This is a genomic window from Paenibacillus sp. R-74696 (genome assembly GCF_055814915.1).
Map to the genome: position 1 here is coordinate 1 of NZ_JBPULM010000047.1, position 57,671 is coordinate 57,671.

Here is a 57,671-nt window from a genome sequence, read left to right on the forward strand (position 1 = left end):
TTAGAATATCCTTTCCTATATTTCAAGGTGAAACGGCTGCCGCCATCCTTTAGTGGCGCAGCGCGTTTCATTCCTATATTTCAATAAAAAAAACGGAACTCCATCTTATGATGAAGTACCGTTTTTATTGAGCTTTTCCGGCCCATTCCCTGCTATAGATTTTGCTGAGTAACGCCCGCTTCTGGATCGAACACCAGCATCTTTGTGCCAATTTTATCAATGAAAAACCGGTCATGGCTTACGGTAACGACAGCGCCGGGAAAATGAATCAGCGCCTGCTCCATCACCTGAATACTCGTTAAATCCAGATGATTCGTCGGCTCATCCAATATGATGACGGCTGCACCTGAGAGCAAGCATTTAGCCAAGGCGACCCGGGCCATCTGGCCACCCGACAGGCTGCCAATGACTTTGCTTAAATCCATCTCGGAAAATTGCAGCATCGACAGAAATTTATTTACCTTTTTCCGCGGAGCTTCGAGTCCTAGACCGTACGTATTGACGGCATGGCTCACCGTATCCTTAGGATCAAGCTCCTCCCACATCCGGTTGAAATACGCGTAGCTGACTCCTTTTTCCCAAGTAACCTCGCCGGATTCAGGCTTCTCCTGCCCCGTCAGCACCTTGATCAGCGTGGACTTTCCGCTCCCGTTCGGGCCAACGATGACAAGGCGATCCTCCTTCTGAATGTCAAAGCTGATGTTCTGAAAAATAGAGCGCTCCTCATAGGTTTGTCCAATTTGCTTGACCTCGCACAGCTTGTCCGGGAAACGCAGCTTCTCGTAAATATCCGTAATTAGCACGTTCACCGGATTTGGCTCAACCCGCTTCTTATTATCCGCCAATTTACGGGATAACCGGTCTTTGGACGATTTTTTGCTGGCGCGGCTGTCGATGGCTTCCGACTCCATCAGCAGCAGCTCTTCCTCCCACTCGAACTGGCGGTCAAGCTCCTTCTTGCGCAGCTTCTTCTTACGAATATAGTCCGTATAATTGCCATCGTATGGCTGAAAATGATAATTTTCAATCTCGATGATTTGCGTGACGACCTTGTCGATAAACTGCCGATCATGAGAGATCAAGATCATGGCGCCATTAAACCGATAAAGCCACTGCTCCAGCCACGCGATGCCTTCCATATCCAAGTAGTTTGTCGGCTCGTCAAGCAATACAACATCGGGCAGCTCAATTAGCATTTTCGCTAAAGCCGCACGGTTTCTCCAGCCTCCAGACAATTCATCGATGGGCTGATGGCGTGAACGATCGTTGAAGCCCAGCTTCGTCAGAACCGTGTTGATCTCGACGGAAACGTTCCAGCCATCCAAATGGTCCATTTGCTCGAAAAGCTCCGCCTGCCTCGCCAGCAGGTCATTCATTTCGCCATCATCCGAAACCAAGCCCAGCTTTTCCCCAACCGCTTGCAGCTCCCGTTCAATCAGAGCAACCTGCTCGAAGCACATTTCCAGCTCCTGCTGGACAGATAGGCTTCCGCGCATTTCTGAAAATTGCGAGAAATATCCGATTTTCACCTTCGGATCTATTTCCACTTTGCCGCTTGTCGGCTCTTCTTTCCCCATAATGAGCTTGAACACCGTCGACTTGCCAGCCCCATTTCGCCCAATGAGACCAATTCTTTCCCCCTGGCTCACGCGAAAATAAATATCGCGAAAAATCATAGCCTCTTCATATTTCTTTGTCACATTTTCCAACCGAATTACACTCATGCCATCACCCTTCTAGCTCCGTCAGTCTACTAGCCATTATAACATTAGACGTTCTTTATTTTTTGTTGCGCGCCAAAATCTCGCCTGCCTTCGTCCGAAACTCGGCGGCCGCCGCCTCGGGCGTTATTTTGCCAAATAGCAGCAGGTCATGCAGATCACGCAGCACCACGGTCACTTCTGCCGTTCCGACCGGGTCAGGGGGGTCCATGGGACTGCTATTTTTCTCCACCCAATCGAGATATTCAAAAATCTGTGCAAGCTCAGGCTCAACAAACGGCTTTAGCTCCTCCTTTAATCTGGAGGATACGGGCACGCCTCTCTCTCCCTTCAATAGCTTGTTTGCCTCCAGATCGTTGACGAAGAAGCTAATAAATTTAGCCGCCTCTTCTTTATTTTTTGAATTTTTTGTAATCGAAAAAAACATGCCCGGCTTCAAAAATAGCCCTTGCTTGCTGTTTGGCCCAGGCAGCGGAACAATAGCCAGCTGTTTGCTGTAACGCTCAACAATGTTGATGTACTGATTGGAGTAGCCCCAGCCTAATAAAGCCTCTCCTCTATAAAAGGGGTCCGCGTCGGATTTATTAGTTTCGGTCGTCCAAATATCTGGCAAAAAGATCAGCTTATCCAACGCCAGCCTCTGCATTCGTCCAAAATAGTCAATAAACAGCTTGTCATCCTCGTAACCTAGACTAGTGCCATCTTCTGCAAACAAGGTGAAGCCATGCTGTCTAAGAAAATAGGCAAAAAATTGCTCCGGCGTTAGCACCGTTCCTAAATAAATGCCTTTGCCCTTCAACTGCTCCCCCATTTGGTCAAAGTCCTCCCAAGTCCACGAGGCCGTTGGCGGCACTATGCCGTTAGCCTTGAATACCTCTGGGTCATATACGGCAAAAAGAGCGTTAACGCCCAAATTCATGCCATATAATTTCCCTCCCCATTTCCCGTTGGAAAGATTGCTTTCGTTGATGCTGGAGGCGTCCAGCAAGCCGCTTTGAATATACGGCTCCAAATCCTCCAGCAAATCAAGCGAGCTGTACTGGGACAAATACGAAATATCCATCTGAATGATATCCGGCAGCGCATTGCCCGCCGCGTATGGCGCAAGCTTCCTCCAATACTCATTGAAAGCGCTGTATTCAAACTCAATGTTAATATGGGGATTCAGCTCTTCATACATATGAATAACCTCAATAGTTGCATTGTTGCGAAATTCATTGCCCCACCAAGCGATGCGAAGCGTAATCGGCTCCTCCTTCAGCTTGTTCAGCGGGTCGGACTGCCCAGGGACACAGCCCCAGAGAGCAGCCAACAAGCACAGCATTACGCTAATTCGGATCGTCGTTCGCATCTTCTGCTTCATCCCCCTGCAAAAGCGGAATAAGGACGCTAACCTTCGTACCGCCCCCCGCCCGACTGTCAATTCGCAGCCCATAGCTTTCGCCGAAAGCGAGCTTGATTCGATTTTTGATATTCAAAATGCCTATCCCGTTCCCTCGCGCTTCCGCCTCTCCACTCAGTACACGCTGCGCGTACGCTTCCTCCATGCCCGGCCCGCAGTCCTCGACAATGAGCGCAAGCTTTCCTTCGGCCCATTCCGCATAAAGCCGGATCGTGCAGGGCTCAATCATAGGCTCCAAACCGTATTGAACGGCATTTTCCAATAAAGGCTGCAGGGTAAGCTTAGGAATTGCAGCTGCATGACAGGAAGCAGGAACATCCATATGAAAATCCAACCGATTTTGAAATCGGTATTTTTGAATCGTAATATAATGCTTCACCGTTTCAAGCTCCTCCGCGACCGTAATGACATTTTGCTTTAGGCTGATCGAGGAGCGCAGCAAATAACCAAGCGAGACGACCATGCTGGATATTTGCTGCTGCGCATTTTTCTTGGCCAGCCAATGGATGGAATCGAGCGCATTATACAAAAAATGAGGATTAATTTGCGCCTGTAGCGCCTTGAACTCCGTTTCCTTAATGATCAGCTGGCTGGCGTAATTTTCTTTAATCAGCGTATTAATGCGAGTAATCATCATTCGATACGTTCGCTGCAGCAGCCCCACCTCGTCCATTTGTTGAAACGATGGCACAGACATGCTTGCATCCATGCTGTCCAGATCGCCATACTGCACCTCTTTCATCTGGCTAATCAGTTGGCGAATAGGTCTCGTCAAGCTGCGGGCGAAGGCCATTCCAATCGCAACAACGACAATGAAAGTGAGGCCATAGACGATAACCAGCAAATTTTTCAGCCACACGACCGTTTCAAAAATATGATTGTAAGGGACGATATTGTAATATATCCAGCCCGTATAGGAGGATTTTTTCTGCGAAAGAAAGGTCGTCTCGTTGTTCACCTTCTTAATCTCATAGCCGTCTCCCGCCTTTAGCGGCTGAAGAGCTTCAGCTACACCTTCGGGCATTTGCCCGTACGGATAGACGACCTCCTCCCCTGCTTTAAGCAGAATATCACTACTGTGACTTGCAGTGCCCGCATAGTCCTCCACCAATCTCTCCATATTAATCCGCAAAAATAAAATGCCAATGGGCGCAAGCGTCAAGGGCTCATACGCCCGCACTTCCCTGACCATAATTAGCATAGGGTCGGAATCATCCGGGTAAAGCCAGCGGACTTCTCCTTTTCCTGCTACAGCTTCTTTCATCATGCGGGCATATTTCTCCTCCGAGAAGGCGGGGGATTCCCCATACTTGCTGACCATCTGCCTGGAATCGATAAGATGAACAGATTGCACATAACGTTCAGCGGTGCTAATATGCGTCCACAATTGATCGGTTATCTTCTTGCGGGTCATATAACCAGTATATTCCGCATCGTCCTGAAGCAAATCCTTTAATCCCTGCTGAATTTGAGAATCTGCAATAATGGTAAGCGACATCGACTCGAGCTTCTTCAGCTCCATATCTACCGTTGTAGACGATAAATTCAACAGCCGATAGGATTTGTCATACAGCTGTCTGTCATAAATGGAATAGGCATAATATAAGGAGCTGTAAGCAATCGTAATGATAAGGGTCATGATCAGAAAGACCACGAGAAACATTTTTCGCTTGATGCTCAGATTTCGATATATCGCCATTAAACAGAGCGCTCCTTTGCACAGGTCATACACTAGATATAACACAATCGGTAAAAACCAGATACACTAGGGGAACCCGAAGCTCTATTTTCAAAAAGAAAAGACTACTTTGGGGCGTTTTGCGCCCCAGTCAGCAGCCTTCATCCGTCTATGCACTTTTTACGCTGCCGCTTATTTCGTCTGGTATCTCTCGTAAGCCGCTTGGTGCATTTCGACAGCTTGCTCAATGCCCATACTCTTAATCGTCTCTACCATTTTGTCAAACTCGGAAATCGGCTTCTGCCCGTTAATGATCGCTGTCATCGTCTCATTCAAGTACGTATTGACTTGGCTCATAATGGAAGTAACCGTGCTCGCTTCGTCCATCGTCAGGCGGATAGGAGGAAGCGTCAGCTCGGAGCTCGCTTTCATCCACTCGGTGTTGGCATCCCGCTGGCCTTGATCGAACAGGAGGGCGTCCAAATATTTGCTGTCCTGATTGATTGGGCCATCCATAATCGAAAGCGCATAGGAAGCCAGCGCCTGATCATAGGTCAAGCCGCTCGGATTATCCGTGATAATATCCGTAAACTTGATGGCGTCGCCGTCTTTCTCATAGCTCTCGCCCTCAATGCCAAAGTTGAACAAGTCGCTGCCCTGCGGACTATAATTAAAATCCATCCATTGCACAATAAATTTCAGTTGGTCTTCATCAGCGCTTGATGTGATCGCTTCACCATAGCTCAGCACTTTATTGTTCAAGTTGAAGGTCGCGTAGGCATTGCCGTCCGGCGATAGCGGCCATGGAGCGCCCGTCAAATTAAAGCCCGGATCGGTATCTCTCATCAGATTAAAATATTTGCCCATGCCGCTGAATACACCGCCCAAGTAGGAGCCGGCTAAATTATTCGTTATTTTATAGTCAAAGGCTTTACCGTCGTTCGTCATAATTTCCGGATCAATCAGCCCTTCTTTATACCAAACGGCCATCGTTTCCAGGAAGCTCTTATATTCAGGCTCGATTGGCCCGAAAGCCACTTTCCCGCCCTTCATTTGGAAGCCTCCAATGACTCCGAAGGCTGGAGAAAAATCATGCAGCTTCGTCAAATTGCCCGGTCCCCAATTGCCGGTAAACGGGAGCTCATCCGCCTTACCATTGCCGTTCGGGTCCTGTTCCTTGAATGCCTTAAGCACCGTATACCACTCATCAATCGTTGTAGGCGCTTTCAACCCAAGCTTATCAAGCCAGTCCTTGCGCACAATGGGGCCCGATGTCGCATTCAGCTTGAGCGCATCCAGCTTCAGAAGCGGGAACATATAGATCGTGCCGTCATCAAGCGCAATTTGCTTCTTCACATCCGGGTCGGATTCAATGATGTTCTTCAGATTTGGCGCGTATTGGTCAATCAGCTCGTTCAAGCGGATAATTCGGCCATCCTCGATCATTTTCTCAGGGCCACCTACGGCATCCGCCCAGTTGTAGTAGATGACGTCCGGAAGCTCCTTCGTAGCAATGAGCAAATTGAACTGATCCTTTTGCTGTCCCAGCGGCGGGTGGGTAAATTTCACCTTGATGCCCGTCAGCTCTTCCTTTTTCTTATAGGAAGCCATTTCGCCAAAGTTATCCATCGAGGCGGTCAGCTTCGCATCATTCGCACGCCAATAATTAATCGTGAACGCTTCATTCGTAATCGGCAGCGGAATTTCCGTCAGCTTCTCTCCCCCGGCTGGCGATTCTGACGACTGCGTATTAGCCGGACTGCCTGCTGCGGCTCCTTCATTGGCTGTATTGTTTTGCGAGCATGCCGACATCATTCCGACTAGCAGCGCCGAGGATAAAAAGACCAACCCCATTTTTCTTTTCATCAAAATCGCCTCCACAAAGTAATTGATTTTTATTGTTTCACGGCACCAATTAAAGCGCCTTGAACAAAAAACCTTTGAATAAACGGATACACCAGCATAATCGGCAGTGTAGAAATAATAATCGTGGCGTATTTAATGTTTTCTCCAATTGCAAAACCCGTGTCCACACCTGCCCCCATCGACTCCGTACTGCTGCTAATCAAAATATCCCGCATGACAATCTGAATCGGATACAGCTCCTGGCTTCGCAAATAAAGCATCGGGCCCACATAATCATTCCAATGGTCTACAGCATAGTACAGCGACATGACCGCCAGGATGGATTTGGATAATGGCAGGACGATGCGAAACAAGATTAGAAAATCATTCGCTCCATCCAGCTTGGCGGACTCGATCAAGCTAATTGGAATGCTCTCAAAGCTCGTTTTCATAATCAGGAAGTAGAAGGTGCTGATAGCACCCGGGATGATCATTGCCAGACGAGTATCCACCAGCCCCAAATTCTGAATAAGCAGGAAGCTCGGAATCATGCCGCCGCCAAAAAACATCGTAAAGGTAATGAGCTGCATGAACGTTTTTCGGCCGAATAAATCCATTCTGGACAGCGCATAGGCAGCTAGAGCCGTCATCAGCAAATTGACCAGCGTTCCAGCTACGACATAAAATAGCGTGTTCAAGTAACCGTTATAAATTTTCGGATTTTGAAACACATATTTATAAGCCTCAAGCTGGAAGCCTTCGGGCAGCAGCATCAGCGACCTCGACCGCAGCAATTGATCCGGATCGCTAATCGAAGAATTCAATACATACAGCATGGGATAAAAGGATACGGCTATGATGCAGCACAGCATGATCACGTTGAAAAAGTCAAAAACATGTTCCCCTGACGAGCGTTTCATAGTAGGTCACCTCCTGTTTACCAAAGACTGGTTGAATTCACTTTTTTACTAATCGCATTGGCCATTAACAGCAGCGAGAAATTAATAATGCCGTTAATTAATCCGATTGCGGTCGAATACGTATAGTTCCCTTCTAAAATGCCGGAACGGTAGATGAAGGTGGAAATAACGTCTGACGTTTCATAGGTCGGTGCCGTCTGCATGAGCAAAATTTTCTGGAAGTCGGCGTTCATAACCGCACCAAGACGCAAAATCAACATAATGACAACCGTCGGCATAATGCCCGGGAGCGTAATATGCAGCAGCTGCTTCCATCTGCCTGCACCATCCATCTTGGCCGCTTCATAGAGCTGGGGATCAATATTACTGAGCGCCGCCAGAAAAATAATCGATGCCCAGCCCGCCCCCTGCCAGATGTTCGAAAGAATGTACATCGGCCGAAACATATCCTTTTCCGCTAGAAACATAATCGGCTGCAGGTCAAAAAAGCTGCGAATCACATTAAACAGGCCACCATCCAGCGAGGAGAAGGTTTTCAGCATCCCGACAACAACGACGACCGATATGAAGTGGGGCATGTAGCTGATTGTCTGTACCGTGCTCTTGAACCACTTTTTGCGGACCTCATTAAGCAGCAAAGCCAAAACAATCGGTGCCGGAAAGCCAAACAAAATGCTATAAAAGCTGAGGATCAACGTATTTTTAATAATTCGCCAAAAATAGTAGCTGTTAAAAAACATCGTAAAATTGTCAAAGCCGATCCATTTCCCTTCCAAAATGCCTTTGATCGGACTATAGGATTTTTGAAAAGCCATCAGCAGGCCGTACATCGGTCCATAGTGAAAAATGAAATAATACGCTAGGACCGGAATCAACATGAGGTAAACATATTTATTCCGCATCCATTCCTTTTTGAGGAAAACGAGTTTGCTTTTTTCAGCTCCGCTGCCCTTGAGCGGCTGTTGCTGCTCTTCCTCCAGCTTCAACTCCATCCTTCTGCCTCCGCCCTAAATGTTAATAGGTTAATATTGTTGTTTATAAATATACAAGTAAGGCCCCGGTTTTCACATGTTCATTTCCGATGGTTTTATGTTCAAAACCGTTATAAATGCTTATATTTGCAAAAAAACACCCTGCAGTCGTATTTCGACGACTTCAGGGTGTAAATGGATATCAATGATATAAATGACAAGCCTATGGCGTTTTTTTATATTCCGAAGGAGAAAATCCCGTATACTTCTTAAACATTTTGCTAAAATAAGATGAATTGCCGCCGAAGCCCGTTTCCTCGGCCAGCGCCGCTATCGTAAATTCCCCGCTTTGGCTAATAATCTCCAGCGCCTTTTGAATCCGAAAGCTCATCATGTAGTTCGTAAACTTCTCCCCTGTCTCTTTCTTGAACATTTTGCTTATGTAATCCGGATTCATATAAATCTCCCCGGCAATGGATTGCAAAGTCAGCGATTCATCCTTGAAGCGGCTTTGGACAATATTTTTCATGTGAAGCACCATCTGCGACTGTCTGCACCGATTCCGCTCATAGTTGTGGAGAGCAATCTCTTGGGCGATGCCCATTACATATTGCTGAAAGGACTGCAAGGTGCTCGTTTCGATTAAACCTGGGAGCTTATCCATATACGTTTTCATTTCGGAAGGCCCACAAAGCCGAATTAATTCCATAAACATCTGAATCAGATATGATTTCGTTTTGGATATGTCATAACGCAGATCAGATAACAGCTGAAACATTTGCTGCAGCTCTTTTTCCGCTTCCGCCCAATGCCCTGCTTTAATCGCTGTCACTAAACGCCCTTGGTCATACTCCCATTCAGCGCTGTCCCTTTCGCCTGATAGGGAAATGTCGCGCTCCATAATAAGACTGCCTTCACCAAGATAGAAGCGGTGGTTCAAGCAGACGAGCGTCTGCGTGTATAAACGCCGCGCCTGTGCCAGCTCTCCCGGCTCGCTGAGGGCGGCGGTCAGGTCGAAATGATAATATTTCATGAAGGTGGTACGGATGCTGTCGATTTTCTCGAAAAATTGTGCCTCTGACAGCTCGTCCTCCATGAGCAGCAGGACATGCTGGCCTACGGTAGAGCTGAGTATAGGATTGGGAAAGATGTCCTCGGCAATATTTTTGACGGCAAACAGATGCTCATACTCATGCTCACCCTCGATTTCCACCAGCAGCAGGCGTACGCTTTGCGTTTGGAAATGCAGCCCGAACAGGTCGCCAAAATACTGCCATTCTCTTACCCCATAGGTTTTATTCGTTACGAACTCCTTTAGAAAATGCTCCTTGGCATGCGGCAGCACGCGCTCTAAATCATACTTGATCGATTGTACGAAGCTCTCCTGGCTGGCCCGTTCCTGCTTCTCCTGCACGATCTCCGTGATGGCCTCCACCAAGCTTTCCTCGCTGCACGGCTTCAGTAAATAGTGCTTCACCCCATGCTGCATAGCGGTTTTAGCATAATCGAATTCCGAGAAACCCGTCAACATAATAAACGAAATCCAGGGATACTGCGCCGCAACAGCTGCTACGAGCTGCAAGCCATCCATTCCCGGCATGCGAATGTCGGTAATGACGATGTCGGGTGGACTTTCCCTTACTATTGTTAACGCTTCCAAACCATTTTGCGCTGTTCCTGTTAATTGTGTACCTAGCCGCGCCCAATCCATCACGGAAGAAATACCGTCAAGAATGATCCATTCATCATCAACCAAGAGAACCTTGTACACCGCTACTCCCCCTGCCCTGTTGCCAGCCTGATAAAAGTAACTCCCACTATACTAGATTTTACCTTGCTATGACAAACCAAGCAATGAAAGGGATTTGTGCAATGGGAAGCACCATTAGAGAAATACAATTAACAGTAATAGCAAAAAAAGCAAAGGCAGCTTTAACTGCCCTTGCTCTTTCTCTTTATTGTTCTTAAATATTAATATCATGAATGTTGTCGATATTAATGCCTTCCCTGACTCCCGTTACGGTATTTCCGTTGGGATTGTTGGCATCGGGTTGTATGGTGTTGGAATCGGGTTGTATGGCGTTGGCATCGGGTTGTATGGCGTCGGGAACGGCGGAAGAGTCGTCGTTGCCGTCGGTTCCGGTGTTGGCGAAGGTGTTGGCGAAGGCGTTGGCTCCGGTGTTGACGTTTCCGTCGGCTCCGGTGTTGGCGTTGCCGATTGCTCTGGTGTCGGCGTTGCCGTTGGCTCCGGCGTTGGCGTTGCTGCCGGACTATAGGTGGATGATGAAGCCGATGTCGATGTTGGTGTTGGAGTAGGAGTAGGAGTTGGTGTCGAAACAACGCCTGTCTGTACAGCTACTTCGTATGAAGTGACAGCAAGCATTTCTCTTGTCGCATTGCTTTTCCCTCCGAACGTTCCGTCAGGGTTATTGCTCACAAGCTTTTTTTCAAGCGCATAGGCAACATAATCCTTAGCCCATTCGGATACCGAATTGTCGGTAACACCCGGTGTTTGCTTAGCTTCTTCCTGTTTTCCCAATCCTTTGATCAGGAAGGTTGCCAGCTGCTCTTTCGTAACTTTACCCGCTGGGTTGTAAGTGCCTTCCCCGGTTCCATCTGTAATTCCTGCTTTTTTAATAGCCTCGATATAAGGCAAAGCATAACCGTAGGATGCACTATCAGCCCCCACATCTTTGAAACTCGATGTTTTAAGCTCAGAATCCACTTTCAGATCAAAAATTAAAGCAGCTACCTTTGCAAATTGAGCGCGATTCATCTCTTCCTTGAGCCCAAATGTGCCTTCCGCAACGCCATCGAAAACTCCCTTACTAATCAGTGCATCGAACTTGGCTTTCGTTGCAGCATCCAAATCCTTCAAATCAGTGAAATCAGCTGTTGATTTCGTAGTCGCGGCGAACAAAGTCGTACTCGCTAGACTTAAAAGCAAGCAAATTAACAAGCTTAACTTTACCAATTTCATGAGTAAAACGCTCTCCCTTCGAGTATCTCTGTATTTCAGCTATCAAGTGATCTATCGGCAAAAATGATGGCTTTTTGAAGTGTTTTTTAGAGGGGCTATAATTATTTTTTCAACCGCTGATTTTTAGATTGAGCCCTCTTGGTTGTTTGTAACAACGAAGAGCCGAGACCGCTTCACTTGTTCAGTGTATATCGCTTCTCCTTCGGGTTAATGCCCTGTTCTATCCTGAGAAAATCTAATTATGCGGGTCATCAACTTTCGAGGCAACAACCGCGGCATAAAGGCGATGAGCCGGTTTCGAGCACCTGGTATAATTAACGTCTGGCCACGCAAAAAGCCTCGATATCCTTCTTCAGCCACTTGACTGGCTTCCATGATCACGCCTTTCACCATCTTCGATGCCCCCATGCCCGAACGGTCAACAAAACCGGTTGATGTCAGCCCTGGGCACAGTGCCGTCACCGTAACTCCTGTTCCGCTTATTTCGTTCTCCAAAGCCTCAGTGAACGATAGCACGTATGCCTTCGTCGCGTAATAAACCGACATCATCGGCCCAGGGAAGAAGCCCACCAATGAAGCCACATTCAGCACTCCGCCATGTCCACGTTTAATCATCTCCGGCAAGAAAAGCTTCGTCATAACCGTCAGAGCCTTGATATTAACGTCAATCATATTTATTTCCTGCTCCATATCCGTCTCCATAAAAGTCCCAAACAGACCGAAGCCGGCATTGTTGACAAGATAGTCAACGACGATTCCCTTCTCCTTAAGCTCGTTGAAAATCTCCACTGGCACCCCAGTTGCCGCAACATCCTTGGCAATGACCGTCGCTTGAATGCCATATTTATTCTGATACTCCTGCGCAAGCTCCAATATTTTACCCTCGCTGCGAGCCACCAGCACGATGTTATGTCCATCCTTGGCAAAACGATCTGCTAACTCTTTGCCGATCCCACCGGATACTCCTGTGATTAGAACGGTCTTTCTCATTTTGAGCCCACCTTATTTTTATTTTAGGACATGTATGCAAACGCAAGCGAGCTAGATCCCGAAAGAAGCGATCCCATAAGAATTCAGCGTTCAAACGTCTTCCCTCTACTACCGAGAATGACACAACTCATAAATGTGAGCCTACTTACTAAAAGGCAGCTTCATGCTGCTCTTTTCTGAGCTTTGCTCCCTGCACGAAGACACAAAGACAGACTTTGAGGACACAGCAGCCGCTATTTCAACCGAATCACTGTTTTGGCACCGGCTGCGGACTCAGGAGCCGCTAATGCGCTGCTCATCGTCATTTTCAGAGGATTTTGAAGGCAATAGCGAATCTCCTGTCCGCTTAAGGCCTGAAATAGGATTAAAAGCCAGTATAGCGGAACCTCAGTCCGCGAAAAAAGGAATGAGCTTCCAAAACGAGCAACGGCGTATTCTCTGCCGCATTGCTCCCTGCAACTGTGCTCTCTGCGACTACGCTCTCTGCAACATTGCTCCCTGCAACTTTGCGACTGTGCTCTCTGCAACAATCGCATGCTGTGGTTCCTTAAGCCTTGAATGGTCAGAGGAGATTAGCCTCGAATACGTACTAAGCAAGGAGCAGAAGGAGGGCTTCCATTTGCATACACATCCTAGATTTAAATCGATTTTAATACCATTTTTCAGATCGCTAGAATTCACAGCATTGCATCATATATTTAGAACAATCATTCTAATTACGTGAAAAAATACTGTCATTTTACGATAAGCTGCATAGATAGATAAGCTATACGAAGAAGTTTTTCTTTTCTAATCGATGTTCTGGCCATCACTCTTAGCCCAACCCATACATTATGCATATATTCGGCCAATTCCCCAGTGTCGTACTCTGATGTAAACTCGCCCTCTTGCTGCCCCCATCGAATAATGTCCTTGCACAGCTGCTCTGCATTCGAAAACATCTCTATCGATCTGTTATTCATATCTTCATCGCGAGCTGCCAATTCCACCGTCGAATTCACGATTAAGCATCCAGAAGCTGGCTTCTCTTCTCCGCAGATCAAGAAGGCTACAATAGACTGAAGGGCTTCCGTTGCCGTTTTGGAGCGCTTCACCCTTGCTGCAAGTGCGGCACTGATTTTATGATCATATAGCTCTACTGCCTTTAGAAACAGCGTATGTTTGTCAACAAATGTGTCATATAAGCTTCTACGGTGGATTCCCATATGATTGACCAGATCGGCCATGGAAGTCTTCTCGTAGCCCTGTTCCCAAAAAAGTCTCATCGCTTTATCTAATACAACGGACTCTTCGAACTCTTTGCTTCTGGCCATTTGGATTCCCCCTGTCAAGAAACGCGAGCCGCTTCACTGAAATTGTTTAGTATTTAGAAGGTCACAATCACTTTACCCTGGGAGTGACCCGTCGACACTTTTAACAACGCCTTATTAAGGTCATTAAACGTATAAGCTGCATCTATAGAGGGCTTAATATTTTCTTTTTCAATAAGCTTAGTGATTTCTTGCAATTGACTGCCACTATCTTGCACAAATAAAAAACGATATTCGTTTTGGTTCTTACGTGCTAAAGAGTCAAAGCGGGCACCCGCTAGAGCAAACAACGCTTTTTTCCACATCGGAAAATGATGATCAACCGCAAAGCGATAATTAGGTCCGGCTTTTAAGGATACCAATTTCCCTTGCGGCTTTAAAATGCTCAGCTCAGCCTTGATCTCTTTGCTGCCCAAGGTGTCGATCACATAATCGATATCGGACAGAATATCAGCATAATTTTCCACCTTATAATTGATGAATTGATCGGCCCCTAGCGACAATGTGCGTGATTTTCCTCTTTCACTGCCACTTGTAATCACATATAATCCCATTGATTTGGCAATGGGGATTGCCATGGCGCCAAAGCCTCCGGTTCCTCCAGGAATAAATAGCTTTTTATTCGGCTGGGCGAGGAGCACCTCGTGCAAGGCTTGATAAGCGGTCAAGGCAGTAAGAGGTACCGCAGCAGCTTCCATAAAAGATAAATTGCCAGGCATAATGGATAAAGCATCTTCATGCACGGCCGCATATTCAGCAAAAGCACCGATTTTATGAAGCGGCAGCCTCGTATAAACAGAGTCCCCAACCTTAAAATTCAACACAGCATCACCAACGGCTTCAATAACGCCCGATAGTTCATTCCCTAACGTTAATGGCAGCTTATAGTCGGCAATCATCCGAACGCTGCCATTCAGATTAAGAATGTCCAGCGGATTTACGCCTGCAGCTTTTACTTTGACAAGCACCTCATGGCTATTGATTTGTGGAATGTTAATCTCATTCCATTCAACTCGGATTTTTTTTGAATAGTTCTGTATTTGTGCTGCCTTCATCTTTCATCCTCTTCCTTTAGATTAAAATATGGCGCACAATTTTCAGTTGTACGCCATATTTCACTCTTTATGCTATTGTAACCCCGCTTGCGTTTCTAATTCTTCCAACGTAGGATAATCCGTGTACCCTTTACTGCCCAAACCAAAGAATGTTGTCGGATCTGCTTCATTTAGCGGCGCACCTTTTTGCAGTCGTTCCACTAAATCCGGATTGGCTAATGACCATACACCTACAGGAACCAAATCAGCGAGACCACTATCTATATCCACACTGAGATCCTCCAGAGCTCTTCCAGCCCGATTGACCAACAATGGCTTCGTCCAGATTGAGCGAATGTCTTGGAGCAGCTTTTCATTGCCAAGATGCATAACATGAAGGTAAGCTAAATCCATTTGGGCTAATTCCTTTACAAGATATCGATAAAGTTCAGGACCTTGTTCACCATCTTGAATTCCACCTAGAGGAGTCCCCGGGGAGATACGGAAGCCTGTTCTGTCTGCTCCAATTTCTTCGACGATGGCTTTCGTTACTTCGATCGCAAAGCGAGCACGATTTTCTATAGATCCCCCGTATCCATCGGACCGTGTATTCGAATTTTCTCCGATAAATTGATTAATCAGATAACCATTGGCTCCGTGAATTTCAACGCCATCCGCACCTGCTTGAATAGCTGCTGCTGCTGCTTTCCGAAAATCTGCAATAGTCGTTTGAATATCCGCTTCACTTAACTCACGAGGAACGGGAATGTCCTGCATACCTTTAGCGGTGAACATTTCCACACCGGGTGCGATAGCAGATGGCGCAACAGGCTGGCGATGATGTGGGGTATTGTCAGGGTGCGCCATGCGACCGGCATGCATCAATTGGATATACAAATATCCACCTGCATCATGCACGGCATCTGTAACCTTTTTCCACCCTTCAATATGTTCATCCCTATAGATCCCAGGAGACCATAAGTAACCTTGCCCATCATCAGAAGGCTGTGCGCCTTCCGTAATAAGGAGTCCCATTGACGCTCGCTGAGCATAATAAAGGGAAGTTAGCTCTCCTGGTGTACCATCTTCTTGCGATCTACTGCGTGTCATTGGTGCCATTGCTAAACGATGAGGTAATTCCAAAGCTCCAATTTTCGTTTTGCTCCACAACTTTTTCAAGCGGACACTCTCCTTCTTCAATGTAGTCAATAAATATAAGAATTGAATTTAAAATTCTGAAATGACCGGATAGATTTGGCCTCTCAGATTGAATTCATAGTTCTGATCTACAATTCCTACCACTTCGTTGCTATCATAAAGCTTCACCATGAAGCCCGCCATTTCGTTGGCAGTGTGATACTTAGGCATGTTAGCTTTGTAATCAAATTCTTCTGCTCCTAATGATTTCTTCACGAATTCCGTTTCCGTTATTGCTGGTGCTAACACCTTTGCCTTTAGTTTTGCACCTTTCAGTTCTAATTCTTTTGCAAGCCCTTCTGTGAAGGCACTAACGTAATATTTAGATGCAGAATAAGCAACGCTCCCAACAGCAATGGCATATCCAAGTGCGGATGAGACATTAATTAACTGGGTTCCTTCGACCTCTGCATAATCTCGCACATATAGGGTAGAGAGGATCGTCAAGGATTCGATGTTAACACGCAGCATCGTTTGGACTTTATCTAAATTCTGGTCTGCTACAAAAGCAGCCTCGCCGAGCCCCGCATTGTTAATCCAAGTCTCAATTTGGTATTCCTTTAGCTCGCTATACAGGGTGTAGGCCTGATCTGTAATAGACAGGTCGCTTGTACGAACAATAACCTTTACATTAGGATTTATTTCCTGAATGGTTGATTTAAGCTCCTCTAATTTATCCAATCTTCTTGCTACCAAAATTAAGTTTTTGCCACGTGCAGCAAACGCCAATGCCGTCTCATATCCGATCCCTGAGCTCGCTCCTGTAATAACTGTGTATTTCATCTTATTCTCTCCTTCATAACTTGCAGATTCGTGTAAATGAGTTGAAAGCTAATTATAGAATGATCGTTCTTAATAGGGTAAAAAAAAAGGAGTTAGATCTAACTTGCTGTTAGCATATCATTTCTAGAACGAACAGTAAAGAATTTTTTTATAATTAAAACTTATGGCTAAAATGATCCCTTTTGGAGCGGCATGCCTTGGCTTCTTCCAAGCATGAGATACAAGCTCCTTCTTGCACTAGAGGGACAAGAGGGAACTTGCACACCAGCAACAAACAAGCTTCCATTTAGCGGACTCCTTTTGCCAGCCATGCTGGAATACCACTTTTAGTCTAAAATGGACAGTGTCATATCAATAATATTTTTTAATTTTTGTTGATCCTTTGTTGTCTTAACCAGCGTACGCAGCCCCAACCACGCATTCATTAAATAATGGGAAACCATTTTAGGTTCAAAGTCAGCCTTGATTTCACCCGATTGCTGCCCCTCCAGTACAAGGGTAGTCAACAATTCCTCTGTTCGTGAATAGCTATCATCAACCAGGGCTGCAACTTCTGGATCCAGCACACCCAATTCCACACCTGAATTCACGAGAAAACACCCTAGCGGCTCTCCTTCATTTTTTATTGTCGCTTCAAACAGCTTCCGAATGATTTCCTTGACCGGCATACGTTTTTCAACCAAAAATTCCATTTTATTGGCTTGCTTAGCTTCATATCGTTCAAGTGCTTTTATAAACAAGGCATGCTTATCCCCAAACGTATCATAAATACTTCTACGATGGATGCCCATAAAGTTGACCAATTCATTCATTGAGGTTTTCTCGTACCCTTGTGCCCAGAATAGTTGTATGGCTTTATCTAATACTTCATTAATTTCAAATTCCTTTGATCTTGCCATCGTCATCACCTCGAATAATCATTATACATTTAAGTGAACGATTGGCAAACTGCAAATAAACAGAGGAAAGAGCAAAAGCGACTCTAATCACCTTTGCTCTTTCCTACAAGCCTACTGTATCGGTTACTGCAAAATTTGGAAGCTTAGCTCATCACTTAACTCGTTTGCAGCCAATTCACTTTAGCCCACGAAAGCTTGCCTGACCCTGCGCCATTTGCTGCAATAAGCCTTGCTTTTAACGTCGCTGGATCATCTGCGGCATAGCTATAAGGAAGCGTTGTGAAGCCGTTCCAAGAGAAAGGGATAATGGCTGCTGGCACAGGAGATAGCGGGCTCCCCGCCGTATCGCTATTTCCTCTAAACGTGGTGCCATCCAGCGAATAGATCGTATCTGTGGCTGCTATTTTCCCCGTATAGACAGCATTGCTTGCATCCTTCTGATTATTGCGAAGCGGATAATAAACGTCGATAATGACTGATTTTTCGACCAGCACAGCTCCATTCTCTGTGGAAATCGCTCCATTGCTCGTTACGCCAAAATGATAGCCATTGCCGGAAATGGCTGTCTCCATCGCCGAAGTAATCCGTGATCTGGCGCTCCAAGCGCCTGCGCTGTCCATGACGATGTTATAGGCGTGGACATTGCCCGCTCTCAGACGAGGCATCCGGTCCTGCTGATCCTGATAATAATTGTGATGAAGCGTCACTTCAAGCGCAGCATTATCGCTGGCCAGCTCCGTTGATCCAACGAGATGTCCTTTCTTTTGGCTGGCAGCCACCGCGATAATATCATCCTTGCTTAGGCCCACTGCACTGCTTCTTAAAAAAGCATACATCGGATAGGCGGACGGGCTCGCTTCCATCGCATTGATTTGCTGGGTAACCCAGCTGCCTGCGCTGCGGTCATCACTTAAGAAGGAGGACCATGAAATGGTGACGCCATTGCTTCCTTTTTTCACATCGACCAATCCGTCATACGCTTTGTGGAATGTGCAGTGATCGATCCAAAACTTGCTGCTTTCTTCGATTGTGATATAGTCCCAGTCATTTTTGTCGTAATCGCCCTTGGTCGCTTCATCCCACTCCCACAGCTCATCAAATTCAAGATTGCGAATGATGACATTCGAGCTTCTTTTGAAGGTAAAAGCAGCATGCTTGATCGTCGCACCGTTGGCGGAGAAAATCGTCAGGCCTGTGAAGCCGTCCACTGTAATTTTGCTGACGCCTGTATGGAGAAGAACCGGGTGCGTTAATGCGCTGTTGTGAGAGGCGAACGGTGAGACTTTCGCTGCTGTCGGGATCTCATTCCAGCCCAGATCGAGGTCGTTCATAATTTCCACAACCTTGTAGCCTGAGCCTTTCTTCAGCGCAACGGCAAGATCTGTCGCATTATAAACTTTAATATAAGCGGCGTCCGTTTCTGGCAGGGCCCCTCCTCCTGTATTCCCTTGGGCAAAGCCAGTCAAATGATACTCGCCCGTCTGCCCAGCCGTCGGCGAAGGCGTCGGTGTAGGCGTTACAGTTGGGCTAGGTGATGGAGTAGTAGTTGGCTGCACCGTCGGCGTCGGCGTTGGAGTCGCGCTTGGTGTTGGCGTCGTTGGGACCATATTTAAATTGTTAACGCTTACATTATCATACTTAGCAATAGACTTTAACGTAACCAAGCCTGCCGCACCCGCAGTCAAGCTTGAATCGGTTGCCGAAAGCTCCAGTTGGCCGTTCACATACATTTTAATCGACGTTCCACTCATTTCGAGCTTCACCTTATACCATACACCTGTTGCTAGACCAAAATTCGTTTTGCTGGCTAAGGTCGTTGTGGAACCGCTTACTTTTTTCCTAATTTCAAGCGTGCCTCCACTGCTATTATATAAGGACGCTGCATAAAAGTTATTTCCATTCAAGTATCTGCCCGTAACATACGTTCTAGTCGACCCATTGAAGTCAACGATCTTCACATCAGCTTCCACCGTATAATCTGTCCAAGACGGGCTGCCAGCAGAAGTGCGGCCTTCGCTTGTGCCCGACTGGGAATACACCGCATTGCCATTATCTTGAACGACAGACCAGCTTCCGCTAGTGGCCGTCCAGTTGCCCACCCCGCTATCAAAACCATCCTCCAATAGCGCAGCGGCGCTGGCCTGATAAACAAAGCCGACTGACCCAGCTGACAGGACAAGCGCTAAACACAATACAAAAATCACATTTCTCTTTATAAAATATTCCATTTCCATTTTCCCCTTCCATATTCTAGTGGTTTACATTCTAATTATAGTAATTAATAGTAAAATTTGAATAGTCTCAAAGACCTAATATAAGCAGCCAAAAACAGCTGAATGATTCACCATTTCTATTCATGGAAGTGTTATAATTGATAATAGTTATCATTTATGAACGTAAGAGAAGGAGGCGAGCCGTTGTTTTGAAGGAGGACGACTATTTACTACTATGGCATCATGCGCACATCCGGCTGAACGATATTCGCCATAAGCTTATAGAAGCTGGAGACCATTTGCATGCCTACCAGCTTCCATCACCGGCTTTTATATATATGGTTCGCGGAGCTGCACGTTTTCGGCTTGACGGAAGGGAGCTACAGGCGGACCGTTTCCATATCCTGCACAGCGGCAAGGGAGGTTGCTTGGACATTGATGGGATTACGGAACCCTTAGAATATTATCTCATTCTTTATAAAGCTTCGCTGCCGCTCTTAACTGCTCCATTTATTCGAAAGCTTGCGGAGCATAACAGTCCTTTTCAAAGACAATATGAATTTGCTCCCCATGATCCGGTTGCGCTGCTTCATTTGGCAAAGACGATGCAGCAGCAGTGGCATGGGGCCCTTTCCCTACAGCGAATTCATGTCAAAGCCTTATTTTATCAGTTCATCTACGAGGTGGAACAACAGCTGCAGACGCAAGGCAAGCAGACCATCAAGCCCGACCTTGTGGAGCAGGTCATAAGGCATATTCGCGAATGCTATAGCAAGCCTATTACTCTCGCATCCATAGCCCAATTGCTGAATTATAGTGCCCCTTATGTTTCCAAGCAGTTTAAAAATAAGACCGGCCGCAGCTTAATTGATTTTCTAATTCTAACTCGTATGGATAAGGCGAAGGAGCTGCTGCTGCATACGGAGGCTTCACTCCAAGAAATTGCCCTCAGTGTGGGCTATCCGGACATCTCTTATTTCATCCGCATTTTCAAAAAAACGACCGGTGTTACACCCGGGAGCTTCAAAGCCCAAGCTGGCAGCAGCCGGCAAGAAGCAGATCGTCCTACGCTTATGCTTAGATTGTCTGATGCAGCACGAGGGTTTCGACGTTATATTGATATGGAACGTGATAATGATTATCAATATGTCGAAGAAGGGGATTTCACGATGTACAAAGGAACCAAAACCTCCATGGGAGCGACTGTGCTGTTATGTCTAGCCATCATGCTCAGCGCCTGTTCCAGCGGGAGCGGGAATGGATCTGCTAATTCGATAGCTTCCAGCACCAGCCCTGCTGCTACCACTCAATCGCAGAACAATAGTCCGGCCGCAAACCAAACGAATGCTGGACCTGCTCCAAGAGTACATACAGACAGTCAGGGGCATGAGGTACAGCTTCCCCAAAGTCCAGAGCGCATTGTACTTCAGGGCAATTCAATTGGCGATCTGCTGGCGCTGGGCATTCAGCCCATCGGTGTTGATCGTCGGTTTATTGAGGAATCCGTTTATTTGGACCAAGAACAGACAAAGGCGAAGGATATTGGTTTTCCAACCAATTTCGAAGCTCTTGTAGACTTGGCTCCCGATCTGACGATGCTTGGTTATGTTTTAGACAAACAATACGAGGAAGTATCGAAAATATCACCAACCGTCGTTTTTGATCAAAGCCTGCCATTAGCTGAGCGTCTCCCCATCATTGGGGAAATCGTCGGCAAAAAAGCCGAGGCTGAGCAATTGCTTGCTGACTATAAGGTTAAAGCGGAGAACATGTGGAGTGAGCTGCGTAAGGCAGGAAAGCTTACTGAAGGCGAGACAGCCGTCGTGTTAATTTATTATTGGAGTAAAGATATGTATTTGATGAAAACCGGTGGGCTTTCCTCTTTGTTGTATCAGCAAGCAGGCTACCAAATGTCGGAGCATGTAAAGGAACTTGAACCGGCAGCGGGCTCCCCTTATATTGAGGTTTCAAAAGAACTCATGCACGACATGCTCATTGGAGACCGCCTCTTCATCTTGTATCCACACAATGAAGATGCAGAAGCATCCTTTGCTGAACTCTTGGAAACATCTCTTTGGAAATCGCTCCCTGCCGTCAAGAGTGGAAAAGTCACCTTTGTCGAGACAAAGTGGAATTACGAAGACATGCTGACCAGTGATATGCTGCTGGACGAGTTTCCTAAGCTATTGGCTCAATAAATTTGAAGGTATTGCAAGCATAATCCGAATACGATCCTTTCCTATATTTTAATAAAAGAAGGTCTGCGCCCTCCCATTCATGCAGGGGTTGCAGACCTTCTTCTCTGTTTAATACCACTCTATTTAAGTAATATAGCCGGACACTCTATCTCTGTACAATTGGGCAATTGCCGCAATAGCCACGAAACGCTGCAAGCCGATAGGCGAGGCAGCAGGTCGCCTTCACAAACATCATCTGATCGGGAGCAGTCGGATGTGCCATGAATTTGGGTGTGATGCGAAAAGGATTGCGGCGCAGCCCGAAAGCTTCCGGCTCCATGTCCCAAGTCCAACGCTTGAAGCGCTCGCGGACTGCTGCCTGAATCTCCTCATCCACTGCCTCCATAGCTTCATCCTCCATATAGCCATAGAGCGAATTATAAATCTGCTTCCACAGCAAAGCAGCAGGGGTTTTTGAGGCCTGCGAAAGCGCAGCAATAATCGGCCTCACTTCATCCCGGTAAAAAATAGCTAGCGCGGCTTGAGCATTTCCAGCAGGTGCCTCGGCAGAAATCGCGGTAGGAATAGCCTCACTCCAGCCCTCATGAATGCGAAAGGAAAACAGCGGCATGCCATCCATTCGGCTGAGCTGAACCGACATATTCGTATTCTGTAAAGCTGCTGCTTTACTATCTGCGGCGGCGAGCATGCTGTGCATGGCTCCACAAACGCCCGCATACCAGCTGCAAAAAAAAGCTGCTGCTGCACGCATGTCCTCGGTCCCAAGCATCGGGGCGTATGCTCGGAGCAGCAGCTCAGCATTTTGCGGCTCGCTCAGCTCCACCAGCGTAAAGCTCAATACCGTGTTTTCTGCTGCGACCGAAGTAACAAAAAATTTCTCTGATAAAGACATTCCTCTATTGGCCTTTATTTTCAAAAATCTGAAGAATGGCATCTATCGCATAGCTGTTCGCCAGCGGGGACATGCCCAGATTAAACCATTCCTCTCCGCCTACCAGGTAAACCTGATTTTTCTTCACGGCCGTCATGTTTTTCCATAAGGAGCTGCTTTGGATTTGCTTGTAATATTGCTGGATGGTTTCATTGCTATCATCATTCATCTGCAAAATAATATGATCCGGGTTATATTCCGGCAGTTTCTCGAGCGATATCGTAATGGAAAGCTCACTCTGCGGGAAATTCTCAACCGCTTTAAGCCCCAGCGTCTTATGAACAAAGCTGCCGCGATCAATATTTTCGCCATAAAGAACAATGCCATCCGGCATAATCATCATATACATGACCGTTTCGTCGCCAACGATGGTATCGAGCTTCTCTTTGGCTGCCAGTTCCTGATCAACTAAATCTTGAATGACCTTATCCGCAGCCTCTGGCTTGCCTAATACGCCGGCAATATCCTTCAGCTCATCACGCCAGTCATCGCGCTGCGGCAGCAATACGGTTGGTGCAATCTTCGTAAGCTGATCGTAGTCTTTGTCCGACCACCATATCGGCGCGATAATTAGATCAGGCTCAGCGGCTAATATTTTTTCAAAATCAGGCGTCGTGGCGATGCCCATTTTAGTTGTATTTTTGAATGGCTCCTCCAAATAAACCGGGAACTCCGGATGAAAATTTTGCACGGCAATTGGCGTAACGCCCAAAGCTTGCAAAAATTCCGGATACACAACGGAAAGCCCAATCACTTTGCTAGGATTTGCCGGAATCGTGATTTCGCCTTTCTCGCTTGCTACAGTACGAACGCCTTCCTCTGCCGCCGCACTTGGCTGGCTCGATGATTGGGCCGCCTCTGGCGATGCGGATGGCGATGCTGTTGCGGTCGTATTTCCTTGTCCATTGCTGCCTGAGCAAGCGGCCATCACTAGCGCCAGCAGCGCGATAATGACTAGCAATAATCCTGTCTTCGATTGTTTCATTTTTTTCTGAACCCTCCTGAGCGGTCGATAGGTCTAATTTCTCTTTTAAAAATGAGAATCAATATCACTGTTAGGAGTATAACGGATACTTTCCTCCTCGCCTATCGACGATCCCGCCAACATTTTATGCACGATTACGCCAAAGCTTTAACACCTCGTCCAAAACCAAATCTTGCGTGAACGCTGTATATTCGGTCCATGGGTAGGGAGGCAGATAGTCGACTCGCCTGTTTCTAACCGCCTTCAGCAGTCCCCATGCCTCTGCCTGCCGTAGCTCCTGCCAGGCCGCTTGTGCCCATGCATCGTCATCTACAATGAGCAGCAGCCTATCTGCATCCGTATGCAGCAGCTCATCCCGTGTCCATTGCTGCTCGGACTGATCAGCAATAACGCCAGCCGCCGGCGTAATTTTGAGATCGTCATAAAACACCTCGCCCAAGCTTCTGCTGCCCAAAATGTGAATCGCCTGCCCTGATATTCGGGCAATGAGCAAACGATCCTTACCCCATATCTTTTTCACCTGCTCCCGCACAGCACGTGTTTTTCTGTCGTACTGATCAAGCCAAGCTTCCGCTTCTGAGGATTTGTCCAGCCACTCCGCAAGCAATCTTAGCTGCATTCGCCAATCATGCTCCAGCCACGGTATCAAATAGGTGGATGCCAGCCCTTCCAGCTTCTTCTGTGCTTCCGCGCTCGTGAATTCTTTAAGCCCGACGATGTAGTCCGGATTTGACTTGCGAATCTGCTCTATTCTCACATCATCCTCCTGCGCTAGGGGAAGAACCGAATGGATGTCGTATTTTCGGCGGTAATATTCGGTCCATGGATGGTCGGCTGGAGCCGCATAAGGCGTAATATGCAGCGCAAGTAAATGTCCAATCATATTGGCATGATAAGCCACGACCCTTTTTTTAGCATTTTTCATATAGGCAGCCGGCGGCGTGCCCGTTATTTTTTTAAATTTGCGCCGAAAATACAGCTCATCCGGATAACCGACGTAGCTCGCGATATCCTTAAGCTGGTATTCCGAATCGGGCTTCATTAGCTCCTGGGCTTGCCTAATGCGATATCTCGCCAAATATTCAATGGCACTCCAGCCATAGGTTTGTTTAAACAGCCGGATAAAATGCCGCGAGCTAATGCCAGCCTCCCGCGCCAATAGCTCAATGGTCAGCTCCTCGCGGTAATGCTGCTCCATATATAGCTTGGCACGTTCCATGGCAGCCTCGGAATCTGTGTCCCATACGCGCTGGCCATCTCGCAGCAGACTGTACAGCAGCTCATAAAACTGAATTTGGCCGTGCATTCGCTGTAAACGATCCTCGCTTTTCATAGAATTGCCTATTGCCTCGCAAAGTGCACTCCATTCAAGCATGGAGGATGCCACGATTTCTCCTTCGATGGGAAACCGCAGATTTTGGAGCTGTGGCTCGTTCTGTGTCTGCCGCTCCGACGTTTCAGGCTGTGCAAATACATCAAAGCGCACAACGTATAGTCCGTGCTCGCCCGGAACCTCAAGAAAGGCCTCGATTAATTGACCGGGCGTACAAACAAAGGCACTGCCTGCCCTTAGCTCCAAATACCGGCCGTCCACGGTAATCCAGCCCTTGCCGGATGCTATTAGCAGCAGCATATGCGATTCAATGAATTGCAGCCGAAACGACCAGCTCCCAGAGTCGCTATTATTTTTCTCGACTCCTCTAAGCTTGAACCACATGTTGTCCAGCAGCTCATATTCGCCCGCTTGCAAGCCGTATTCATGATCAGACATTTTGCTCGCCACCTTCTTCTCATCCGCTTTATGCTTATCATTTTATAGGAATAAGCCACGATAAGAAATACAACGATTCTCTGCGTCAGCTATTCGAGAGCTAACGATTGAGCGTTGTCCCACTATCCCACTGAGCAGCCTATCCGCAGCGTATGCCTCATTCCAATTCTCTGACCAAGCCGCTATTGTCGTTTTGCGCATAAGTTCTCCCTAAAGTCTATTCTCTTTATGGGTTATAGCAGGAAAATCAAGGGATATCGCGAAGATATAACCTTTAACAAAACATGAAGCATTTCAAATTAGTTGGTATCAACAACAATCCGAGCGACTAACTGGGCAAATAATGGGCTTCCACTGCCGTCACTCGCCTTTTTCCATATTCCTTTGCCTGAATACAATGAAGTGTGGAATGATGTCACCAATGAAACTAGACCATGGTCGGGGAACATCTATTACCTTAGAAGGTTCCACAGCATTCAGTCCTGTATTAAAGTTAAGAGTAGACGTACGTTCTTGAATGTGGAGGTCATATGGAATGAGTATAGAAAAAGAAATTTACGTGCTTCTAACGGACACGGGAACCGTCTTCACCAAGATTATCCGATCGTTCACGAAGGATCCGCTGAATCACGCTTCGCTTGCTTTCGATTCGGACCTGCGCGAAGTGTACAGCTTCGGAAGGAAAAATCCGAATAATCCGTTCTTCGGAGGATTCGTGCGGGAGGATGTAACGAGCACCTTTTTCGGTGAGTCGATGTGCGCCCTTTATCGCTGCACGGTAAGCTCCGTGGTTTATGACAATCTAAGAAATCAAGTACAGCATTTTGAGCAAAATCAAGATCTGTACAGCTATAATTTGGTCGGGATGTTAGGCGTTGTATTCAATATTGAATGGGAGCGCAAGCATTCGTACTTCTGCTCGCAATTCGTCGCGACGATGTTCCAGCGAAGCGGAATGATCCTGATCGACAAGTCGCCACTGCTCGTAACGCCTGGCGATCTGCAGCATACGCCCAAGCTGGAATTGGTGTATCATGGATATCTGAATTCTTATGTGGGCTGTCAGAACAGCATAGCCGCGGCAAGCTCGTTCCGCACGGCATAAAAGGGATCCCGGAAGAAGTCGGGATCCCTTATTTTTTCATAAACGGAATGAAATGATCTTTTATTCCCCCGTAACACAGGTTAGCAGTTCCCCCGCCGGTGTGCGAGGTCTAGGCTTAGGTGTCTTATCGGGATCAAAATAACCAAGATGCAGCGTGCCAATAATACGTTCGCCCGGCTTCACGCCCGTAAGCCTGCAAAAATCCGGGTCAAAATTGTATTCATTCGTCTTCCATACGACGCCGATTCCCTGCTCCCACGCCAGCAGCTGGATATTTTGAATCAGCGCGGAGCCTGCCCCAACAGCATCCTCCCACACGCGCTGCCTAGCGTCGGCCTCTATGACGATGAGCAAATGGGCCTGCATGCGTTCGCAATAATCAAGCTGCAGCTTCTGCCCCCATTTTTCCCGCTCGTCCTCCGAAAACGTATGCAGCACCGCATCTGAAAACTGCTGCCTTCCTGCGCCCATGAACAAAATGAATCGCCAAGGCTCCTTGCGCGAATGAACCGGCGCCCATACTGCCGCATCCAACAGGTTGATGACGGTTTCTTTCGCCAATGTCTGCCCGTTAAATTGACGTATCGTTCTTCTTTCGCGAATTAGCTGCTCAATTGCCGATATGGCCATTTCGCACCAACCTCCTCTTCTCGCCTTCCCTTATTGGGTAAGAAACTGAACCGTTTCTTCGATAATTTTCGTTTGGCCGATGGGGCCGCCGGGACCTTGAAACCATAGGCCATAATCCACCAAATGAACATGGTTATTTTGAACGGCCTTCAAGCTTTTCCACACTTCAGTCTTTTGCATTTCAGTCGTTTCGGCAGGATCGGATGACAATAAAAAGATGTGATCAGGGTTAATAGTAGGCAGCTTCTCCAGCGAGATCACCTGCATCGATTCAGCCGGGTCAGGTATAGAAGCTGGCGCTTGCAAGCCTAAATCGTCATAAAGAACCTCATAGTTCCGCTTGCTATAATAGCGCACTTCCTTATCGGACAAGCGCAAAAACATAACGGTTTCATCACCGATGGCTTGCTTGATTTTCTCCTTGCTCTCTGCGGCCAGCTTCTCGTATTCTGCAATGACCTGATTCGCCTGCTCCGTTCTTCCGAGCATGTCACCGAGCTTCAACAGGCTCGTTTTCATCCGAATGATGCCCTGCTCATCCTTCACTTTTTCCGCGAACAACGTAGGGGCAATTTTATTTAAGTTAGCGAAAGCTTCGCCCATAAAATCTTGACCAATAATCAGGTCTGGCTCCAAAGCTAAAATGCTCTCAAAATTCGGCTCCACCTGCCAGCCTAAATTTTTCTGCCCTTGCAGGCGATCGGCAAGATAGGTCGGAAATTGATCGCTGCCTTCTTCATTGCTTGATGCCGCCTGCGGCACGATGCCAAGCGCCAGCAAATAATCGGTAGCGGCGGGAAATAAGGAGATAATATTTTTTGGCTCCCCTTTAATAACCGTTTCTCCCCATGCATGCTTAATGACTTTTTCCTGCGTGGATGGCGGCTGAGTGGCTTGCTCGCTAGTGGTTTGCTGCGCTGCACTGCTGCTTTGACTATTGCCACTCGCAGCAGTTGTGTTTGTTGTGCCAGAGCATGCTGACAATAATAGGGTAAGGCTAAGCATAAGAAGTAGCGTAATCGACTGTTTCGGTTTCATTGGTATGCGTGAATCCCCTTTTTGTTTATATTGATAATGATTATCACCATTATGAATATAACGGCGAAAGGTACGCCTGACAATGGAGGATTCTGACTTGCCCGTAGCATTATACTGATCGAATGGCAAATGAACGTAGTTCGTTTTGAAGCGTCCCGGCGAAATACCTGCATATTTTTTGAAAATACGATTGAAGTACATCGCGTCTGGGATACCTACGCTTTCCGCAATCGTCTGAAGGGACGCGTCGGTATGCAGAAGAAGCTCTCTCGCTTTATTGATTCGAATGCGGGTCAAATATTCAATGAGGCTGCTTCCTGTCTCTTTTTTAAACATTCTTGATAAATGCCCCGAACTGCAATCCAGCAGCTCCGCCAGCCCATCCACCATTATCGGCTCTGCATATCGCTCGTTAAGATAACGGACAGCTTGCGCTACGATATTAGGCTTAATCGTTGGAATGCCCTGTGTATCCAGCTGCCGCAACAGCTCGTGGACAAATTGATAAAATAAGGTTTTGACTTGAAATTTAGAGAGTGCATCCGCTTGTCTCCATAATGGATCAAGGCTTGTAACATAGTTGTATAAAGCAATCGGATAATTGGGAACGAAGGCATACTGAATGTGAAAAGGCAGCTGCTGCTCCAGCAGCGCTTGAAGCTCTCTGCTGCTGGGCAGCGGAAGGCTGGCCCGATAATAAATCATATAATATTCGAAGCAGTCCTCGACATCAGAAATATCCAGACCTATGCCCTTGCCGCCGTGCAGCACCTGCAGCTTGTTCACCTCATAGGAATTTCCGTCCAGCGCAACCCGTGCACCGCCTCTTGTTGTGTATATAAAACCGCTGGCTGGCAGCCGGTAGCCCTTCACTTGCTCCCCAGCGCGCATAACCAGATGCCGAATATCTAATACTTTAATAGAAGCCTGATTCCAAAGCTTAACATGCTGATCTACATCCATCGTTTCACCTTCCGCAAAGTCCTGATCTGTATGCCTCTCTATTTTATCGAGAATAATTCTCATCTACAACTTAAATTTGTTTAACGCCATTTATAAATAGAAGCACTTTAAAAGAGATTATCTCTTTTGAGGTGCTTTTTCTGTATTGAAAGTGTCTTATTGATGAAGGTGAGCTGAGCCTAGTCTCGAAATTTCTGAGAACAGAACTGCCATTTCATGTGGGGACAAATCAAAATCCCGTTGAATCCAAAGCTGTATGGTACCTACGTAAGCTGATGATAAATAAGCAAACAAGTAGTTATGTTTTACAGGGATATCCTCAACTTTATTCTTTCGATGATATACCAAGTAAGTATTCTGAAACTGTTGATTCAGTAGCTCTTTCATACTCAATGAAAATGTAGGATCTCCGTTAGAGCCCATGAAAACTTGAAAAAAACGCTTATGTTCCATGATATATTCGAAAGGACGGAGATAGCCAGATGGAGGGTCGATAAAGGGCTCTCTCGTCTGGTGGTGGTGGCCAAGTTTTTTTATGATGGCATAATATTGATCTAAAATCTCTTTCTTAAATTGATTAATAAAATCATTAATATCCTGATAGTGCAAATAGAAGGTACCTCTATTCAATCCAGCCTGCTCTGTAAGTTCTTTAATTGTAATGCTCTCAATAGGTTTTTGTTTGGTCAAATGGAGTAGTACTTCTCGGAGCTGATTTCGAGTACGAAGAATGCGTCGATCCGTTTTCTCCTTCATTGAATCCCCCTAAATAAATTGCAGATTTGCTCAACATAAAACAAATCACTGTTGATTAATGAACATTGAAAGAACAGATGCTCATTGAAGTTATGCAATTTCACATTATAATCATTCACAGCAATTATAATCAACGTCGTGTTGATTAACAAGGAGTGGGACAATGAATAGAGAAATGGATACTACCTCTAGCGGGGAGAAAGCGGCTGTATCAAGAAGGGGATTTATTTTTGCATTAATGGCGATTATACCAGGAATGATGATGGTGATGATCGATAGTACAGCCATGAATGTTGCAATTCCCAGCCTAGCCAAGGATTTTGACGTCACTTTTGAAGTTCTTCAGTGGGTAATTACTGGCTATATGCTTGCAATGTCTATTACGATTCCGATGTCTGGCTGGTTTTCGGATAGATTAGGGTCAGCGAAAGCTTTCATGATCACTAACGCTATATTTGTTTTAGGTTCCCTTTTATGTGCACTGGCCCAGAATGAAATGCAGTTGATTTTCTTTCGCATTATTCAAGGCTTGGGTGGAGGGATGATCCAACCTATGGGCATGGCGATGGTTTATAGCCTGGCACCAAGCAACAAAAAAGGACAGGTTATGGGAATACTTGGTATACCCATGCTTTTGGCACCTGCATCTGGTCCCATTTTGTCGGGTTGGTTGTTAGAATCAATTAGTTGGAATTGGATATTTCTTATTAATATCCCTATAGGAGCGATTTGCATTTACTTAAGTTTCCGTTATCTGCCTATGGTAGAAAAGCTCCAAAACATTACACGCTCAGATGAAAAAAAGTCCTTGGATGCGCTTGGATTTTCCTTAGCCCCTATATCATTTGTCTTACTAGCTCTAAGTATTAATATAAACTCCACTGCATTAATAACATGGTTAATAGGACTATCGGGAGTAATTTTACTAATCTGGTTATCGATTCACGAATTACGGCATCCAAATCCGATTCTAGAACTTCGCGCCTTTCGTGCACCTCGTTTTCGGAGAGGGATATTCGTAAGTTGGATACAATATATGGCTCTTAATGGCTCACTTGTTTATATCCCACAGTATCTACAGAATTATAGGGGGTTTAGTCCATTAGAGGCTGGTTTGGTCATGAGTATGTTGGCGATTACCTCTGGAGTTTTAATGCCCGTTGGCGGAAAATGGTTTGATCGCTTTGGGATTCGTCCCTTAGCCAGCTCAGGGCTGGGTACTATTTCTGCAGCATTGCTGTTGCTGTCGCAGATGAGCGCAGATGCAAGTGGTTCTCTTATTGGTGGAATAGTGGGGTTACTTGGTATTGGAATGGGGCTTTGTATGATGTCACTTAACACCTATATATTACAATCTGCACCAACTGAATCCGTAAATCGGATCACACCTCTTACTTCAGTTGGCGCTAATTTAATCATTCCTCTCTCTATTGCTGTACTAGGCCAATTCCTTGATATGCGTATTACGATGAGGGCAACAATGATAAATAGCGATGGGGCACTAGCTGCCTACTCTGACACCTTTTTGCTGACGGCCTTTATTGCTTTATGTGGGGCATTATTCAGCCTGTTACTACAACCAAAAGCAGGGGAACATAATAGAGGATAAATAAACCAATAAGACAACTCGATCTGGCATCATTACCAAATATTTTTTTTGTATACTGCTGACAAAAAAGTTTTAAAAATTGGTCTTTATGTGCTAATATTTAGCTGATAAAGAGGCTATTGTGAGGAGAACTGGCTGATCATTTGCGCTAGCCGTAACGAGATCAATTAAATTTAGATGATGTGCGCTTGCCTTGCAGCAATTGCTAGAACTCATCAACGAAATCTCTATTAAGTTAGATAGACTCTGAGTAAATAATAAGTTAGGTGGAGAAATACCAATGAGCAAACGCTATCGCATTACAAGAGCCTTGCAGAATAACAACTCGTCGGCACTGACGATTTCTTTGGAAGAATGCAAACAATATTTTGCGTCCAAGCCCGATTTTTCGTATACATCGGTATTTACCGTAACAGGGGCTACCACTATGTCCATTGAGGGAGATTTCTTCATGTGGAGCATTGGCGATGCTGCGATTCCCTTCCGGCATTATCAAGGGGATATATACGTTTCCGGTACGAACGATGTGGTCATTCCTAAAGTCATTGAGGTTGCAAGCGAGCTCGTCGCTGATGTCGTGAACGAGTAGTTTTCGAGCCCATTCTAAACGATTACCTCATGCACAAGCAGCCCCCACCTCCACAACAACGTGGATGCGGGGGTTATTTTTCGCGTTTCTCTTTTTTAGTTATATAAATTTTGACAAAAAGTTCACAAAAATGAAATTGTAAAAAATAGATAAATATGTAATGATTATTCTCGTAGTCTACTAGAATAAAAAGGAGAGTTTACCATGTTCAAGCGGATTTTATTGGCGGTTTCTCTACTAGTCACGTCGGTATTTGGCGGGTTTTCCTTCGCGCCTAGCGCGAATGCCCAGGCCATTCCCGAGGTAAGTCTGACAACCAGCAGCACACAATTGCCAGCCTTCGACATTCCTGAAAGCAGCAAGCTTGACCTTAATGAAGCCTTGCCTGCACCTTCAGTCATCTCTAGTTCGACACAAAGCCTACAGCAGCGCTCCCTCGACTCCGTCACTCAGGCGGTATACAATACCGACCCTGGCAACGCCTATACGATCAATACGGGCCAAGTCTACTTTGATTATATTGACCAAGCTGGTGGGCAGAAGTGGTTTAATTTTCAAACAACTGCGCCTAGCAAGCTGACTGCTTTTTTACAAACGGTGCAATCCGCATCTGTCGATTATGATTTGCACTTATTCCGCTTAGATTTAGACACCTTGCAATTAGTAGAGGAATATTATTCGGTTTATGGACCGCAAATGGATGAGCAGGTAAGCCGGATTGCTCCAGCAGGCATCTATTATTTGGCTGTAAATACGGTGTCAGGCTTTGATGCAAGCAATCCATTCTATTTCACAGTCGTTCAATCCTCTGTCTATGACAGCGCCGAGCCTGATGACAACTATGTCTATGCCAAGGCAAAAACAAGCGCCTTCACCGTCAGCCAGACGATCGACAACGCTTTTGACGAGGACTGGATTAAATTTACCGTAAGCACTGCTAAGCAATATACGATTTCATTCAACAATCCGGCGGCGGGCACCACCTATCAGGTTAATATTTATAATCAGAACTTAAACCAGCTTGCTACCATTAACCAAAATTCAAGTGGAACCTATAACATGAGTGCCGGCACCTATTATTTTAGAGTATTAAGCACTTCTTCGTTCAATGCTTCACAGCCTTACACCTTTAGCGTAAGCAATGCAGCTTCGGCCGTCACGGTATCAAGCATTACCTCCGATCCTAACGTTTCAGGTTATATGACCTATGGATATGGGAATAAATATCGTATTCAAAACTATATAACTGTGACGGGATCAGCCAGAGATTCAAGTGGCAATGCAGCTGCTAATGTTCCTATTACCGTGAGCATCAGAACGGTTCTAAACAATCTGCTTTATACGGCCACTACTACTACTAATTCCAGCGGAGGATTCACCGCCACCATCTCCAATATTCAGCCTGGTGTTGGACTTTATGGCTATGATAACTGGGTCTCCTACCACTACTTTGATATTATTCCGATCCAGTTCAGCTCCAATAATGCTGTATTGAGTTCTAATGAAACGACGCTTTACCACTTTGCTTATCAGATTTATCAGCCTCATTAAATATTAAATATGAGATTGAAAAAGCATATTAAATGCATATCAAATGCATAACGAAACAAAAGCCAATGCTCGCGATCTATCGCGGCGTTGGCTCTTTTTTTCAAAAAAATAGTATCCTATCCTATTCGTGGCGATCAGCCTTCACAGGGCAGGAAGGTTAATCAGGCAAGTTATGCAGCCATTTGTTCCTTTATATAGGTCTTTGCTTACGAATCACATCGCTCGTGTAAATCGATTAGAACTCTTCTCTACTTGAGCTTTGTGGTATAATACCAAGGATTTACATAATTCGAGTAAAAGTAGGGGGCCGAAGAAGCCATGGGCAAAAAGAAGGCGGAAACGATCCGCACCATGAAATATCGTTACAGCGGGCCTAAAAATGGCATCGGCTATTCCTTTAGCCCCATCCGTTATGACGAAGCAGCAGCAAATAATCGAATTTTTATTTATGATGAAGATTTCAGCGATATGCTGCCATTTATTCAGCAAAAATACCCGCTTGCCGATATACGCACAGGCGAGATTTATGCAGCTTTCGATCCTTGCTGGGACAACCCTATTCCGAAAGCGGTCTGGGAGCAGGTCATACAGGAGCTCGATGCCCTGTCTGTAGAAGACCCTGGCCAGCTTGCCTTCATCCATTCGTTCACCACCTGGGTTCGCGAGGTGCTGGAGCAGGCTGATGAAATTGTGATTTACGGCAATTTGTAAACTGCCTGAATGGACGCCCATTCATTCGAATCTACCTCGATTAGCTGAGGCAGATTCGCCTCACAGTCTCTGTTCCTTCTACTTGTCCGCTGTTTCCAACAGCTTTTCCGTCAGCATACTCTGGAATCAGCTCCAGCATCACACTTGCACTACCGCGTGTACTATATAGAAAACAGCTGGAGGGCAGGCGGTAGCCTTCCATTACTTCATCAGCGGTCAATTTTATATGGCGAATATCAGAAATTTTGACTGCGGTATGGTTCCATATCGTCGTATATTCGTCTAGCTTCATGCTGCTGTCTCTCCTTGTTCGAACGTTTCCTTCTCATTATAAGTGATAATTATTCTCAATGTAATTATTAATGTGAAAAAGACGATATTTCATTTTGGCTGTGAGGCAGATTAGAATATGGATATAGTAGTTAGTCAAATACTCATAAGCAGGTGATCAAGTTGTCGAATAAGCTGCGCAGTATTGCAATTGAAGGGGTAGACTATAAATATACGCTGTTGATGCGCGTGGAAGGCCAGACATGTGTTCATGAACTAAAAATTTTTCTAAAGGAATCAAAAATCAACCCTTTGCACATTCGCATCCGCACATGGGATGATCCTATCGCGGGGTGTCCACTAAATTCGGGATTTATATTGGCTAATACTCGTAACAACATGCCTGATGAGGTTTACAATCTCAATCATCCAAGGCGGGTTCGGGAGTGGATCTTATATAGTTTAAGCAGTGGTTGGTGGGACGGATCAAAGACGGTTGTCATCGAGGACGGACTTGCCGCTATGAAGGAGATGGGATATGAGATAGAGCGAATACAATCGAGTACATCTGCGCAAAGATAGACTTGGCGGACACAGAAGCCGCTATTTAACAGAATCACGGGTTAAGGCACTACCTGCGGACACAGGAGCCGCTAATGCCCTAGAAATGGACATTTTGAAGGGATAATGAGGGCGATAACGACTTTCCTGTCCGCTTGCGGCCTGAAATCGTAGAAAAATCCACAATAGCGGAAACTCAGTCCTTCAAAAAAGGATCGAGCTTCCAGAACTGCGTGGTCTAGGTCTAGGGTTAAAATACATGCTCATCCAATCCACGAATCGTGACAAACCTTCCATTCCATATGTGCTCGTGATGCTCAATGATTTGAGGTGCAGTCAGAACCGCATTCGCAAGGGTGCTGTGGCTATTTTTCGCCAGAATATTAGACTTATAGCCACGACTGTACGCGGCTCGTATCGTTGTATCCAAACAAAATTCAGTTTGTGCTCCAGCAAAGATAAGCTGTTCAATCGATTTACCCTCCAATAAAACGGGCAATTCGGTGTTGTGGAACGAATCCCATGTTGTTTTTCGGATGACGGCATCCCCTGGCTTAATATCCAGCTCGTGGTAGAGCTTCCAATCCGGTGAATCTACGTAAAGTGCGCTATTTACGTTGTCATATACCGTATGCTGGATAAAAATCACTGGAACCTCTGCACTGCGAGCAGCCGCAATCCATTGGTTAATGCGGAGCACCAAGTCCTCTTTCTGATATAGGTGATTTTCTGGCAAGTTAAAAAAAACCTCCTGCATATCAATAACGATTAATGCTTGTTTCATCCGGTTTCCCTCCATTTTATAATTTAGTACTCACGAATATTTTTTAAGGCTTACATGCTATGATCGGTGAATAATATAACAAAATTCTTTTTGGCATTTCTAAGTCCGCAAATTTCACGGTTAATTCTGTATCCAGACGTTCGCCAATAATTTTGAGAATTGTCCCTCTACCAAATTTACAGTGGTATATCTCTGTATGCTGATGAATTCAAATTCGAATCTGATGCTGTATAAATTTCACCCTCGTCTCCTTGGACAATAGCGTTTATTGGGGAAGCCATTGCGATCATTAAGTTGATTATATTGCCATTTGCACCACACAGGGTAAGCCTCCCCCTTTGAAATAAGAAAGGAATTTGCTCGTTAGCATCAAGAAAATGAGCAATTTGGGCTAGATCCTCCTCTGTTATCGGGTTAGTGTCGCTGTTTACCCAATGGTCTGCCTTTGTAATATGAAGATCATAACTCAACTCTTCCCCACCCTTAGTTCCTCAATTACTAAATACTGCTCGCCATATGAACGCTGAATGTCTTCCATGCCTAGCCGGAGTGATCGCAATAAAATTTGCGAATCTCGGCTGACTTTTTCATGAATGATACACTTCATATAGTTCCTGCCCATGTCTACCTCAGGACTGTCATCTGTAAATTCATTGATAGAATTAACGGCATTAATGGTAAGCGTGGACACGGCTGCGGCAATAATATCTAAGCCATATTTGGAAAATCCCGTGCTGCCCTTAGCTATAAAACCATAAATATCCTGATTGGCGAAGGTGAAAAAGGTTATTACGAAAGGATCTCTATGTTCCTCTGCTAACATATCCCTTTGTCTATCCATTCTTATGTTAATATCATCATGCTCCATGAAATCCATCTCCTCGGTCGGTTCAAGAATGCTAAGTCCGCTATTGAAAATGGGATAATCCCCCTGCTGCTGCTTTAATTTGACTATAGCATGCTATTCAAACTACGTATAGCTGATTTGAAGCTAAGACAGACGTTAAGCCCATTTCCACATTGATTTGTTATATTGATTTTCATCATTATCCCTCTCTTTGCCACGTCACGCTGAACGTTGAATTTGATATATTCAGCATAATTTAGAAGGGCAGAGACATTCAATTACACATCATGCGCATCTACTAACCTATTGTGCAAATTATATTTACAATGCTGCGTGCGGATCATACAATGGGCATACCCGTACCTATGGAGGAGCTTATGAATATTGGAAATATCGGCTTTAATCACAGCCACGACAGCGATTTTATGATTAACAGGAAACCGAACATAAGCTTTTATTACTAGCAAGGAGGAGCCTACATGTCTGGCAAAAATGTTCCGTTCCAGAATCTGTTCGTGACGATGACAAAAGTAGCAAAGCATGCCGTCCCTATAGGGGGGCTAGTCCTTATTCCACCGAAAAACGAGCATCAGCTGTTATTTGTGCTAGGCGGCACAGCGAAGGTCCAAGTAGATCATAAGCACAGTCAGCCTATTTTGGCAGCCGATACTCATTTTATAATAAAGCCGGGGCAGTCGTTGCAGATAACGAATCAAGGCAGTCATTTATTGGACATCAGCATCATTGCATGTGAAGTTGTTCAGCTCAGCCGAGTGGATCATAAACTGTCAGCGGCTTCCGTCAAAACATTTGCTTATTTTCAATATGAGACCGTGTCGCATACTCCTCGTTCACTCCGGGCTATGGTGCAGAAGCTTCAAGAGCCTTCCACTTTCATAGACATGCAGCACCAGCTTGAAAATCAGTTTCTATTTCAGAAGCTTATCTATCTGTTGATGGAATCCCATGCTTCGCAAACCGATGCTGACCCTCGCCATGCCGTCGAGAGCACGATCGAATATTTAAAGCTTCATTACGATGAAGCCATTACAATTGAAGATTTGGCGGGCATCGCGCAGCTCAGCAGACGTTGGTATACAACGTTGTTTAAGGAAATAACCGGTGAAAATCCGAGCGATTATTTAATCAGACTGCGTATCGATAAAGCCAAGGAATTGCTCACAATGTCCAAAGAAAGCCTGTACGCTATAGCCCGTAAAGTCGGCTTTGAGGATGAGCATTATTTTAGTAGAAGGTTTAAGCAAAAGGTTGGTGTATCTCCCCGTTTTTATTTGCATAATCGGCGTATTCTGGGGACGACGGTCACTCATCCCGAATTGATGTACCTGCTGGGAACCATACCGATTGCTGCCTTTTCTCCGGATCAGGAATTCCCCAGTTATTTGCTAGAGGCATTCAAGCAAGTACCAAAGCTGAATAACAGCCATCACTTCGATCCTGAATATTTCAAACCGTTCAAGCCCGATGTCATATTGGCTGCGGAATGGAAGGATTATGAAAACTATGATGCCCTAAGCCGAATTGCCCCCACCTTCCTGCTGCCAAGCCATAATGATTGGCGGGATGAGCTGACAGATGTGGGCGAGATTTTGGATAAAAAGAAGCAGGCCCATCGTTTCATTCGCTGGTATGATGACAAGCGGGATGAGGTTCGAGAACAGCTTAAGCTGCTGACAGCTAATGAAACGGTTGCTTATGCGCGTATGACCCAGGAGGGCCTCATCGTGTTTGGCAATCAATCATCGAGAGGGAAAATACTGTATACCGAGCTTGGTTTGATTCCACCTGACAAGTCGCTGCTGCATATCGATGGAAAGATCCTGTCGGTCGAACAGTTAGCTGGGCTGGGAGCTGATCACATTATTTTGCAAATAGGTGAGCATGCTGACAGCAGCCGGGAAGCTTTATTGCAGCAGCCCGGCTGGAGAAGATTAATGACATCCCCTACAAGTCGGATATATACAGTGGGGCATCGAGAATGGTATAACTTCTCCTTCTCCCCCTTGTCTACTGGATTTGCCATGCAGCATATGCTGCAAATGTTCGAGCGCGGCGTAGTCCGCTGACATAGGGAAATGCGCGAAAATCCACGTCCGCTTCCCTTTTCTCCATTCCTATTTGACGGACACCTCCTATAATGAGAATGAGAATTATTATTACGTTTGAGAGGGATGGAGAAATGAATCGCGCACGAAAATGGGGTTTTGCAGCTATCGCGTTATCACTGCTGCTTGTAGCTGCTTGTGGAGGTAAGGAGAATAATACATTAAATAGTCCAGTTACACAGACCGATGCAGCCGAGAAAACGCTTCGGGTAGTGGCGACTACGGTAACATATCCAGATTTTTTATATTCGCTAGGTGTCATTCCAGTAGCTGCTGAAAATGCAAATGCCGAATTTCCAAGCTATTTAAACGGGGCATTCGATGCTGTGCCAAAGCTGGGCGGCGTTCTTAACCTGGAGGGTATTTTGGCAGCAGAGCCTGATCTAATTATCGGAGCAAATTGGCGGGACGCGAAAAATGTTGATCAGTTGAATAAAATCGCAAAAACGATTTTACTCCCTGATCGTGACAATTGGCGTGACGAATTGCGCGATATGGGCGATGCACTTGATAAGAAGGAGCAGGCTGAGCAGGTTATTGCGGATTATGAGGATCAAATCAAAAAAGCAAATGAAAGCCTAAAGCCCCTAGTCGGATCAGAAACGTTCATGTATATGCGAATTATTGGCAAAGACAGCTATGTCATGGGACCTCTAGCGAGCCGCGGCAAAGTGATACATGGCGAATTGGGACTGAATGCAGTAGCCACTTTCCCTAAGGACGAGGAGAGCATCGCCATTTCGCTCGAAATGCTGCCAGAGTTTAATCCTGATCATATTATCCTTCAGGTAGAAGCTGGAGATGATGCGGCGAGCGCACAAAAAATATATGAAGATATGAAAACCAATGCGGTATGGATGGGCCTTAAAGCTGTGAAGGAGAACCACGTCTACCTCGTCGGAGATAAAGACTGGATGAACTTCAGCTTCTCCCCCGTAGCTACATTGAACGCCGTGAATGAAATTGTCGAGACGATTAAACAGCATAATGTAAATGAATAATGAGCCATTCTATCGAGCGTGTCATTCGGGAACGTCGAACGATTAAGTCGTTTAAGGATCAGCCCTTGTCGAAACAGACGTTGTTGGATTTGCTGAATGCAGCGGTATGGGCGCCCTATCATTCAAGTGAGGAGCCCTGGCGGTTTATTATTTTTATGAATGAGGATCGTCGCCAGTTTGCCGATGCCGTCCTAGCCACTTACACAGAGGATGAGCTTGCGCGTTTTGGCGAAGGCGTGATGAAGGAATATTGCTTGGAAACTCCTGTCCATCTGCTCGTCGTTATTAAACAGGATAAATCCGAGGTCAGACGGGAAGAGGCGCTGCTTGCAGCCGCCACCTTGATTCAAAACTTGCAGCTGCTTGCCTGGGAGCAGCGAATTGGCTTTGTGTGGAAGACGAATGAATACAATCGGGAAGCCGATTTTCACCGCAGCGTTGGCATTCAGACGGATGAGAAGCTTGTTGGCACCCTGCATATAGGCTATATCAACGAGGATAAAATCCCTAAAGCAAGAAGAAGAAAATCGGCAGAGGACCTCATCACATGGCATGAAGGCTCAGATTAGAGAAATCTATACACCGATTTGTAATTCGCCAGCAGCCGCTAGCTGCAGAAAGGATCGCTAGATCCTCTCTGCAGCTAGCGGCATTTTTTATAGGCTGCAGCTTGGTCCGCCTTTGTTAACAGCAGCTCATACCCTACTAAGAAATTAGGACCAGAGCCAAAGCCTCAGTTACAGCAGATGTTTGCTATGGTAAACTGGATGGCGGTATTGTTTTTTCTTTCCAGAAACCGTTGGTTGCTGTATAAAAACAAGTTCATCTAAAAAAAGGGGGTTGTCTCTATGAAAAAGATCGATAGACGATGGTTAGGCGGAGTGGCCCTTATATTGTCCCTGTTCACTCTATCAGCGTGTGGCTCTTCGGGACCGACACAGACGGATTTTGACAGCCTGCAGGAGCGGGTTGCGGGACTGGAGCAGCAGCTCGAAGCTAAGGAACAAGAGCTTAAAGAGCTGCAAGCTACGGTTGTAGCTCTTAATCAATCTGGCAGCAGCGTCAATGCCTCTGCGCCAAGCGATAATGGTCCTGCAGACAAAGGGGATGATGTTCGAATTACCTTTGATCAGTATCAGCAGATTGAGATTGGCATGACCTATGATGAGGTGAAGGTTATTGTTGGCGGCAACGGCAGAGCTTTGAGCGAAACCGCAGATATGGTCGTTTACTCCTATTATGGTGCCGGGGATACAGGGGCGAATGCTGTACTCTCTTTCAATAAAGGAAAGCTGTTATCCAAAGCACAAGCAGGACTCGACTAAAACGGACGATTGGGCAAAAAGAACAGACAGCCTTCACTCATTAATAACATGAGATGCGGACTGTCTGTTTGTTTAATTTCTACTGTGGACTCGCTTCAATGGGATTGAGCGCAAACAACGAATGAATATTGCCTTCCGGATCAGCGAAAAAGCCTGTTGTATGTCCCCAAGACTTTATTTGAGGCGCTGTAATCGCTGTAGCTCCTTTGGAGACAAATTCATCATAAAGAGCATAAACCTCCTCTGGAGAAGAACATTGAAAATTAAGCTCAAATGCCTGCCCCTTATGCTCTTCTTTAAAAGAAGGATGGTTGTTCGTATTATCCGCCATTAGCGGCTTGGAGCATATCGCCAAACGAACCCCGTTATTTTCAAACTCCGCATAATGCCCTTCTTCCACAACCGTCTGAAATCCGAGCACTTCACGATAAAAGCTGGCCAAACGGGATACATCATTCGATAATACAGTAATGCCTTCTAATTGTACTTTCATCCTTGCAGCTCCCCTACTCGCTTTGTCCTATTAGCCACCTAACTAAACTAATTCTTCGATCGCCACTTGATACAAGCAGCTGCCTTCACTAAACAGCAAGCGGTCTTCTCGAAAATCCCGGGTATGCGGTTTAAGCAGCTCCCCCTGCTCATTCAAAAAATGGATCTTGTGCCCTGCACTCAAGCGGCCTAGTTTTTCATTTTTCTTCAAAATAAAGGTCTCATGCTTGCCGTAACCGCCATCAAACAAAAAATGGTACCCGTCCGTACAAAACCCGGCAGAGCCGGAAATATGCGGGTCCATAAAGGAAACCTTGGCCTGCTCGGGTCCACCGGAAATACGGCCTAGCAAGAAGTCCGTATAAAAGTAGAACCAGACCTCTTGTTCATTCACAACATTCAGCGCATAGCAATCGGCGATGTCCGACGTATGGTCTTCATATATTTTGTTGCCAAGCTCATCCCAAGCCAGGAGACCCTGGGACCCGATTGGATTCCCCCACCCATTATTTCCAAAGACGCCTTCGTCGAAATAACTGGTCCAAATGGTGCCTTTCTCCGTTACCTGCACACTCTGAATGCCATCTCCCAGCAAAAACTCGCGAACGGTCTCGCCTTTATAATTACATACTTTGGCGTTCAGATCATATTTGCCAACACCATAATAAGTGCAGCGCGCGCCGACCAATAGCAGTTGATTCCGCAGCGGCTGGACATAATGATAATTGAAATGCTGGCCCTCCATTACCACTGCTTCCATATAATCGTCTTCTATAACGAGCACCTTGTAGGTGTACGTTTCCTTTAGCACCGAAGGGACGAACATACCTTGTGTCCGTTTCGGGATGTGGTTAATCAGCAGCACATACACACATCCATCTCCGCCAAGCTGGGCCGAAATCACATCAAAACCTTCCATATGTGCTGACATATCCGCATAAGGCTGCAGCTTCACCTTTTTATCAAACATATCCATTCCTCCTCCTCATACTGATCAAAAGCACCGTCTGTATTCAATAACTGAATTATGTCTGAGCGCGGTACTCCTGAACAGGGTAGAAGTATGGCAAAGGCGACACAAGGAAGGCTTGCCTACCTTCTATCGGTAATCAGGCCCAGTTTCAGCACCCTCGCAATATTCTCGGTAGTACGCTCCACATTATCCGGCCCCTCTTTCAGAAGCTTCTCCAAATCGGATGCTCCCGGAACAATGCCGAATACCGCATCAATGCCCTCGGCGTATAACGTTTCGATTCCTTCCCCAATATATCCAGCGATTGCTATGACCGGCTTGCCCGCCTCCTTGGCAGCGCGGGCTACACCGTATGGGGTTTTGCCAAATTTCGTCTGAAAATCGATGCCGCCTTCACCCGTAAACACAATATCGGCCTCAGCCAGCTTGTCTCGCAGCTCCGTATATTCGATTACAATTTCAATGCCCTTGCGCAAAACCGCCTGTGTGAAAATCAACAAGCCTGCGCCCAGCCCGCCGGCTGCGCCTGCTCCCGGTATATCCCGCACATCCTTATGCAACTGCTGCTTCACGACATCTGCATAATGGGACAGGTTGGCGTCCAGCCGCTGCACCATTTCCGGCGTCGCGCCCTTCTGCGGACCAAATACCTGCGAAGCGCCATTCGCCCCGCATAACGGATTCGTCACATCGCAGGCGACAATAAATTGCACTTCCCGCAAACGCTCGTCCAGATTCGACACATCGATACGGGTCAAGTGGTCAAGAGCCCCTCCCCCGCGCGCAAGCGCATTTCCCTCTGCATCAAGAAATTTCGCGCCGAGCGCTTCAGCCATCCCGGTTCCTCCATCGTTGGTAGCACTGCCGCCAATCCCGATAATAATTTTGCGAATTCCCTGATCCAAGCAAGCCTGAATCAATTCGCCTGTCCCGTAGGTGGTCGTGCAAAGCGGATTTCTCGTTTGCTTGTTCACCAGATGAATGCCACTGGCCGATGCCATCTCGATGACCGCCATTGCACCATCACCCAGAATGCCATATGCTGCGGCTACAGTCTGGCCAAGCGGCCCGCTTACTTCTTTATAATGAATCGTACCGCCGGATGCATCCACAAGGGATTGCATCGTCCCTTCCCCTCCGTCAGCCATTGGAACATGAATATAACCTGCTGTCGGATAGACTTTGCGCAACCCTTTTTCCATCGCCATACACACTTCTTTTGCTGTCATGCTTTCCTTGAATGAATCTGGTGCCAGCACAAATATCGTTTCCTTCATTCCCCTTCACTCCATCATGTCAACTTCACCTTGCTCTACTTCATGATCCGCTACCTTAATACCTTTATTTTTGAGCTTCGTTCAGTTAAATAAACATCCATTACTGCTTGCTTATTGCGGAATGACACCAGTCGTTCCGGTAGACGGAATGACGAACGACAAGTCAGCATCCTTGTACTGGCGATTGATGACGGTGCGTTTGATCGTCAGTTGTTTCGGCATGCTGTTCATGCCACTCATCATAAATTGGAGATCAGCACCGTCGTCCAAATTCAGATTATCAGGACTATATCCCCCGCCAGCATACATCTGGTATTCCTTGCCGTTCTCGTCAACGGCGATCCAAGTACCCGACGCAAAGTTGGGGTTGCTGAACGTGCCGCCAATTGGAATTCTTCCGTAGCCATCTGAATCGATCGTCAATCCTTTGAGTAGGAGTGAATCGCCAGCGTCTTCGAAAAGGGCAGGATTTTCGGGCGAAGCTTTAGACGGATCAAAAATGATCGAGGCCTCGCTTTTTTCACGGATTACATAGCTATCCAGTACAAACCGGATCTGCTGCTTGTCATAGGCAAAATCATTAAATTGGTAAAACCATTTCGTCAGACCGCTCCATCGGTCAAGCTCGTAGCGACGGCTTGAAAATTCCATTTCCGTCATGCTTGGGCTCTTCTCGAGCACATGGCCTTGTTCATCTTCCAGATGGTAATTAAGCAAATGAAATCCACTTTGACCGTTTATTGCACGGCTTGCCGCATCTGGCGTCAGCGACGTCGTAAACTCGAGCGAGCCTCCGCTCGGCGTACGGGTTGCTCCTTGCATCTGAATCCGAATGCCGCTTGGCGTCTCATAAGAAATGTCGATAGGGGTGAGTAGCGTCTGGGTTTTGGCCTTGCTCAAATCGACATCGACCCGCAGCGTCCATTGCCCTTTGACCGTCTTAGACGAAAAGCCGTCCGAACCCGGTGTTCCTTGATGCAAGGCGATCTGTTTAATGTAAGCGTCGAGCTGCAGCTTGTCCTTCAATACTGGCCGTCTAAAAACAAATTCGAACCTGCTCGTGGTCGTATTGCCTCCGGTACTAATCCCATAAGGGATATCTCCAATATGTCCCCTATCTACATCAAATAGGTTAAAATTCCCATCTACAGATTGAATTTCGCCAGCTACCGCATTTCCTTTCGCATCATAAATGTCGATTCCCACAATGAGACGGGTCGAATCGGCTATCACTTCGTTGACCTTCAGCGTATAGCCTTGATCCTCGGCGCTGGCGTCGGAATGCTGTACCAATCCTGCTTCCTGCATCTGCTTCATGCCGCTATCCACATAGCTGTTCTGGGCAAAAAGCGACCGCACCATATCCGCAAGCGTCGGCTGTGCGTATAACAGCGTGCTTCCCGCGAGTACAACGGCAGCGGCGGCAAGCCCCCAAGCTTTGCGTCTCGATGACCTTCTGGCCGCTTGCTTTCTTTTCACTTGGTAGGCAATGGAAGAGGCACCCGGCTCGAAATCAATTAAATTGCCATTTTCCACTGGCTCTATGTCAATGCCCTCCAGCTCCAACATCACCCTATCGGTAAAATCATCTTGAAGCTTGTCCTCGAACAAGACGTTTTCTATTTTCTTATCTTCCTCTGTCGCTGTTCCAACCCCCGCTTTAGGATCGACTTTTTCAGCTTTTGTACGATTCCAAAATGTCATAACGTTGTCCCTCCTTGGCTTCTACCATTTTCCGCAGCCTGATTTTAGCGCGGTGAATGATGTTGGTGACCTGCCTTATCGACATGCCCGTTACGCTGGCGATTTCCTCGTGGCTCAACTGGTTCGTGTAGCGGAGTACCAGCACCAGCCGATAATGCTCAGGCAGCCTCTCGAGCAGGCGGCCGAGCTCAGAGCGCAGCTCTTTTTGCAGCAGCTTGGCTTCTGGTGTCTGGCGTTCGCAGCCTTCATTCAATACGGTGGATTCTGGTTTTTTCCGCCGCCAGCCGTCCTTCTGCAAATTAACAGCGATTGTATAAAGCCAGCCAGCAAAGCTTTGCACCGGATTATGCGATGCCAGCTTGCGGTACGCCTTGAGCAGCGTCTCCTGCGTTAAATCCTCAGCGTCAGCCTCGGAAGCTCCCATTTTGCGAAATAGCCCGTAAAGCTTATTCTGATAGCGCCGGACGATATCTGCGTACGCTTGTTTATTTCCGTTCAGCACGGCTTCGATAATCATATGATCGTCTCTCAGCTCCACTTGCTCCCCTCCTTTTACGGCACAGCTTTTGTTTATCTCACTGCTAAGACTCCCCATCCCTGCACATTCTCTCACTTGATTTTAAAAGTTTCTGAGCCTAATGTGGAGAATTGGCATTTATTTCAGTAAAAAAAGCCAGCTGGCCGCAGAAACAGCTGGCTTACCGACTAAGACACGTGTACGGCACAAAGTTAGATTTGGCGGACTCAGCAGACGCTAATGCACTTCCCATAGCCATTTTGCCGGGATTATTAGATCGGTTACGGCTCTCCTGTCCGCTTAAAGCCCGAAATCGTTGAAAAAGCCAGAATAGCGGCGCCTCAGTCCGCCAAAAAAAGGGGCGAGCTTTCCGAGCCGCGTGGCCTCAGCAACAATAGTCTTAGTCATTAAGCTAGAAGCAGCAGTCCGACTCTATTTTGTAGGCGCGCCCTAGTATTTGGAAGATGCATAGAAATAGATTAAAATAAAGCTATTATTGAAAAGGGGTGGGAATATGCCATTTCAGCTTATTTCTTTGCCAGCACTTAGCGCCTCCCCAGGCTCCATCGCTGTTATGCATCCTTTGCCCGATGAGCAAAATAGGTCAGTGCTTGCCTTAAATCATGCATGTGAATTATGGAAGCTGAATCTTGCTACAGGACTTGCTGAACAACTGCTTCAGATTGACATCCCTGAGCTAATTACTTATCATCCGGTGCAAATCGTCGTCAGTAAAGATGGGCAATATGCAGCGGTGTCGAACCGTTTTGGCCGTCACGCGGCGGTTTATGATTTAATAGCCCGCCAACCAATCATGAAGCTGTCTCGCGATGACTACCATTCAGAGGTATGTACCTTTCCGTTAGCTTTTGCCAAGATTGACGGGCGTTCGCCACTTATTCATGGCACAGAATGGAACCGTCTAGACTTGACTGATGTGAAGTCAGGGGAGCTTCTAAGCAACCGTCCCCAGACCAACTATGACGACGATGGCTATCTTAATTATTTTCATGGCAAGCTTTACGTGTCACAGGATCAGCATTGGGTCGTAGATACGGGCTGGGTATGGCAACCGGTCGGTGTTATTCGGTTCTGGAATGTGCGAGATTGGATGAACAACGCTCGTGAGTCGGAAGATGGCGCTTCCGTAGGCACACCTTGGCACATGCTTGTGGACTGGGATTTGCCCGTCGCTTGGGTAGATGCACACACTATGGCAATCTGGGGACAAGTGGATGGCGATTTTTTCGATGAGGAGGACTTGCCGGATGAAGGCGCATTGCCTGTCGTTATTTTGTTCAATGTGGTGACGGGTGAACGCTCTATTTTATTAAAAGAGGCTCCTGCCTATGAGACCACTTCGCAGCAAGAGGGTGTGTTTCCTCATCCACAAGGACAATTAGCAGCAGATGGCGTTCGCTTGTTCTTATGGGGAAAAGGGCTGAATATGACCGTATGGAACAGGCATGACGGTGTACCAGAAGCGACGGAGAAAGACTTCTGTCCCGATATATATCATGAAGAGGCGAGGCTATTTTTACAATTGGATTTGAAGGGCGAAATTTCAGCTTGGCGGTATACGCCCTAGATGAGCCTCCTATTCGACTCTGGGAGGTACTTCGGCTTCGATCACGATTAATTCATACAGGTCATTTACCGAGCATCCAATCGTATCAGCGATGGAAATCGCTGTCTTCAAGGGCATCATTCTTTTATTTTCTATAAAATCGTTTATCCGTTCGTGTTTATAATGCAGCACTTTGATTAATTGACCAATGGTCATGTGTGCTTCCGCTAATCGCTCAAGCAGCAAGCAGCGCCCAAGTTCAAGCTTCATTTTATCTCCTCCTAGTACTATATTTGGCCTATTCATAAGAAAGTGGATCCGCTACCTGTTTCCGCCCTTAAAATAATTCCCAAATGTTCGCCACTTTATCAATTTCGAACAGCAACTACTATTTTACCCTGAGGATGGCGAAAATGAAGGCTTTGGCGGACAATTTCTGTGCCGCAGCGTCCGTGTCAGTTGGGGAAATTAAACAAGGCTGACGCCGGTCAATGACCGATGTCAGCCTTGTGCTGTATATTTCCTGCAAGCTACTGTTGCAGAAGCGCTTTATTTTTATCAAAAAAACGGGCATTATGCGAGGAAACACCAGCCATATCAGAAGCCGCTGGCTCAAGATAAAGCTTTGCGCTATTGACGGCTAACACGGCATCATTAAAGGCGCCTGCGATTAACCGCACTTTACTGCCGTAGGTAATAAAATCGCCAGCTCCAAAAATGCCAGAAACGCTCGTCCTCATTCGCGCATCCACCGATACGCCATAGTCCTCCCTTTCTAATCCCCAGTTCGACAAATTGCCAAAGTCGCGATCATATCCATGACTCACGATGATTTCATCGACTTCTATTTGCTCGATTACACCAGTCTCCACATGAACGAGCTCGACATGTTCAATATGATCACCCGCTCCATATAAACGTGAAATGCTATATGGTATTTTCACCTGGCATGCTGCTCTCATCTGCTCTACAGGCAGTTCGTGTGCTGTAAATTCATGTCTTCGATGAACAACGATGACCTGCTTGGCCAATTTTGAAATTTCATTGGCCCAGTCAATCGCAGAATCACCTCCGCCTGAAATCAGGACACGTTTATCGGCAAATCTCGACAAATCGGTCACCGTATAATGAAGGTTCGTCAATTCATAGCGATTGGCACCTTCAATATCCAGCTTCTGAACCTGCGTCATCCCCCTACCCGCACACAATAATATCGTACGCGTATAATGGCGCTCGCCTGTTTTGGAGATCAACACAAAAGTCTGATCCTCCCGGCGCTCTAACGAAGCAATCTCCTGGCCAAAGACGAGGGTGGGGTCAAAGGTTTTCGCTTGCTTTTCTAAAGATTCAATCAATTTTTCACAGTGTATCGGCTCGACTCCGCCAACATCCCAAACCAGCTTCTCGGGATAGGTGCGCATAAATCCGCCAAGCTGCTCTTTGGCCTCGATGATTTTTGTGCGCATCGCTCTCATACCGCTGTAAAAAGCTGCGTACATGCCCGCAGGGCCGCCGCCAATGATCGTAATATCGTAGATATCCTGCTGCCTCGTATTCATTTAAGGAACCAGCTTTTCTACGATATAATCCATGAGCAGGCCTGAACCAATAGGACCCGTACCTTGCACAAAATCATTGGTCTTTAATGTGAATACTCGATTATTTTTAACCGCATCGAGATTTTTCCACAGCGCACTTTGTTCTAAACTTTTCATGGAATCTGTCGTGTCATAGTCCTTTAATACTCTCTGTTCAACGAAAATGTAATCCGGGTTAATATCTGGCAAAATTTCTAATGAAAATGGCGTAAACCAATCCTTCGACTCTTTTAAAATTTCGGGTATATTCAAGCCTAGTGTTTGATAGAAGAATCTGCTGCTGTCCCCCGATTGCGAGCCCAAATAACGATATCGGTCATGCTCTACACGAAGCACCAGCACCGTTTGGTCACCGAGTGCCTGCTGTAATTTCTGCTTAGCCTGCAATGCTTTATTATCAAAAGTAGTTACCACTTTCTCGGCTTCGGTTTCCTTATCAAACAACTGGGCCAATTTAGGCATTACATCTTCCATCTGACTGTTTGAGTCCACAGCAACGGTAGGTGCAATTTTAGTCAGCTCATCATAGGCCGTCTGCTCCATGCCTGCCCCACGCTCAATGATCAGATCCGGAGATAAACTGAGCAATTGCTCATAGTTATACTGGTACAGCTCGCCATTAATCATTTGAACCCCATGCTCTTCAAAATAAGGCGCACGATACGCAGGTTCAACCTCCGGTACGTATACGACCATTTGCGGCGTAATTCCCATCTCAATTAAATATTCGGCATATATCGTGCTCATAACGAGGATATTTTTGGGTTCGGTCGGAATCGTGACTTCGCCAAATAGGCTCTGTACCACTTTAGTGGTTTCTTTGGTCGTTTCTGTGGTCTTATCTGTAGTCGTTTCTTTAATCGCATTGCTTTCTTGTGCTTCTACAGCAGCTTCTTCTTTCGTATTCGTTGAATTGGAGCAGGCAGCTAGCATTAAACTGAGTGCCAACAGCACAACTCCAAGTACCTTCATTAATCGTTTTGACATTATTGCTCTCCCCTTATATTGATAATAATTATCACTTTCAAAGATTATCAAATAAGCAGATATCCTTCCATAGCAAAAGGTGCGTATAGAGGTGGATTATTGTGCTCTATTACTTTTTCCATCCAATAAGTGGCTTACGATTTGTTTTAACACAAGCGCATGTCCAATGAATCCAAAGCCATCCACCCAAAGACTGGTATCTACATAGCAGATCCGGTTATTTTTTACCGCCTTCAAATTTCGCCACTGGTAGCTATCCATTAATTTCTCCATATTTTCATCTGCACTATAATGCTCTATCACACGTTTCTCCACAAATAGATAATCGGGATTGGCATTATACAATTGGTCAATCGAGCACGGGTTAAACCATGCTTTTCCCGACTTTAACGGCTCTGGAATGGCCAAGCCTAATTTTTCATACAGCAATTGGGATACTCTGCTTGAGTTTCCTCCCAAATATCGATACCCAGTAGGCTCTACTCGCAGGACCATAACCGTGGCTCCAGATCGGATGATCGATTGTAATTGATCGCGTGCCGCATCCACCTCATTGTTCATCTGATTATGGCACTTTGCTGCTGCTTCTTGTTTGTCAAATATAGCTGCGAACTGATCAATCAGGATAGATAAATCCACTGTAAGGCCTGTGATAACAGGTGCGATTGTACGCAGCTTCTGCTTCATATCCTCTGTTAAATAACGGCCCACCATTAATTCCGGCTGCGCCTGTTGAATTAATTCCAAATCAAAACCATTTTGCGGAACTTCCAGCAGCTGAACCTGATGGGAGGCAAATAATTGTCGTTGATGCTGCGGCAAAAGCACAGGAGTTACTACCACAGCATGAGGGATGACCCCTAATGCGATTAGAACCTCCGCGTAGAGCGGGGAAAGGGATACGATTTTTCGCTGATGTATCGTCTGCGCATAAAGTCTTGGCGGTACTCCTGCAAGCTGCTTGAAGCGGCGGCTAAAATAATGGGCATCCTCAAAGCCTACCTTTTTGGCAATTTCGTAGGCCTTCGCGGAAGTCAATAACAGCTCTTCCTGTGCGCGATAGACTCGATAATTCGCCAAATAATCCAATGGAGGCCTGCCATATCGTTCGCTGAATTTTCGGGAGTAATGCCACTGGCTTATTCCGGCCATTTCCGCTAATTGCTTGCGTGTAATGATCTCATCATAATGCTCCTGCATGTAGACGATAGAACGCTGCATCCCCTGTGCGGTAGTCTGTCTGTCACTCGGCTGCTTCTGATAAAACTGCTTCAGTAATCCGTATATAAAATGCTGGTTGCCGACCATTGCTTCATTCCTGTCACGAGGAGCATCCTCGCTTAAGTGATGACAGATGCCGGCTAATGCTCCACCCGTTAATTGCGTGATTTGATAGGTGTTCCCTGTTGGCACATGCCATTCAAATTTCATGACCTCTCGTTGTTTATGGAACAGGGCATACGTATGGAATTGAATCTCCCAGCCTGACAGATCCAAATTGCCACCGTCTAAAACCTCAATTAATGAATTTTCTTCTATCGCAATCAAATGGCCAAATGCGACATGGACCTTTTCTCCATTAATATTCCAGATCGCTTGTCCATCAGTCACGAGTATGAACGTATGCAAGGGAATATAGTGAACTTCGCCAACCGTCACCCATTTATCGTTTAATGGATTAGTTGACTCCCATTGAGCGAGCCACTCATTATGTAGTGTTCCTTCGACCTCATTCAAATTCGTTTACCTCCTGATGTGACTTAACGTATTAAAATCCCACGAATTCGCAACGACTCAGATCGTTATTTCTTATCATACAGGATTACTTTTAAATCTCCAGCGTATTTTCCCAACTCGCTTAGCTTCGGGAATAAGAGAGCAATATTTCAAAACCCACTGTGTGATATAACTAACCTTGAATTCTACACGAGGAGATGAGGATATGGGTCAATTGAAACCCAGCAGGCTTTACCGCGCCTGAAGGATGGAGGCCGCATTATCAATATCTCATCTTTTGTTACACGCGTGGCCTCCCCTAGTGTTTTCTCCTACAGCATATCGAAGGGGGCGATAGATACCCTAACGCTTGCCTTGGCTCAGCAGCTTGGCAGCCGTTATATTACGGTGAACGCCATCCAGCCGGGCATTATTAATACAGAGATGAATGCTGGAACGCTGCAGGATCCCCATGGACAAAAAATGGCGGCGTAATGGCTAACTAAGCTCATGAGCAGAAAGAGACAGTCTCCACTTTACGTTGGAGGCTGTCTCTTTCCTTTGCTGTGTTCTATATATTTAAAGATTGTCTCGTCAAAATTTCAAAAGCTTCCTTCGCCTTCTCGAAATCCGCTTGGATGATGGCATGAACCATTTCTTCCAAGTAAATATAACGGCTTTTTGTTCTTTCAACATCTCCCCATTTCATTTGGGAGTACGCATTTGTAATAAAAGTAATATCAGAGTAAAACTTGCTAAATGCTTTATTTTCAGCCACTTGAAACACATAACCGCATAATCGATGAACGTTAACCACGTATTCTAAAATATCCTGTTGCCGCAGTGCCTCTTGCGCCCCGATCAAATACTGCTTAAACTGCGCAAATTTTTCTTCGGTCCACTTTGATTTTGAAAAATCGATTCCAAGCTTAAATAGTTCCACTAAGGCATCGGTATAATCATCCATCTCTTTCTTGGAGATAGCTTTTACATGCACGCCTTTTCTAGGCAGCCGTTCCACAACACCCGTATTTTGCAAAATATAGAAGGACTCTCGAACCGGAATGTTACTTACATTCAATTCTTTCGCTATATTGGTTTCAATCAGCCGAGTCCCTTGTACTAATTCGCCTATAAATATTTTTTTCAATATATGATTCGCTATTTGCTCGGGCAGTGAATTCGTTTGATCACCCATTATTGAAGAAAAATTATAATTATCCATAAGCTATTTCACTTACCCCTTATTAAAAAGATAGACAGCCATTCGGTACGTTGTGATTCAATAACTTAAATATATAAAATCATCTATGTAAGAAATACTCATAGTATGCGCCTTGCATGAGTAATACGATCTCCCCGATAATCCCTATAGCGAAAAAACAGAAATAGTAAGTTGCCGATGACACCTCTTTGTTAAATAGCTCTTTGAAAGCCTGTATAAACACTCGGTCGAATTTGAACCAACTTAGAATCCAGCCAATAATGAGAAAAGTAAGGATCGCCATATCCTACACGCCACCTCCAAATAACGATGTTTGGTTAAGTTTATTCTATTATAGCAGGAAATCCATCAGACCGATAAAAGCGAAAGGTATTGCGTTAAGGAGAAGCTGACACAGCCCTTAAATTTGCTTCTGCAGGTCTTAATCCCGCTAATCTTAGCCGTCAGCTGCGTTTAGATTGCCTTACTATTGAATAGGAATATTGATTATTCAAAAAAAATAATGAATATTATTTTATAGCATGATAGCATTCCAATTGTATTCCAATCTATTTGCGAAAGGAAAAAACAATGGATATTAAAATCGAAACTTTGCCGAAATACCGCATTGCCTATGTGCGACAGGTTGGGCCATATGGTCCTGCCAATTCGCAAGCCATGGAGAAGCTAAAAAATTGGGCCAAAGGGGAATATCTGCTTACTGAATCGACAATCCTGCTCGGAGTGCCGCAAGATAACCCTGAAACAACACTACCGGAAAACTGTCGATATGATGCATGTATTGTCATTTCAAAGGAATATCCAGATGATGATTCCATTTGCGAGGGCCAGCTTGATGGTGGAACGTATGTGATTTGCACAATCAAACATACAGCGGAAGCTATTCAAAGAGCATGGAATGAAATTTTTCCATACTTACAAAACGGCGGATACCAAATGGACGATAAACCGATTTTAGAAAGATATATCGGTGATATGCTTGAGAATGATTTTTGCGAATTATGTGTGCCTGTTAAACCCCTATAATTTCCAATAACATGCAAATGGGGCTATGACAGGTCAATTGCTCACAGCCTGTCATAGCCCCTAAACTCGTGCACGATGCGTTTCTTCAAAAGATTAATCCCAAGCTCACCTATTCTTTCACAGAGCCGATCATGACGCCTTTAACAAAATACTTTTGAACAAATGGGTATATGAGAAGGATCGGTATCGTCGTGATTACGATTAATGTGACTGGCAGAAGTGAAATCAGGTATAATTAAAGTACAATATAAAAAAATGAAAGTAGTGATTCAATGCAGCATTACATGAAACAAATGCTGGTAACAGCCTTGGACCGTACCCTGCCTATTTTCATCGAAACGATGGGATGGAATGAATGGCAGGATGAGTTTGTCCGACCACAAGGTTACCATTGTTATCATTGGCTGCAGACAACCGGAGGAGAAGGTATATTTGAAATTGCGGGCAAAACACTCACCCTAGCGCCAAATCAAGGAATTTTGCTGCCGCCTAATGCTCCGCACCGTTATGTAACCCAAACGCATCCTTGGTCTACCTGGTATATCACATTCAATGGAAACCTCGCACCATTCATTGTTTCCTCTCTCGGTTTGACTACCTCTACTGTGATTAGCTGGGAATCGAACTCCCGACTATCCACTATGCATAAAAGGAGTCGAAATTTGGCAAGACAAAACTTCGATTTCAACGGAATGGATGGTTCGGCCTTTATCTATCGCTTTCTGATGGATCTGAAACGATATGGACAAGTCGATAATCAACGTTCCTTCTCCCAGCATACCGTCAGATTGATGCCATTAATTCAGTTTCTTGAAGAGAACTATTCGAACCCCGCTATTGGATTGCTCCAGTTGGCAGAATATGCTGGTATCAGTTCACAACGATTGAACTACTTATTCAGAGTGACAACAGGGATGAGCCCTTACCAATACCTCATACACTTGCGCATTCAGAAGGCCAAGGAGCACCTGATAAACGATAAAAAGCTCACCGTCAAGGCGGTCGCCTCCTTGGTGGGCTTTTTGGATGCTAGTCATTTTGTATCTACTTTTAGAAAAATTGAATCCATAACTCCGCAGAGTTTTCGCGATCTCAATTAATATCGAGTATAGACTTACTATTATCACCTTATTCTCTAAATTCTTGCGGTGTAACGCCAAAATGCTCCTTAAACACTTTGATAAAATAGGTCGGATTTTTATAGCCCAAACGGTTCGCTACTTCATATATTTTATATCTGCTGTCCTTTAATAAAAATACGGCTTTTTCCATCCGCAACCGCAGCAGGTAGTCTGATATGTTCTCACCTGTTTCTCTCTTAAATACTTTGGATACATGGGTTGGATGCATATAGACGTAATCGGCGATGGCCTGAAGCGAAACGTCCTCAGATAGATGCTCTTGTACAAATTGATGAATTTGAGCCACAACTGAATGGCGGGATGCAGACAGTTCCGTATTCATCTCATTGTGCAGCCTATCCAGCATGCTCGCGGCCCAATACTCCAGCTCGCCAATGCTCTTGATTTCCGCAGATGCATGCAAGGGGTAATCTGCAAGCAATCTGCCGCTCTTATGCACAAAGTATGTGAAAGCAGATTTAAGTGAATAAAATATTTCAAATAGATGTTCGTTTGAGCCGCTGTATTTCACTTTCCATTCACGCAATACTTCCTCCAGCTTCTCTCTTGCAGCCGCCCAGTTGCCCGCCTCAAGCAAATGCGGGAATAGCGGAGGCGAATATAGTGAAGCGACAATATGAGACACTGGTTTCGCATTTTCCTTGCCAAGACGGACAACGAAGTCATTGTCGTAGCCGATTTGCGAACGAACCGTGGCGACGCAGCGCTGATAAAGCTCCTCCACATCGGCTGGAAAAGATCCCACAGGCGATAGAATAACCGAGATGGTTAAATGCAGCAGTTGATTGACAATTCTCCTCATATCGTCTGCAATTCGTTCCAAATAATGATCCTCCAAGCTCCCTGCTCCATGATTCACAATGAACAAGATATGGCCGTATAAATCCTCGCAGCTCCAGCTCTTATAGGTGCCGGACAGCAATTCCTCGACGATATTAGTAACTGCATACCCCATAATGGACATATCCGATAGACCATACCGCTTATCATTATCCTCTATACGAATAAGAATCAGCGACATGGCATCTCCGATCCCGATCTGAATATCATATAAGAGCAATTGTTCATTCAGCTTCCGCTCTTGCCACAATCTCCCCTGAATCAGATTGTTCAATAAATTGGAACGTAAAATAGGCAAATTGCGATAAACCATAGCTTGCGATTGTACAAATGCCATCATTTTCTCTCGTTCCGCAAGCACTGTATGAGCCGCGTCTTTAACGGCAGCGATCAGCTCAACGTCCTTCACTGGCTTGAGCAAATAATGAGACGCCTTATGCTTCACCCCTTGCTGGGCAAATTCAAACTCCGCATGCCCGGTAAGCAGCATACACTCCGTTTGGGGCCATTTCCCCTTAATCGCTCTGATCAGCTCAATCCCATTCATACCTGGCATACGAACATCGGTTAACACAATGTCTGCGGGATTCTTGTCCATGACTTCAAGAGCCTGTTTGCCGGAATATGCGGAAAGCACGGTTGTAATGCCAGCCTCTGCCCAGGATATGCTAGCTGTCATGCTTTCAACCAAGTGCTCTTCATCGTCTACAATCAACAGCTTCATCGTCAACCGCCTCTCCTCTCCAATGCAGCTCTACTCGCAGTCCCGATGCAGCGTTAATCGATAGCTTCAAGCCGGAATCGGCTCCATACCGGAGCTGGAGCCGCCGATGCACATTCATAAGACCACAGCTATCCGCCCCCGCCCCTTCGCCACGACGGCTTGCCAACAGCCTACGAAGGTCCTGCAGCC

52 protein-coding genes and 3 pseudogenes (1 of these 55 running past the window's edge) are annotated in these 57,671 nt (G+C 45.9%); 15 read left to right on the top strand and 40 right to left on the bottom strand.

The window, feature by feature from the left end:
• Positions 1 to 152: 152 nt before the first annotated feature.
• The 16 genes and pseudogenes from ACSR9A_RS27535 to ACSR9A_RS27610 all read right to left on the bottom strand — a co-directional run.
• Entirely contained in the window at positions 153 to 1,724 is a 1,572-nt protein-coding gene (locus tag ACSR9A_RS27535; RefSeq protein ID WP_473761278.1) for an ABC-F family ATP-binding cassette domain-containing protein, read from the bottom strand.
• A gap of 55 nt (positions 1,725 to 1,779) precedes the next feature.
• Entirely contained in the window at positions 1,780 to 3,084 is a 1,305-nt protein-coding gene (locus tag ACSR9A_RS27540) for an ABC transporter substrate-binding protein (RefSeq protein ID WP_473761279.1), read from the bottom strand.
• Positions 3,050 to 4,822 (bottom strand): sensor histidine kinase, encoded by a 1,773-nt coding sequence (locus tag ACSR9A_RS27545; protein WP_473761281.1) that lies wholly within the window; start codon positions 4,820 to 4,822, stop codon positions 3,050 to 3,052. The genes ACSR9A_RS27540 and ACSR9A_RS27545 overlap by 35 nt, the downstream gene beginning before the upstream one ends.
• Positions 4,823 to 4,993: 171 nt before the next feature.
• Positions 4,994 to 6,667 carry a type 2 periplasmic-binding domain-containing protein gene (locus ACSR9A_RS27550; protein ID WP_473761282.1) on the bottom strand — a complete coding sequence of 558 codons (1,674 nt, stop codon included), beginning with the start codon at positions 6,665 to 6,667 and terminating at the stop codon, positions 4,994 to 4,996.
• Between the two features lie 29 nt (positions 6,668 to 6,696).
• On the bottom strand, positions 6,697 to 7,566 hold the full coding sequence (locus ACSR9A_RS27555; RefSeq protein ID WP_473761283.1) for a carbohydrate ABC transporter permease: 870 nt from the start codon (positions 7,564 to 7,566) through the stop codon (positions 6,697 to 6,699).
• Between the two features lie 17 nt (positions 7,567 to 7,583).
• The gene (locus ACSR9A_RS27560; protein ID WP_473761285.1) at positions 7,584 to 8,558 is read right to left on the bottom strand and encodes an ABC transporter permease; all 975 of its coding nucleotides are present in this window, start codon (positions 8,556 to 8,558) and stop codon (positions 7,584 to 7,586) included.
• Between the two features lie 202 nt (positions 8,559 to 8,760).
• Positions 8,761 to 10,308, bottom strand: a complete 1,548-nt coding sequence (locus ACSR9A_RS27565; RefSeq protein ID WP_473761286.1) for a response regulator transcription factor — start codon at positions 10,306 to 10,308, stop codon at positions 8,761 to 8,763.
• A 246-nt stretch (positions 10,309 to 10,554) separates the two neighbouring features.
• Positions 10,555 to 11,517, bottom strand: coding sequence for an S-layer homology domain-containing protein (locus ACSR9A_RS27570; protein WP_473761287.1), 963 nt, complete (start codon positions 11,515 to 11,517; stop codon positions 10,555 to 10,557).
• 207 nt (positions 11,518 to 11,724) lie between these two features.
• On the bottom strand, positions 11,725 to 12,507 hold the full coding sequence (locus ACSR9A_RS27575; protein WP_473761288.1) for an SDR family NAD(P)-dependent oxidoreductase: 783 nt from the start codon (positions 12,505 to 12,507) through the stop codon (positions 11,725 to 11,727).
• Between the two features lie 734 nt (positions 12,508 to 13,241).
• Entirely contained in the window at positions 13,242 to 13,820 is a 579-nt protein-coding gene (locus tag ACSR9A_RS27580) for a TetR/AcrR family transcriptional regulator (RefSeq protein WP_473761289.1), read from the bottom strand.
• A 53-nt stretch (positions 13,821 to 13,873) separates the two neighbouring features.
• Complete coding sequence (locus ACSR9A_RS27585) at positions 13,874 to 14,872, bottom strand: NADP-dependent oxidoreductase (protein WP_473761290.1); 999 nt, start codon at positions 14,870 to 14,872, stop codon at positions 13,874 to 13,876.
• A gap of 72 nt (positions 14,873 to 14,944) precedes the next feature.
• The gene (locus tag ACSR9A_RS27590; RefSeq protein ID WP_473761291.1) at positions 14,945 to 16,030 is read right to left on the bottom strand and encodes an alkene reductase; all 1,086 of its coding nucleotides are present in this window, start codon (positions 16,028 to 16,030) and stop codon (positions 14,945 to 14,947) included.
• Positions 16,031 to 16,078: 48 nt separating this feature from the next.
• Positions 16,079 to 16,831 (bottom strand): SDR family NAD(P)-dependent oxidoreductase, encoded by a 753-nt coding sequence (locus ACSR9A_RS27595; protein WP_473761293.1) that lies wholly within the window; start codon positions 16,829 to 16,831, stop codon positions 16,079 to 16,081.
• A gap of 326 nt (positions 16,832 to 17,157) precedes the next feature.
• Positions 17,158 to 17,730 carry a TetR/AcrR family transcriptional regulator gene (locus ACSR9A_RS27600; RefSeq protein WP_473761295.1) on the bottom strand — a complete coding sequence of 191 codons (573 nt, stop codon included), beginning with the start codon at positions 17,728 to 17,730 and terminating at the stop codon, positions 17,158 to 17,160.
• A gap of 155 nt (positions 17,731 to 17,885) precedes the next feature.
• Positions 17,886 to 19,337 carry a pectate lyase family protein gene (locus tag ACSR9A_RS27605; protein ID WP_473761431.1) on the bottom strand — a complete coding sequence of 484 codons (1,452 nt, stop codon included), beginning with the start codon at positions 19,335 to 19,337 and terminating at the stop codon, positions 17,886 to 17,888.
• Positions 19,338 to 19,355: 18 nt separating this feature from the next.
• A pseudogene (locus ACSR9A_RS27610) lies at positions 19,356 to 19,964 on the bottom strand (LamG-like jellyroll fold domain-containing protein); the annotation flags it as partial.
• 188 nt (positions 19,965 to 20,152) lie between these two features.
• Here ACSR9A_RS27610 and ACSR9A_RS27615 point away from each other — a divergent pair.
• Complete coding sequence (locus ACSR9A_RS27615) at positions 20,153 to 22,141, top strand: AraC family transcriptional regulator (protein WP_473761296.1); 1,989 nt, start codon at positions 20,153 to 20,155, stop codon at positions 22,139 to 22,141.
• Between the two features lie 145 nt (positions 22,142 to 22,286).
• Here ACSR9A_RS27615 and ACSR9A_RS27620 read toward each other — a convergent pair whose 3' ends face one another.
• The 3 genes from ACSR9A_RS27620 to ACSR9A_RS27630 form a co-directional block, all read right to left on the bottom strand.
• Positions 22,287 to 23,033 (bottom strand): (2Fe-2S)-binding protein, encoded by a 747-nt coding sequence (locus ACSR9A_RS27620; protein WP_473761297.1) that lies wholly within the window; start codon positions 23,031 to 23,033, stop codon positions 22,287 to 22,289.
• A gap of 4 nt (positions 23,034 to 23,037) precedes the next feature.
• Positions 23,038 to 24,057, bottom strand: coding sequence for an ABC transporter substrate-binding protein (locus ACSR9A_RS27625; RefSeq protein WP_473761299.1), 1,020 nt, complete (start codon positions 24,055 to 24,057; stop codon positions 23,038 to 23,040).
• Positions 24,058 to 24,181: 124 nt separating this feature from the next.
• A complete protein-coding gene (locus ACSR9A_RS27630; protein WP_473761300.1) occupies positions 24,182 to 25,828 on the bottom strand; it encodes an ABC transporter substrate-binding protein in 1,647 nt (548 codons plus the stop codon).
• 535 nt (positions 25,829 to 26,363) lie between these two features.
• On the opposite strand from ACSR9A_RS27630, the gene ACSR9A_RS27635 reads away from it, so the two are divergent.
• Positions 26,364 to 26,933: a hypothetical protein gene (locus ACSR9A_RS27635; protein WP_473761301.1), complete on the top strand. Its 570-nt coding sequence runs from the start codon at positions 26,364 to 26,366 to the stop codon at positions 26,931 to 26,933.
• A gap of 60 nt (positions 26,934 to 26,993) precedes the next feature.
• On the opposite strand, the gene ACSR9A_RS27640 is transcribed toward ACSR9A_RS27635, so the two are convergent.
• From ACSR9A_RS27640 to ACSR9A_RS27650, 3 genes are all read right to left on the bottom strand, one after another.
• Positions 26,994 to 27,563 carry a nitroreductase family protein gene (locus tag ACSR9A_RS27640; RefSeq protein ID WP_473761303.1) on the bottom strand — a complete coding sequence of 190 codons (570 nt, stop codon included), beginning with the start codon at positions 27,561 to 27,563 and terminating at the stop codon, positions 26,994 to 26,996.
• 30 nt (positions 27,564 to 27,593) lie between these two features.
• Positions 27,594 to 29,564: an ABC transporter substrate-binding protein gene (locus ACSR9A_RS27645; protein ID WP_473761305.1), complete on the bottom strand. Its 1,971-nt coding sequence runs from the start codon at positions 29,562 to 29,564 to the stop codon at positions 27,594 to 27,596.
• A gap of 156 nt (positions 29,565 to 29,720) precedes the next feature.
• Positions 29,721 to 30,320, bottom strand: coding sequence for a TetR/AcrR family transcriptional regulator (locus tag ACSR9A_RS27650; protein ID WP_473761306.1), 600 nt, complete (start codon positions 30,318 to 30,320; stop codon positions 29,721 to 29,723).
• Positions 30,321 to 30,483: 163 nt separating this feature from the next.
• Between ACSR9A_RS27650 and ACSR9A_RS27655 the strand changes: the two genes are divergently transcribed.
• The 4 genes from ACSR9A_RS27655 to ACSR9A_RS27670 all read left to right on the top strand — a co-directional run bounded on the left by ACSR9A_RS27655 (position 30,484) and on the right by ACSR9A_RS27670 (position 34,780).
• A complete protein-coding gene (locus tag ACSR9A_RS27655) occupies positions 30,484 to 31,929 on the top strand; it encodes an MDR family MFS transporter (protein ID WP_473761308.1) in 1,446 nt (481 codons plus the stop codon).
• Between the two features lie 280 nt (positions 31,930 to 32,209).
• Positions 32,210 to 32,518, top strand: a complete 309-nt coding sequence (locus ACSR9A_RS27660) for a hypothetical protein (RefSeq protein WP_473761310.1) — start codon at positions 32,210 to 32,212, stop codon at positions 32,516 to 32,518.
• A 204-nt stretch (positions 32,519 to 32,722) separates the two neighbouring features.
• Positions 32,723 to 34,069 carry an Ig-like domain-containing protein gene (locus ACSR9A_RS27665; RefSeq protein ID WP_473761311.1) on the top strand — a complete coding sequence of 449 codons (1,347 nt, stop codon included), beginning with the start codon at positions 32,723 to 32,725 and terminating at the stop codon, positions 34,067 to 34,069.
• A gap of 318 nt (positions 34,070 to 34,387) precedes the next feature.
• Positions 34,388 to 34,780: a hypothetical protein gene (locus ACSR9A_RS27670; RefSeq protein WP_473761313.1), complete on the top strand. Its 393-nt coding sequence runs from the start codon at positions 34,388 to 34,390 to the stop codon at positions 34,778 to 34,780.
• Between the two features lie 40 nt (positions 34,781 to 34,820).
• Here the strand turns inward: ACSR9A_RS27670 and ACSR9A_RS27675 are convergent, their stop codons facing one another.
• Positions 34,821 to 35,072: a hypothetical protein gene (locus tag ACSR9A_RS27675; RefSeq protein WP_473761315.1), complete on the bottom strand. Its 252-nt coding sequence runs from the start codon at positions 35,070 to 35,072 to the stop codon at positions 34,821 to 34,823.
• 161 nt (positions 35,073 to 35,233) lie between these two features.
• On the opposite strand from ACSR9A_RS27675, the gene ACSR9A_RS27680 reads away from it, so the two are divergent.
• Positions 35,234 to 35,632, top strand: a complete 399-nt coding sequence (locus ACSR9A_RS27680; protein WP_473761317.1) for a hypothetical protein — start codon at positions 35,234 to 35,236, stop codon at positions 35,630 to 35,632.
• Between the two features lie 229 nt (positions 35,633 to 35,861).
• Here ACSR9A_RS27680 and ACSR9A_RS27685 read toward each other — a convergent pair whose 3' ends face one another.
• From ACSR9A_RS27685 to ACSR9A_RS27700, 4 genes are read right to left on the bottom strand one after another with little or no spacing between them, the layout of a single operon-like run.
• Positions 35,862 to 36,395: a cysteine hydrolase family protein gene (locus ACSR9A_RS27685; RefSeq protein WP_473761318.1), complete on the bottom strand. Its 534-nt coding sequence runs from the start codon at positions 36,393 to 36,395 to the stop codon at positions 35,862 to 35,864.
• A 43-nt stretch (positions 36,396 to 36,438) separates the two neighbouring features.
• A complete protein-coding gene (locus ACSR9A_RS27690; RefSeq protein ID WP_473761432.1) occupies positions 36,439 to 36,603 on the bottom strand; it encodes a hypothetical protein in 165 nt (54 codons plus the stop codon).
• Positions 36,572 to 36,865: a hypothetical protein gene (locus ACSR9A_RS27695; protein WP_473761319.1), complete on the bottom strand. Its 294-nt coding sequence runs from the start codon at positions 36,863 to 36,865 to the stop codon at positions 36,572 to 36,574. The genes ACSR9A_RS27690 and ACSR9A_RS27695 overlap by 32 nt, the downstream gene beginning before the upstream one ends.
• A complete protein-coding gene (locus ACSR9A_RS27700) occupies positions 36,862 to 37,263 on the bottom strand; it encodes a ribosomal-processing cysteine protease Prp (protein ID WP_473761321.1) in 402 nt (133 codons plus the stop codon). The genes ACSR9A_RS27695 and ACSR9A_RS27700 overlap by 4 nt, the downstream gene beginning before the upstream one ends.
• A 458-nt stretch (positions 37,264 to 37,721) precedes the next feature.
• On the opposite strand from ACSR9A_RS27700, the gene ACSR9A_RS27705 reads away from it, so the two are divergent.
• The 4 genes from ACSR9A_RS27705 (at position 37,722) to ACSR9A_RS27720 (ending at position 41,694) form a co-directional block, all read left to right on the top strand.
• Entirely contained in the window at positions 37,722 to 39,329 is a 1,608-nt protein-coding gene (locus tag ACSR9A_RS27705; RefSeq protein WP_473761322.1) for a helix-turn-helix domain-containing protein, read from the top strand.
• 113 nt (positions 39,330 to 39,442) lie between these two features.
• A complete protein-coding gene (locus ACSR9A_RS27710) occupies positions 39,443 to 40,369 on the top strand; it encodes an ABC transporter substrate-binding protein (RefSeq protein WP_473761324.1) in 927 nt (308 codons plus the stop codon).
• Positions 40,369 to 40,938 (top strand): nitroreductase family protein, encoded by a 570-nt coding sequence (locus ACSR9A_RS27715; protein WP_473761325.1) that lies wholly within the window; start codon positions 40,369 to 40,371, stop codon positions 40,936 to 40,938. The genes ACSR9A_RS27710 and ACSR9A_RS27715 overlap by 1 nt, the downstream gene beginning before the upstream one ends.
• A 279-nt stretch (positions 40,939 to 41,217) precedes the next feature.
• Complete coding sequence (locus ACSR9A_RS27720) at positions 41,218 to 41,694, top strand: hypothetical protein (RefSeq protein WP_473761326.1); 477 nt, start codon at positions 41,218 to 41,220, stop codon at positions 41,692 to 41,694.
• A 79-nt stretch (positions 41,695 to 41,773) separates the two neighbouring features.
• Here the strand turns inward: ACSR9A_RS27720 and ACSR9A_RS27725 are convergent, their stop codons facing one another.
• The 5 genes from ACSR9A_RS27725 to ACSR9A_RS27745 form a co-directional block, all read right to left on the bottom strand.
• Positions 41,774 to 42,187, bottom strand: a complete 414-nt coding sequence (locus ACSR9A_RS27725; protein ID WP_473761328.1) for a VOC family protein — start codon at positions 42,185 to 42,187, stop codon at positions 41,774 to 41,776.
• Between the two features lie 42 nt (positions 42,188 to 42,229).
• Positions 42,230 to 43,156 carry a hypothetical protein gene (locus ACSR9A_RS27730; protein ID WP_473761330.1) on the bottom strand — a complete coding sequence of 309 codons (927 nt, stop codon included), beginning with the start codon at positions 43,154 to 43,156 and terminating at the stop codon, positions 42,230 to 42,232.
• 122 nt (positions 43,157 to 43,278) lie between these two features.
• Entirely contained in the window at positions 43,279 to 44,436 is a 1,158-nt protein-coding gene (locus tag ACSR9A_RS27735) for a glycerate kinase (RefSeq protein ID WP_473761332.1), read from the bottom strand.
• A gap of 111 nt (positions 44,437 to 44,547) precedes the next feature.
• Positions 44,548 to 46,140: a DUF4179 domain-containing protein gene (locus tag ACSR9A_RS27740; protein WP_473761334.1), complete on the bottom strand. Its 1,593-nt coding sequence runs from the start codon at positions 46,138 to 46,140 to the stop codon at positions 44,548 to 44,550.
• Positions 46,112 to 46,678, bottom strand: a complete 567-nt coding sequence (locus ACSR9A_RS27745; RefSeq protein WP_473761336.1) for an RNA polymerase sigma factor — start codon at positions 46,676 to 46,678, stop codon at positions 46,112 to 46,114. The genes ACSR9A_RS27740 and ACSR9A_RS27745 overlap by 29 nt, the downstream gene beginning before the upstream one ends.
• 493 nt (positions 46,679 to 47,171) lie before the next feature.
• Here ACSR9A_RS27745 and ACSR9A_RS27750 point away from each other — a divergent pair, with 493 nt between their 5' ends.
• Positions 47,172 to 48,245, top strand: coding sequence for a hypothetical protein (locus tag ACSR9A_RS27750; RefSeq protein WP_473761338.1), 1,074 nt, complete (start codon positions 47,172 to 47,174; stop codon positions 48,243 to 48,245).
• A gap of 9 nt (positions 48,246 to 48,254) precedes the next feature.
• Here ACSR9A_RS27750 and ACSR9A_RS27755 read toward each other — a convergent pair whose 3' ends face one another.
• From ACSR9A_RS27755 to ACSR9A_RS27770, 4 genes are all read right to left on the bottom strand, one after another.
• Positions 48,255 to 48,494 carry a helix-turn-helix domain-containing protein gene (locus ACSR9A_RS27755; protein WP_473761340.1) on the bottom strand — a complete coding sequence of 80 codons (240 nt, stop codon included), beginning with the start codon at positions 48,492 to 48,494 and terminating at the stop codon, positions 48,255 to 48,257.
• Positions 48,495 to 48,754: 260 nt separating this feature from the next.
• Positions 48,755 to 49,783, bottom strand: coding sequence for an NAD(P)/FAD-dependent oxidoreductase (locus ACSR9A_RS27760; RefSeq protein ID WP_473761342.1), 1,029 nt, complete (start codon positions 49,781 to 49,783; stop codon positions 48,755 to 48,757).
• A complete protein-coding gene (locus ACSR9A_RS27765) occupies positions 49,784 to 50,809 on the bottom strand; it encodes an ABC transporter substrate-binding protein (RefSeq protein ID WP_473761344.1) in 1,026 nt (341 codons plus the stop codon).
• A 96-nt stretch (positions 50,810 to 50,905) separates the two neighbouring features.
• Positions 50,906 to 52,546, bottom strand: coding sequence for an ABC transporter substrate-binding protein (locus ACSR9A_RS27770; protein ID WP_473761346.1), 1,641 nt, complete (start codon positions 52,544 to 52,546; stop codon positions 50,906 to 50,908).
• Between the two features lie 219 nt (positions 52,547 to 52,765).
• Here ACSR9A_RS27770 and ACSR9A_RS27775 point away from each other — a divergent pair.
• Positions 52,766 to 53,017, top strand: a pseudogene (locus ACSR9A_RS27775) (SDR family NAD(P)-dependent oxidoreductase); the annotation flags it as partial.
• A 79-nt stretch (positions 53,018 to 53,096) separates the two neighbouring features.
• On the opposite strand, the gene ACSR9A_RS27780 reads toward ACSR9A_RS27775, so the two are convergent.
• Entirely contained in the window at positions 53,097 to 53,750 is a 654-nt protein-coding gene (locus tag ACSR9A_RS27780) for a GntR family transcriptional regulator (RefSeq protein WP_473761348.1), read from the bottom strand.
• Positions 53,751 to 54,320: 570 nt separating this feature from the next.
• Here ACSR9A_RS27780 and ACSR9A_RS27785 point away from each other — a divergent pair.
• On the top strand, positions 54,321 to 54,776 hold the full coding sequence (locus ACSR9A_RS27785) for an AraC family transcriptional regulator (RefSeq protein WP_473761350.1): 456 nt from the start codon (positions 54,321 to 54,323) through the stop codon (positions 54,774 to 54,776).
• Positions 54,777 to 54,885: 109 nt separating this feature from the next.
• Here the strand turns inward: ACSR9A_RS27785 and ACSR9A_RS27790 are convergent.
• Positions 54,886 to 55,005: pseudogene (locus ACSR9A_RS27790) on the bottom strand (carbohydrate ABC transporter permease); the annotation flags it as partial.
• 55 nt (positions 55,006 to 55,060) lie between these two features.
• On the opposite strand from ACSR9A_RS27790, the gene ACSR9A_RS27795 reads away from it, so the two are divergent.
• Positions 55,061 to 55,876, top strand: coding sequence for a helix-turn-helix domain-containing protein (locus tag ACSR9A_RS27795; RefSeq protein WP_473761352.1), 816 nt, complete (start codon positions 55,061 to 55,063; stop codon positions 55,874 to 55,876).
• 28 nt (positions 55,877 to 55,904) lie between these two features.
• On the opposite strand, the gene ACSR9A_RS27800 is transcribed toward ACSR9A_RS27795, so the two are convergent.
• A complete protein-coding gene (locus tag ACSR9A_RS27800; RefSeq protein WP_473761354.1) occupies positions 55,905 to 57,482 on the bottom strand; it encodes a response regulator in 1,578 nt (525 codons plus the stop codon).
• Positions 57,457 to 57,671: the final stretch of a cache domain-containing sensor histidine kinase gene (locus ACSR9A_RS27805; protein ID WP_473761356.1), read on the bottom strand. The gene runs 1,555 nt beyond the window's last position; 215 of the gene's 1,770 nt are visible here — the last part of the coding sequence; its start codon lies off the right edge, out of view; its stop codon occupies positions 57,457 to 57,459. Before ACSR9A_RS27805 ends, ACSR9A_RS27800 begins: the two co-directional genes overlap by 26 nt.

What these genes read in the sequence shown, in the direction of transcription:
- ACSR9A_RS27720 (WP_473761326.1), top strand. Translation starts at nt 41,218, where the DNA reads ATGAAAAAGATCGATAGACGATGGTTAGGCGGAGTGGCCCTTATATTG.
- ACSR9A_RS27665 (WP_473761311.1), top strand. Translation starts at nt 32,723, where the DNA reads ATGTTCAAGCGGATTTTATTGGCGGTTTCTCTACTAGTCACGTCGGTA.
- ACSR9A_RS27600 (WP_473761295.1), bottom strand. Translation starts at nt 17,730, where the DNA reads ATGGCAAGATCAAAGGAATTTGAAATTAATGAAGTATTAGATAAAGCC.
- ACSR9A_RS27660 (WP_473761310.1), top strand. Translation starts at nt 32,210, where the DNA reads ATGAGCAAACGCTATCGCATTACAAGAGCCTTGCAGAATAACAACTCG.
- ACSR9A_RS27735 (WP_473761332.1), bottom strand. Translation starts at nt 44,436, where the DNA reads ATGAAGGAAACGATATTTGTGCTGGCACCAGATTCATTCAAGGAAAGC.
- ACSR9A_RS27780 (WP_473761348.1), bottom strand. Translation starts at nt 53,750, where the DNA reads ATGGATAATTATAATTTTTCTTCAATAATGGGTGATCAAACGAATTCA.
- ACSR9A_RS27620 (WP_473761297.1), bottom strand. Translation starts at nt 23,033, where the DNA reads ATGTCTTTATCAGAGAAATTTTTTGTTACTTCGGTCGCAGCAGAAAAC.
- ACSR9A_RS27605 (WP_473761431.1), bottom strand. Translation starts at nt 19,337, where the DNA reads ATGGTCCCAACGACGCCAACACCAAGCGCGACTCCAACGCCGACGCCG.
- ACSR9A_RS27800 (WP_473761354.1), bottom strand. Translation starts at nt 57,482, where the DNA reads ATGAAGCTGTTGATTGTAGACGATGAAGAGCACTTGGTTGAAAGCATG.
- ACSR9A_RS27535 (WP_473761278.1), bottom strand. Translation starts at nt 1,724, where the DNA reads ATGAGTGTAATTCGGTTGGAAAATGTGACAAAGAAATATGAAGAGGCT.
- ACSR9A_RS27760 (WP_473761342.1), bottom strand. Translation starts at nt 49,783, where the DNA reads ATGAATACGAGGCAGCAGGATATCTACGATATTACGATCATTGGCGGC.
- ACSR9A_RS27730 (WP_473761330.1), bottom strand. Translation starts at nt 43,156, where the DNA reads ATGTTTGATAAAAAGGTGAAGCTGCAGCCTTATGCGGATATGTCAGCA.
- ACSR9A_RS27635 (WP_473761301.1), top strand. Translation starts at nt 26,364, where the DNA reads ATGAGTATAGAAAAAGAAATTTACGTGCTTCTAACGGACACGGGAACC.
- ACSR9A_RS27785 (WP_473761350.1), top strand. Translation starts at nt 54,321, where the DNA reads ATGGATATTAAAATCGAAACTTTGCCGAAATACCGCATTGCCTATGTG.
- ACSR9A_RS27575 (WP_473761288.1), bottom strand. Translation starts at nt 12,507, where the DNA reads ATGAGAAAGACCGTTCTAATCACAGGAGTATCCGGTGGGATCGGCAAA.
- ACSR9A_RS27650 (WP_473761306.1), bottom strand. Translation starts at nt 30,320, where the DNA reads ATGAAGGAGAAAACGGATCGACGCATTCTTCGTACTCGAAATCAGCTC.
- ACSR9A_RS27795 (WP_473761352.1), top strand. Translation starts at nt 55,061, where the DNA reads ATGAAACAAATGCTGGTAACAGCCTTGGACCGTACCCTGCCTATTTTC.
- ACSR9A_RS27725 (WP_473761328.1), bottom strand. Translation starts at nt 42,187, where the DNA reads ATGAAAGTACAATTAGAAGGCATTACTGTATTATCGAATGATGTATCC.
- ACSR9A_RS27755 (WP_473761340.1), bottom strand. Translation starts at nt 48,494, where the DNA reads ATGAAGCTTGAACTTGGGCGCTGCTTGCTGCTTGAGCGATTAGCGGAA.
- ACSR9A_RS27740 (WP_473761334.1), bottom strand. Translation starts at nt 46,140, where the DNA reads ATGACATTTTGGAATCGTACAAAAGCTGAAAAAGTCGATCCTAAAGCG.
- ACSR9A_RS27550 (WP_473761282.1), bottom strand. Translation starts at nt 6,667, where the DNA reads ATGAAAAGAAAAATGGGGTTGGTCTTTTTATCCTCGGCGCTGCTAGTC.
- ACSR9A_RS27630 (WP_473761300.1), bottom strand. Translation starts at nt 25,828, where the DNA reads ATGTCTGATCATGAATACGGCTTGCAAGCGGGCGAATATGAGCTGCTG.
- ACSR9A_RS27560 (WP_473761285.1), bottom strand. Translation starts at nt 8,558, where the DNA reads ATGGAGTTGAAGCTGGAGGAAGAGCAGCAACAGCCGCTCAAGGGCAGC.
- ACSR9A_RS27710 (WP_473761324.1), top strand. Translation starts at nt 39,443, where the DNA reads ATGAATCGCGCACGAAAATGGGGTTTTGCAGCTATCGCGTTATCACTG.
- ACSR9A_RS27685 (WP_473761318.1), bottom strand. Translation starts at nt 36,395, where the DNA reads ATGAAACAAGCATTAATCGTTATTGATATGCAGGAGGTTTTTTTTAAC.
- ACSR9A_RS27555 (WP_473761283.1), bottom strand. Translation starts at nt 7,566, where the DNA reads ATGAAACGCTCGTCAGGGGAACATGTTTTTGACTTTTTCAACGTGATC.
- ACSR9A_RS27645 (WP_473761305.1), bottom strand. Translation starts at nt 29,564, where the DNA reads ATGGATGTAGATCAGCATGTTAAGCTTTGGAATCAGGCTTCTATTAAA.
- ACSR9A_RS27670 (WP_473761313.1), top strand. Translation starts at nt 34,388, where the DNA reads ATGGGCAAAAAGAAGGCGGAAACGATCCGCACCATGAAATATCGTTAC.
- ACSR9A_RS27675 (WP_473761315.1), bottom strand. Translation starts at nt 35,072, where the DNA reads ATGAAGCTAGACGAATATACGACGATATGGAACCATACCGCAGTCAAA.
- ACSR9A_RS27765 (WP_473761344.1), bottom strand. Translation starts at nt 50,809, where the DNA reads ATGTCAAAACGATTAATGAAGGTACTTGGAGTTGTGCTGTTGGCACTC.
- ACSR9A_RS27750 (WP_473761338.1), top strand. Translation starts at nt 47,172, where the DNA reads ATGCCATTTCAGCTTATTTCTTTGCCAGCACTTAGCGCCTCCCCAGGC.
- ACSR9A_RS27580 (WP_473761289.1), bottom strand. Translation starts at nt 13,820, where the DNA reads ATGGCCAGAAGCAAAGAGTTCGAAGAGTCCGTTGTATTAGATAAAGCG.
- ACSR9A_RS27585 (WP_473761290.1), bottom strand. Translation starts at nt 14,872, where the DNA reads ATGAAGGCAGCACAAATACAGAACTATTCAAAAAAAATCCGAGTTGAA.
- ACSR9A_RS27540 (WP_473761279.1), bottom strand. Translation starts at nt 3,084, where the DNA reads ATGAAGCAGAAGATGCGAACGACGATCCGAATTAGCGTAATGCTGTGC.
- ACSR9A_RS27715 (WP_473761325.1), top strand. Translation starts at nt 40,369, where the DNA reads ATGAGCCATTCTATCGAGCGTGTCATTCGGGAACGTCGAACGATTAAG.
- ACSR9A_RS27705 (WP_473761322.1), top strand. Translation starts at nt 37,722, where the DNA reads ATGTCTGGCAAAAATGTTCCGTTCCAGAATCTGTTCGTGACGATGACA.
- ACSR9A_RS27640 (WP_473761303.1), bottom strand. Translation starts at nt 27,563, where the DNA reads ATGGCCATATCGGCAATTGAGCAGCTAATTCGCGAAAGAAGAACGATA.
- ACSR9A_RS27545 (WP_473761281.1), bottom strand. Translation starts at nt 4,822, where the DNA reads ATGGCGATATATCGAAATCTGAGCATCAAGCGAAAAATGTTTCTCGTG.
- ACSR9A_RS27570 (WP_473761287.1), bottom strand. Translation starts at nt 11,517, where the DNA reads ATGAAATTGGTAAAGTTAAGCTTGTTAATTTGCTTGCTTTTAAGTCTA.
- ACSR9A_RS27700 (WP_473761321.1), bottom strand. Translation starts at nt 37,263, where the DNA reads ATGGAGCATGATGATATTAACATAAGAATGGATAGACAAAGGGATATG.
- ACSR9A_RS27625 (WP_473761299.1), bottom strand. Translation starts at nt 24,057, where the DNA reads ATGAAACAATCGAAGACAGGATTATTGCTAGTCATTATCGCGCTGCTG.
- ACSR9A_RS27655 (WP_473761308.1), top strand. Translation starts at nt 30,484, where the DNA reads ATGAATAGAGAAATGGATACTACCTCTAGCGGGGAGAAAGCGGCTGTA.
- ACSR9A_RS27595 (WP_473761293.1), bottom strand. Translation starts at nt 16,831, where the DNA reads ATGAAATACACAGTTATTACAGGAGCGAGCTCAGGGATCGGATATGAG.